The sequence below is a fragment of the Lentzea chajnantorensis genome (assembly GCF_054300775.1).
On the sequence record NZ_JBSDZT010000002.1, the window covers coordinates 2,140,369 to 2,198,039 of the forward strand.

Sequence of the window (57,671 nt, forward strand, 5' to 3'; positions counted from 1 at the left end):
CGGGTGGTGACCGCGACCTCCTCGCGGCGTGGCCGGTGCAGCCGGGCCAGCAGCAGGAACACCACGACCGCGCTGCCGAACGCCCACGCCACGACCGGTTCGTGCCCCGGTGGTCCCCAGCGCTGCCGCCACGAGTTGAACTGCAGCCCCAGCGCGTAGGTCTTGGCGACCGCGTGGCAGGTGTGCCGGGCCCCGCGCGGGTTCAGCTCGCACTGCAGGTGCAGGTCCGCCGCGAGCCGGTCGTCGAGCCCCCTGCGGGCCTGCGGTCCCAGCGCGTGGCCCTTGCGTTCGGCGTACCGCAGCAGGTCGTAGCCCATGTCGTGCGCACGGCACGCGACGCTGAAGTCCCACTCCGTGTCACCGGCCGGCCCGGAGCACCCGCCGGCGACGTCGACCACGCGCAACGTCCCGTCCGGCGCCCGCACGGTCTTGGGGTCGCGCACGATCTCCGCCGCGAAGTCGGCGGGCAGGCCGAGCTGCGGGTCGTGGGTCGCCGACGGCGTGGTGAACGCCTGCACCGCCTTGGCCGCCGCCAGCACGTCACCGCTGGGTGTGCCGTTGTCGCCGGTCGCGGGTCGTGAGGCGACCACCCCCACGACGAACACGGCGAGGGTGATCACCGTGAACCGGAACCAGACCGGAAGGCGGAGGAGGAGGAGCTGACGGGCACCCATGGTCGCGCCAGGTTACGGAACGGTCTCGGCTGATCGCCAGTCCGCCACCCACCGACAACTAGCCGCCTTCACCCACACGTGCCCCACCAGCCTCACTTTTGCGCACGCGGGGAGCTTTCGTACTCCAGGAAAGGACGAAAGGCCCCCGCGTGCGGAAAGCAAGGGGGTGGGGGTGACTCTCGGTGAGGGGTCAGGAGGAGACCGCGGCTGGGGTGAGCGAGGCGAGGGCCATGCGCGTCAGCAGGGCCGCCATCTGGTCGCGGTCGAGGTGAGCGCTGTGCGGCGTCGAGTTGATCAGCCCGAACACCGCGTGCGCCGCGGCTCGCGCGGTCGGTTCGTCGAACTCCGGCACGGTTCGGCGGATCGTCTCCACCCACACCTCGACGTAGCGGCGCTGCAGGGCGCGCACCCGCCGGCGGTCCGGGTCGGTGAGGTTGGCGAGGTTGCGCATCTGCACGGTGATGAGCGCCGGGTCGTCGAGCGCGAAGTCGACGTGCCAGCCGACCAGCTCGCGCAACGCCTCGTCGGCGTCCGACGCCGCGTCGACCCGCGATTGACCGCCGTCGAGCAGGCGTTCCGAGATCGACGTCAGCATCTCGCCGAGCATCGCGTCCTTGCTGCGGAAGTGCCGGTACAGCGCGGGCCCGGAGATGCCGACCGCCGCGCCGATGTCGTCGATGCCCACGCCGTGGAAGCCGTGCCGCGCGAACAGTTCCGCGGCGGCGGTGAGGATCTGGTCCCGACGTGAGGGTTTCTCGGCCACGCCGGAAGGTTAGCAGTCGTTCACTTTCAATCTGATGGGTGAAATTTTCGCAGCCGCAAGCCCCAGTCGTTGACTATTGACCAATGCTTCACACGGGTCTTACTCGTAAGTAACCATGGCCGTGCACTGCATCACACCCCTGCGGCCCCTTCGGGAGTCTTCGATGCGTCCTGCTCACCTCATCGCCTCGGTGGTCACCGCCGCCGCGGCAGTCATCGCGCTCGCGAACCCCGCGAGCGCCGCCGCCGTCAACTACGTGGCGCTCGGCGACTCCTACGCCTCCGGCCTCGGCACCGGCAGCTACGACGGCACGAGCGGCAGCTGCAAGCGCGGCCCGCTCGCCTACCCGGCACTGTGGGCCGCCGCGGCAGCACCGGCGTCGTTCCGCTCGGTGGCCTGCTCCGGCGCCCGGACGGGCGACGTCGTCACCCAGGCGGCGGCCGTCACCTCGGCCACCAACCTGGTCACCGTGCAGGTCGGCGGCAACGACGCCGGCTTCACCGATGTCATCACCACCTGCACGTTCGGCTCCGACAACGACTGCATCAACCGGGTGAACACGGCCAAGGCCTACGCCGCGAACACGCTTCCCGGCCTTCTCACCAACGTCTACGGCACCATCCGCTCGAAGTCCCCGTCCGCGCGCGTCGTCGTCCTCGGCTACCCGCGCATGTACAAGGTGCCCGGCACCTGCAACGTCGGCCTGAGCGACACCAAGCGCGCCGCCATCAACTCCGGTTCCGACGCGCTGCACGCGACGATCAGCGCACGGGCCGCCGCGGCCGGGTTCAGCTACGTCGACGTGCGCGGGGCGTTCACCGGGCACGAGATCTGCTCGTCGAGCTGGTGGCTCAACAGCCTGAGCTGGCCGGTCGAGGAGTCCTACCACCCGAACCGGGCCGGTCACGCGAGCGGATACCTGCCCGCTCTGCGGTCGGTCATCGGCTGACGGAGTTCCGGTGCGTGGGAGTGTCGTAAGAGCACCTTGACCTGCGACCTGGGTGCTCTCGAGCGGCACTGGTGGACCGCCAGGTGAGCGGGCGTTAACATGGCCTTGTTAACGCCCGCTAACCTGAGGTCTGGGGAGCATGGACGCACCGGTCCTGCGCAGCGCAGCCGAGCCATCGGACCGCTACGCCAAGGAGCACACCGCGCTCGTCGAGGAGCTGCGGAGCAAGCTGGCCACCGCCGCGCGAGGCGGGCCCGAGAAGGCGCGGCAGCGCCACGTCGACCGCGGCAAGCTGTTGCCGCGCGAGCGCGTGGACACGCTGGTCGACCCCGGCTCGCCGTTCCTGGAGCTGTCGCCGCTGGCCGCGAACGGCATGTACGGCGACGAGGCCCCGGCCGCGGGCATCATCACCGGCGTCGGGCGGGTGTCCGGGCGCGAGTGCGTGATCGTCGCCAACGACGCCACGGTCAAGGGCGGCACCTACTACCCGGTCACGGTCAAGAAGCACCTGCGCGCGCAGGAAGTCGCGCTGCAGAACAACCTGCCGTGCATCTACCTGGTCGACTCCGGCGGCGCGTTCCTGCCGAAGCAGGACGACGTGTTCCCCGACCGCGAGCACTTCGGCCGCATCTTCTACAACCAGGCCACGATGTCCGCGAAGGGCATCCCGCAGGTCGCCGCGGTCCTGGGCTCGTGCACCGCCGGCGGCGCGTACGTGCCGGCGATGTCCGACGAGGCGGTCATCGTCCGCAACCAGGGCACGATCTTCCTCGGCGGCCCGCCGCTGGTGAAGGCCGCGACCGGTGAGGTCGTGAGCGCCGAGGACCTCGGCGGCGGCGACCTGCACTCGCGCACGTCCGGCGTCACCGACCACCTGGCCGAGAACGACGCGCACGCGCTGCGGATGGTCCGCTCGATCATCTCCACGCTCGGCCCGCGCGCCCGACGGCCCTGGGACGTCGCCCAGGTCGAAGCGCCGAAGGTCAACCCGGACGACCTGTACGGCGTCGTGCCGACCGACTCCCGGACGCCCTACGACGTGCGCGAGGTGATCGCGCGGATCGTCGACGGGTCGAAGTTCCAGGAGTTCAAGAAGGAGTACGGCGCCACGCTCGTCACCGGGTTCGCGCGCATCCACGGCCACCCGGTCGGCATCGTCGCGAACAACGGCATCCTGTTCGGCGAGTCCGCCGTCAAGGGCGCGCACTTCATCCAGCTGTGCGACAAGCGGTCCATCCCGCTGGTGTTCCTGCAGAACATCACCGGGTTCATGGTCGGCCGCGAGTACGAGGCCGGCGGCATCGCCAAGCACGGCGCCAAGATGGTGACCGCGGTGGCGTGCGCGCGGGTCCCGAAGTTCACCGTGATCATCGGTGGCTCGTTCGGCGCCGGCAACTACTCGATGTGCGGCCGGGCGTACTCGCCGCGGTTCCTGTGGATGTGGCCGAACGCGCGGATCTCCGTGATGGGCGGTGAACAGGCGGCCTCGGTGCTCGCGACCGTCCGGCGCGACCAGCTCGGTGACGAGTGGTCCGCCGAGGACGAGGAGGCGTTCAAGGCGCCGATCCGCCAGCAGTACGAGGACCAGGGCAACCCGTACTACTCGACCGCGCGGCTGTGGGACGACGGCGTGATCGACCCGCGGGACACCCGCACGGTGCTCGGCCTCGCGTTGTCCAGCGCGGCCAACGCCCCCATCGACGATGTTTCCTACGGCGTCTTCCGGATGTGATCATGTTCGACAGCGTTCTGGTGGCGAACCGCGGGGAGATCGCGGTCAGGGTGATCCGTGCGCTCAAGGCGCTCGGAATCCGTTCCGTCGCCGTGTACTCCGACGCGGACGCCGACGCGCTGCACGTCCGCCTGGCCGACGAGGCCGTGCGGATCGGGCCCGCGGCGGCCCGTGAGAGCTACCTGTCCATCGAGAAGATCGTCCAGGCCGCCGTGTCCACCGGCGCGCAGGCGATCCACCCCGGCTACGGCTTCCTCGCCGAGAACACGGCGTTCGCGAAAGCCTGCGACGACGCCGGAATAGTGTTCGTCGGACCGCCCGCGGCGGCCATCGACGCGATGGGTGACAAGATCCGCGCGAAGCTCACGGTGTCGGCGGCGGGGGTTCCCGTCGTGCCGGGCCGCACCCGCGAGGGCATGTCGGACGACGAGATCGTCGACGCGGCGGTGGAGATCGGCTTCCCGGTGCTGCTCAAGCCCTCCGCGGGCGGTGGCGGCAAGGGCATGCGGCTCGTGCACGAGGAGTCCGCGCTGCGCGAGGCGATCGAGTCGGCCCGGCGGGAGGCGCGCGGGTCGTTCGGCGACGACACGCTGCTGATCGAGCGGTTCGTCACGAACCCGCGGCACATCGAGATCCAGGTCCTCGCCGACACGCACGGCAACGTGATCCACCTCGGTGAGCGCGAGTGCAGCCTCCAGCGGCGGCACCAGAAGATCATCGAGGAGGCGCCGTCACCGTTCCTCACACCCGAGGTGCGCGAGGCGATGGGCGCCGCGGCGGTCGACGCGGCGAAGTCCTGCGGTTACGTCGGCGCGGGCACCGTCGAGTTCATCGTGGACGGTGCGACCGGCGACTACTACTTCATGGAGATGAACACCCGGCTGCAGGTCGAGCACCCGGTGACCGAGGAGGTCACGGGCGTCGACCTGGTCGAGTGGCAGCTCCGGGTCGCCTCCGGTGAGGTGCTGGACCTCGACGTCGAGATGCGCGGCCACTCGGTCGAAGCGCGCGTCTACGCGGAGGACCCGGCGCGCGGCTTCCTGCCGACCGGTGGCCGGGTGCTGGCGTTGCGCGAACCCACGTCCGTGCGCGTCGACTCCGGGCTGTACGAGGGACTTGTCGTCGGCTCGGACTACGACCCGATGCTCGCCAAGGTGATCGCGCACGGCCGCACGCGCGAAGAGGCGTTGCGGCGCCTGGACCACGCGCTGGGGCAGGTGGTGCTGCTCGGCGTCACGACGAACATCCCGTTCCTGCGGGCACTGCTGCGTGATCCCGACGTCCGTTCCGGCGCGCTGGACACCGGCCTGGTCGAACGCAAGCTGGACGCGTTGACGTCGCAGGACGTCCCGGACGACGTGTACGTGGCGGCCGGCCTGGAGCGCTCGCTCGACCCGCGTGGCGACGACCCGTGGGACCAGCTGTCCGGCTGGCGCGTCGGTGAGCACGCGTGGACGACGTGGCGGATCAACGACGTCGACGTGCGGGTGCGCGGTGACGAGGTCGTCGTGGGCGCCGGAGAACCGGTCAGGGCCCGTGCTCGCCGGGAGGGCGGCGACCTGCTCGTCGGGTCGCGCCGGTACGCGGTCGCCCGTGACGGCGACGTGCTGTGGCTGGGCCACGACGGCGCGTCCTGGGCGTTGACCGAGGCCGAGTTCCTGGTCGGCGCGTCCGGTGGCGCGGCGGCCTCCGGGGGTCCGGTGAAGTCGCCGATGCCCGGCACCGTGCTGGTGGTCCGCGCGCAGCAGGGCGAGGACGTGACCGCCGGTCAAGCGTTGTTCGTGGTCGAGGCCATGAAGATGGAGCACACCGTCACCGCACCGGTCGACGGCGTGCTCGCCGAGGTGAACGTGCAAGCAGGTCAGCAGGTCGCACTCGACCAGGTGCTGGCCACCGTCGTCTCTCACGAGGAGTGACAGCAATGTTGGACTTCAGGCTCCCGAGCGAGTACGAGGACCTGCGCAAGACCGTCGAGGAGTTCGCGCGCGACGAGGTCGCCCCGGTCATCGGCGACTACTACGAGCGCGGCGAGTTCCCGTACCCGGTCGTCGCGAAGATGGGGCAGATGGGCCTGCTCGGCCTGCCGTTCCCCGAGGAGCACGGCGGCATGGGCGGCGACTACTTCGCCCTGTGCCTGACGCTGGAGGAGCTCGCCCGCGTCGACTCGTCCGTCGCGATCACGGTCGAGGCGGCCACGTCGCTGGGCGCCATGCCGATCTACCGGTTCGGCACCGACGAGCAGAAGGCGGAGTGGCTGCCGTCGCTGACCTCCGGCCGGAAGCTGGGCGCGTTCGGTCTCACCGAGCCCGGTTCCGGGTCCGACGCGGGGGCGTTGGCGACCACCGCGCGCCTCGACGGTGACGAGTGGGTCATCAACGGCACCAAGGCGTTCATCACGAACTCCGGCACGGACATCACCGGCCTGGTGACGGTCGCCGCCGTGACGGGCACGCTGCCCGACGGCCGCAAGGAGATCTCGTCGATCATCGTCCCGTCCGGCACGCCGGGCTTCACGGTGTCGAAGAAGTACTCGAAGGTCGGCTGGTGCGCCTCGGACACCCGCGAGCTGTCGTTCGCCGACTGCCGGGTGCCCGCCGCGAACCTGCTGGGGGAGCGTGGCCGCGGCTTCGCCCAGTTCCTGCGGACGCTCGACGAGGGCCGTGTGGCCATCGCCGCGCTGTCGGTGGGCTTGGCGCAGGGCTGTGTCGACGAGTCGGTGCGCTACGCCCACGAGCGTGAGACGTTCGGTGCGAAGATCGGCACCTACCAGGCGATCCAGTTCAAGATCGCCGAGATGGAGGCGCGTGTGCACACGGCGCGGCTGGCCTACTACGAGGCGGCGTCGCGGATGTTGCGCGGTGAGCCGTTCAAGAAGCAGGCGGCCATCGCGAAGCTCGTGTCGTCGGAGGCGGCGATGGACAACGCCCGTGACGCCACGCAGATCTTCGGCGGCTACGGGTTCATGAACGAGTACCCGGTGGGCCGGTTCTACCGCGACGCCAAGATCCTGGAGATCGGCGAGGGCACCTCCGAGGTGCAGAAGATGCTGATCGCCCGCGAACTGGGCCTCTGACCCCTGCTCTTCCGGCATCTGCAAGTACTGCCGACCGGGTGGTCGGCAGTACTTGCGGATGCGCCGGCAGTCAGGGCTTGGGGACGGCGCGGGCGATGATGGTCGCGAAGTCGGTGGACCTGGGGAGCGTGCCGAAAGCGACACCCCAGTCCCCGCCGAGCCGTGAGGCCACGAACGCGTCGGCGACCGCGGGGTGTCCGTGCTTGACCAGCAGGGCGCCCTGCAGCACCAGGGCCATCCGCTCGACGACCCGGCGCGCCTGCGACTGGTCCACATCGGACAACGTGCCGCCCAGCTCGTTCAGCGCCTTGTCGATGCGCGGGTCCACCCCTCTCACGACGCCCAGGAACTCCTGCACCGACTCGGGTTCCTTCGCCATCGCGCGCAGCACGTCCAGCGCGGCGACGTTGCCGGAGCCCTCCCAGATCGACATCAGCGGCGACTCCCTGAACAGCCGCGGCATCCCGCTGTCCTCGATGTAACCGTTGCCGCCCAAGCACTCCAGCGCTTCCGCCGCGTGTACCGGCCCGCGCTTGCACACCCAGTACTTGATCACCGCGAGCCCGAGCCGCGACCGGTGCTCCGCGAGCCACATGGCCGCCGTGGTCGCCGCCTCCGACTCGACCGCGAGGTCCGCCAGCACGTTGCGCATCGCCGGCTGGTCGACGAGGTACTGCCCGAACGCCTTGCGGTGCGCCGCGTGGTGCGCCGCCTGCCGCAACCCGGCGCGCATCCCGGCCGCCGACCCGAGCACGCAGTCGAGCCGGGTCGTGTTGACCATCTCGATGATCGTCCGCACGCCCCGGCCCTCGTCGCCGACGCGCACCGCGAACGCCTCGTCGTACTCGACCTCCGCCGACGCGTTGGACCTGTTGCCCAGCTTGTCCTTGAGCCGCTGGAGGAAGAACCGGTTGCGCGTGCCGTCCGGCAGCACCCGCGGCACCAGGAAGCACGTCAGCCCGCCCGGTGCCTGCGCGAGCGTCAGGAACACGTCCGACATCGGCGCCGACGTGAACCACTTGTGCCCGGTGAGCACGTACCCGTCGTCCACCGGCCGCGCGACCGTGGTGTTGGCGCGGACGTCCGAGCCGCCCTGCTTCTCGGTCATCGACATGCCGGCGATCAAGCCGCGCTTGGTGAGCGGTGCCCGCAGCCCGAAGTCGTACTCACGGGCGGTGAGCAGCGGTTCGTACTCGGCCACCAATTCGGGTGACACACGCAAAGCGGGCACAGCGGAGTACGTCATCGAGATCGGGCAGCCGTGGCCGGCCTCGACCTGCGACCAGACGTAGAACTTGGCCGCACGCTCCAAGTGCTCACCGTCGACATAAGCGTGCAATCCGTGCGAAACAGCCACATTCATCAGTTCGTGCCACGCCGGGTGGAACTCGACCTCGTCGATCCGGTGGCCGAACCGGTCGTGGGTGTGCAGCACGGGCGGGTGGGTGTTCGCCAGGCGACCGCGCTCCTGCCACTCGTGGCTGCCGGCGAGGCGGCCGAGCTCGTGCAGCTCTGCGGTGTCTGCCCAGCTGAGCAGTGCCGGGTCGGCGGCCACGTCGTGACCGGCAAGTGGCGGAACCTGGTTGGTCACCTCGTGCGTAGCCATGCCCAGCACGCTACTACTCGGTAGTAACTTTCGGCAGGGTTCGTTGCGGACATCGGGCCCATTGGTGAAATTGGGCGTGCCAACGGCGCTGACGAGGAATAACGTCGCTCTCGTGAGTGACCATGGGCACAGCTCGGCCGTGGCTGCGCTGACCGCGCAGTACGCCGCGATGCGCGAAGGTGCGCCGGTGCGGCTCGCGAAGAAGACGTCGAACCTGTTCCGGTTCCGCGCGGAGCAGTCCGGTGGGCTGGACGTCGGCAGGTTCGACCGGGTGCTGTCGGTGGACCCGGTCGGACGCACCGCACAGGTGCAGGGCATGACCACCTACGAGAACCTCGTCGCCGCGACCCTGCGGCACGGCCTGATGCCGCTGGTCGTGCCGCAGCTCAAGACCATCACGATCGGCGGGGCCGTGGCGGGCCTCGGCATCGAGTCCACGTCCTTCCGCAACGGGCTGCCGCACGAGTCCGTGCGGGAGCTGGAGATCCTCACCGGTGACGGCGAGGTCGTGGTCGCGAAACCGGACGACGACCTGTTCCGGGCGTTCCCGAACTCCTACGGCACGCTCGGGTACGCGTTGCGGCTGGAGGTCGAGCTCGAACCGGTGCGGCAGTACGTGCGGCTGCGGCACGTGCCGTTCGGGTCGTTCGAGGAGTGCGCGGCGGTCATCGAGGAGGTCTGCGCTGACGGCTCGGCGGACTTCGTCGACGGCACCGTGTTCTCGCGCGGCGAGATGTACCTGACGCTGGGGCACTTCGCCGACATCGCGCCCTACACCTCGGACTACACCGGCAACCGGATCTACTACCGCTCCATCCAGCAGCGGCGCACCGACCACCTGACGATCCACGACTACCTGTGGCGCTGGGACACCGACTGGTTCTGGTGCTCGCGGGCGTTCGGCGCGCAGCACCCGGTGGTGCGGCGGCTGTGGCCGAAGCGGTACCTGCGGTCGGACGTGTACCGCAGGCTGGTGGCCAAGCACCGGCAGCTGCGGCCGCGCACGGACGTGGAACCGGTGATCCAGGACGTGGAGATCCCGGTGTCCACGCTGCCGCAGTTCCTCGACTTCTTCGACCGGGAGATCGGCATCTCGCCGGTCTGGCTGTGCCCGGTGCGCCTGCGCGACACCACGGGCTGGCCGCTGTACCCGATGGACCCGGACGTGCTGTACGTCAACGTCGGGTTCTGGTCGGAGGTCCCGGTCCGGCCGGGAGAACGGATGGGTGACCGCAACCGGCTCATCGAGCGCGAGGTGGCGCGGCTGGGCGGCCACAAGTCGCTGTACTCCGACTCCTACTACGAGGAGGACGAGTTCTGGCGGCACTACAACGGTTCGCACTACCGGTCCGTTAAGGCACGGTACGACCAGACGAACCGCCTGCCTGATCTGTACGCCAAGTGTGTCAGGGGACGATGAATGCGGTTGGCCTCTCTCTTTCAGCGCATCACCGGTGGCAACGACGTCCGCTTCCAGGCCTACGACGGCAGCACCGCCGGCCCGGCGTCCGCCCCGGTGTCCATCGACGTGAAAACCCCGGAAGCCCTGTCCTACCTGGCTTCCGCGCCGGGTGAGCTCGGTCTGGCCCGCGCCTACGTGACCGGTCACCTGGAAATACTCGGCGACGTGCACGCGGGCCTGTCGCAGCTCTCGGAGCTCTCGCTGCGGGAGGTCCCCTGGTTGCAGCGCGTCGAGCTGCTGAGGCTGCTCGGCCGCGTCCGGCTGAACCACCGGGTGACCCCGCCGCCGCAGGAGACCCGGCTGCACGGGCTGCGCCACTCCAAGGCCCGCGACCAGCAGGCCATCGCCCACCACTACGACGTCTCGAACCAGTTCTACGAGTGGATCCTCGGCCCGTCGATGGCCTACACCTGCGCCGTCTACCCGACGGCAGAGTCCACTGTGGAGGAAGCGCAGTTCGCCAAGCACGACCTGGTGGCCCGCAAGCTGGGCCTGAAGCCGGGCATGCGGCTGCTCGACGTCGGCTGCGGCTGGGGCGGCATGGTCATGCACGCCGCCCGCGAGTACGGCGTGCGCGCCATCGGTGTGACGTTGTCGCGCAACCAGGCCGAGTGGGCGCAGAAGGCCATCGTCGAGGCCGGTCTGTCCGACCTGGCCGAGGTGCGCCACCTCGACTACCGCGACGTGCGCGAGTCCGGTTTCGACGCGGTGTCCTCGATCGGCCTGACCGAGCACATCGGCAAGGCCAAGCTGCCCGCCTACTTCGAGTCGCTGTACCGCAAGCTCCGGCCGGGCGGCCGGTTGCTGAACCACTGCATCACCCGGCCGGACAACAAGCAGCGCGCCCTGTCCGGACCGTTCATCAACCGGTACGTGTTCCCCGACGGCGAGCTGGTCGGGCCGGGTCACCTCGTGTCGCTCATGCACGACACCGGCTTCGAGGTGCGCCACGAGGAGAACCTGCGCGAGCACTACGCGCTGACCCTCGCCGCCTGGAGCCGCAACCTCGACGGGCACTGGGCCGAGGTCGTGGACGAGGTGGGCGAGGCCCGCGCACGGGTGTGGCGGCTGTACCTGGCGGCGTCGCGGCTGGGGTTCGACCGGAACAACATCCAGCTGCACCAGGTGCTCGGGGTGAAGCTGGACGGGACGACCTCGCACATGCCGTTGCGCCCCGACTGGCTGTCCTGACCGTCAGCAGGCCGCGGGAGCACTGTTCCCGCGGCCCTGGGGGTTTTGTTCGTCAGCTCAGCTTGTCCACGATCGTCTTCGCCGTGTTCGACGGGATCGCGAACCCGATGCCGACGCTGCCCGCCTCACCGCTGCTCGACGCCGGTGAGTAGATCGCCGAGTTGATGCCGACCAGCTCACCGGCGGCGTTCACCAGCGCACCACCGGAGTTGCCGGGGTTGATCGACGCGTCGGTCTGGATCGCCTGGTACGACACGGAAGCCGAGCGCCGGGTCTCGCCCGGGACGGTCACCTTGCGGTCCAGCGCGGACACGATGCCGGTGGTCACGGTGCCCTGCAGGCCCGACGGCGAGCCGATGGCCATCACACCGTCACCGATCTTCACGTCGTCCGAGTTGGCCCACGTGATCGGCGTCAGGCCGGACACCCCGGAGGCCTGCAGCACGGCGAGGTCGGAGGACGGGTCGGTCGAGACCACGGTGGCGGGCACCTCGCGGCCGTCGTTCAGCGTCACCGTGACCGAGCCGCCGGCGGACGCGACGACGTGGTTGTTGGTGAGGATCCGGCCGTCGGCGGAGAGGACCACGCCGGAGCCGAGGCCGTTGCCGACGTTGACCTGCACGACGGACGGCAGGACCTTCGCGGCCACGGAGCTCCAGTCCGTCGTGGACTGGTTGGAGACCGTCTGCGCCACGACGGAGGACGGTGTCTGCGCATCGTCCGGGGAGGCGATCACCGCTCCGGTGACACCTCCGAACAACCCGGCGACGAGTGCCGCCGCGGTCAGCACCGGAGCCGTGCGGCGCCAGAACTTCGGCGCGGGCGCAACGGCTGGCTGCGGTGGAACCAGTGTCCCGCTCATCGCGGGGAAGCTCTGCTCGGTCATGAACCAAGGATGGGCCGCGTTCATGTGAGCAACCTGTGCGGAAAGCCGTGCAATCCCTGATAAGAATCACGTGAGGAGGAGCCGGTCCACCTCGTCCGCGGTCAGCACGGCACCGAAGTGCGGTCCCTGCCCGCCGGTCACGCCCAGCGCCGCCAGCCGCTCCGCCTGCACCGCCGTGCGCACCCCGTCGGCGTGCAGCGGCACCCGCAGGATCGACGCCCAGCGCAGCAGCGTCACGGCAGCGCTCTCCTCGACCCGGTTCGCGCCCTCTGCCAGGCCCTGCACCACCGAGCCGGTGAACTTCACGCCGCTCAGCGGGAGCAGCCGCAGCCGGTCGACGCCGACGTTGCCGCCGTTCACCTGGTCGAGCACCAGCCCGATGCCGCGTTCGGCGAGGATGGTCAGCTCCTCCAGCTGCACATCGGTCAGCGACGCGTACATGCGCTCGTTCAGCTCGAACCGCAGCCGCGTCGCGGGCAGGCCGGTGCGCTCCAGCACCCGCGCGACCTCGGCCACGAGCTCCGGTTCCTGGCACAGCCGCAGCGGCAGGTCGATCGACAGCACCGGGGCCGCGTCACCGAGCTCGGCGTACCACCGGCCGGCCTGACCGCAGGCCTCCTCCAGCGCCCAGCGCACGAGCCGCACGACCATGCCGTTCGCGGAGCTCTGGTCGAGGAACGCGTCCGGGCACAGCACGCCGTGCACCGGGTGGTCCCAGACGATCTTCGCCTCCAGAGCGGGCACGGAGGAGTCGGTGAGCGAGTGGACCGGCAGGTAGCCGACCCGGAACTGCCCCTCCTCCAGCGCGCCGGGGATGGACGCGGCCAGCGCGTAGCTCTCCCGGTCGCGCAGGTCGCGCTCCCGGTCGTACAGCGCCCACTGCGCCTTGCCGTCGCGCTTGGCCCAGCCGACCGTCACGTCCGCCGCGCGCAGCAGGTCCCCCGCGTCACCGCCGCGGGCCGCCCGTGCCACCACGCCGGCGCTGCACGTGACGCCGACGCCGTTGCCGCCGATCCAGGTCGGTTCCTCCAGCCGCCGGGAGAACTCCTCGACCAGCGCGACCACGCCCGCCACGTCCCGCGGGTCCTTGATCAGCACGCCGAACTCGTCCTCGCCGATCCTGGCGACCTTGCCGACCCCGTCGAACACCGCCCGCAGGTGGCCGGCGACGCCCATCAGCACCCGGTTGCCCACCTCGTGGCCGAACGCGTCGTTCACACCGCGGAACCCGTCGACGTCAACCTGCACGAGCGCGAGCGCCTCCGGGCCCTTCGTGCCGACCGCGCCCTCCAGCCAGCCGAGGAACTGCGCCCGGTTGGGCAGGCCGGTCTGCATGTCGTTGAGGCTCTGCCGCACGAGCTGCGTCTGCAGCGCGCGCATCTCGTTCATGTTCTCGATCATGGTGACGAAGTACGGCGGCGACTCGTCGTCCTCGCGCACCAGCGAGATGGCCATGTGCGTCTGAATGGTCTCGCCGTCGCTGCGGACCATCCGCTTCTCGACCACCACGTGGTCGAGGTCGGAGTGGATCAGCCGCTCGCCGATCTCGCGCAGCGCGGCGCGGTCGTCGGGGTGTGCGAGATCGCGGCCGGCCATCCTGACCAGCTCGTCGCGCCGGTAGCCGAGCATCGTCTGCGCGGCCTCGTTCACGTCCGCGACGAGGCCGTCGAGACCCACCACCACGATCGGGAACGCGGAGCCCTGGAAGATCGCGCGGAACTTCGCCTCGCTCGCCCGCACCGCGTTCTCCGCGCGGCGCATCGCGTTGATCGCGGCCGTGCGGCTGAGCTCCTGCTGGTCGAGGGTGCGGTCGCGCAGGCCCTCCGCGAAGCCGGCCGCGAGCGCGCCGAGCTGGGCCGCGCTGACCGGCGCGTGCTCGCCGAGGTGGGTGAGGGTCAGCTCCAGCGTGGCCGAGGAGATGAGGTCGTGCGCGACCATGGACCGGCCGACCCGGCGGGCCTCGTCGACGTCACCGGTGAGCAACCGCTCGACGTAGCCGCCGAGCAGCTGTTCGAGCTTCTCGCGGGTGAGGTTGGCGAGGAGGGTGGTGGAGATCGCCGCCGCCCAGCGGACGGCGGGCTCTCTGCTGTCGACCGTGTTCATTCGGCTCAGGTGGCCATTCGTGGGGACCGGTGTGATCTGGTGATCGATCGTCGGGCGCCAATCGATACGCCCCGCAACCCACTTCCGCCAGATTCGGTCGAACGGGTGACAGCTCCGTTCCGCACCACCACCGGGCGTGGGTCCAACGCTCAAGCTTACTGATCACTTGGAACCTGTCCAACCGAACCGGGAGATTCGGTCCGAGCGCCACAATTTCACTCTTCCGGGCTGTTGAAAATCGGCTGCTGTGCATTTCGGACCGCACGCGGGGCCCTTTCGTGCGCTCCTGGTGCACGAAAGCTCCCCGCGTGCACTTCAAGCGCGTCCGGGTCTCACCGGCGCGCCGCCGCTGTCCGTGTCCACCGCCGATCCGCCATCACCCGATCAGGTGTGTTCGGCGGGATTGAGCTCCGACCGCGGGATCGCCGACGGCTCGACGCCCCACCGCCGCAGGATGCGCTGGTAGGTGCCGTCGGAGATCAGCCGGTCGACCGCCTGCCGCAACGCGGGCGCCAGGTCGGAGCCCTTGGGCAGCGCGAAACCGACGTCGAGCCTGCGGAACTCGCCGAGGAACCGGAAGTCCGGCTGGTTCGCGGTGAGGTGGCGCAGCCCGTTGATGGTGCTCATGATCACGTCCACGTGGCCCTGCTTGAGCGCGAGCTGCGTGGCGCCGGTGTCGGAGAACACCTGCACCTCGTAGGCGGGCTTGCCGGCGTCCGCGCAGACCTCCTTGTTGCGCTCCAGAGTGGTCTGGAACGTCGTGCCGGTGCCGGTGCCGATCTTCAGCCCGCACAGCTGGTCGAGCTTCTTCACGTCCTGCAGCGCACTGTCCTTGCGCGCCGCGAAGCCCTGCCCGTCGTTGACGTAGGTGACGAAGTCGATCGTCTTCTTGCGCTCCTCGGTCACGCCGAAGTTGCCGGTGCCCGCGTCGTACTTGCCGCTGGTCAGCGCGGGCAGGATCGCCTCGAACGACGCGGCCTGGCGCTCGACCTCCAGGCCGAGCAGCTTCGCGGCGGCGTCGGCGACGTCGATGTCCACGCCCTGCGCGGTCTTGCCGTCATCGGCGTAGAACGCGCTGGGCGGCGTGCCGCCGATGCTGGAGGCGATCCGCAGCTTGCCGTTGAGGCGTTGCGGCACGAGCTTCGCGAGCTCGGCGTCCTTCGCCACCCCGCTCGCGATGCCGGGCTCCGGTGCCGCCTGCGGTTGCCCGCACGCGGCGGTCAGCGCGAGCAGACCGGTGAGCAGGACGAGTCTTGAGCGGTGCACGGTCACCCCAGGTGTTTCTCGAAAGCCAGGTGGTCGAGGGTCAGCGGGTCGGCGGTCACGTCGAACAGCGGCGCGTACCCCGTCGCCAGGTAGAGGTGCTTGGCCTCGGGCTGCCGCGGCCCGGTGGTCAGGAAGATGCGCCGGTAGCCGAACGCCACCGCCTCGCCCTCCAGCTCCACCAGCACCCGCCGCGCGAGCCCGCGCCTGCGGTGCAGCGCGTGCGTCCAGATGCGCTTGAGCTCGGCGGTCTCGTCGTCGAACCGCATGAACGCACCACCCGCCACCGCCTCACCGGCCTCGACGAGCAGCAGGAACTGCCCGTGCGGCGGCTCGAAGACGTGCGCGGCCCGTTTCATCTCACGCGCACCGGAGGCGCCGTAGCGGGTCGTGTACTCCTCGGTGAGGCCGGCCACCAACGGCGCCGCGTCCGCGTCCCACTGCCGGACGCGGCGCACTTCGAGGGTGGTCATGCGGCGCGGGCCCGGTCCCGCTTGGCGACCTCCTCCCGCACCAGCGGGATCACGTACCGGCCGAAGTCGATGGCGTCGTCGAGCAGGTCGTAGCCGCGGGCGGACAGGATGTCCACGCCCAGGTCGTAGTAGTCCAGCAGCGCCTGCGCCACCGTCTCCGGCGTGCCGACCAGCGCGTTGGAGTTGCCCGCTCCGCCGGTCGCCCGCGCCGTGGGTGTCCACAGTGCACGGTCGAAGCGCTCACCGCGGTCCGCCACCGCCAGGAGCCGTTGCGAGCCGGTGTTCTCCGGGCTGGTGAGCGAGTGCCTGCGGCTGAGCGGGCCGGTGGCCTTGCGCGCCTCGATCCGGTCGACCGTGCGGTGCGCCTTCTCCCAGGCCAGCTCCTCGGTCGGGGCGATGATCGGCCGGAACGCGACCTGGATGCGCGGCACGTCGGTGCGGCCCGCCTCCTTCGCCGCCTGCTTGACCGCCTCGATCTGCTGCGCGGTGTCGGCGAGCGGCTCGCCCCACAGGCAGAAGATGTCCGCCTCCGCGCCACCGGCGGCGTACGCGGCGGGGGAGGAGCCGCCGAACGAGACGTTCGGACGTGGTTGCTGCACCGGGAAGACGTCGCTCACGAAGTCCGCGAACCGGTAGTGCTCCCCCTCGTGGTCGAACGCCTCGCGGGACGTCCAGGCCTTCTTCACGATCTGGATGTACTCGCGGGTGCGGCCGTAGCGCTCGTCCTTGGTCAGGTAGTCGCCCTCGCGCTGCTGCTCGTGGTCGGTGCCGCCGGTGATGAAGTGCACGGTCAGCCGGCCGTCGCTGATCTGGTCGAGCGTCGCGAACGTCTTGGCGGCGAACGTCGGGTACGACACGTTCGGCCGGTGCGCCAGCAGGATCTCCAGCCGGTCGAGCTTGCTCGCCAGGTACGCGGCGGCGGACGCGGGTTCCGGGGCACCGGAGCCGTAGGCGAACAGCACCCGGTCCCAGCCGTGGTCCTCGTGCGCGCGAGCGAGCCTGATCGTGTAGTCCTTGTCGAACGCACCGCCGGACCGCGGCGTCGTCTCCGAGCCGTTGTTGGTCGCGGCGATCCCGAGAAACTCGACTGGCATGGCGGATCCCCAGATCGTGGTGGGTGGGTGGCGGAAGCGCGTTGAGGGGAACGCCTTTCGAGTGCAACACCGGCGGCAGGAGCGGTCAACGACGTCCACAGAGCGGGATCTGCTTGCACACGCGGGGTACCGTGGTGGTGTTCGCGTTGAGGGGCGCGGCTTGCTTCCTGTTGCCCTTCAACGGAAAGACTCCGCCCATGAGCGTCCTGGGGGACGTGCGCACGCGTCCCGTTGCTGAGATCGTCCCCGCGCGCAAGCCGGGCCGGGTGGTCACCGCGGTGCTCGCGCTGGCCGCGCTCGGCTGGCTCGTGCACGCCGCCGCCACCGGCCTCGACTGGGGTGTCGTCGCGCGCTACTTCACCGCGTCCGCCGTGGTCGACGGTCTGGTCACCACGCTGTGGCTGACCGCGGTCACGCTGGTGCTCGGCTTCCTGCTCGGTGTCGTGCTGGCCACGTTCCGGCTGTCCGGCAACCCGGTGCTGTCCGCGCTGGGGTGGGGGTATGTCTGGCTCTTCCGGTCCGTGCCGCTGATCGTGCAGCTGCTGTTCTGGTTCAACTTCGGCGCCGGGATCAGCCCGCTGCTCGCCGCGGTGATCGGCCTCACGCTGCACGAGGCGGCCTACGCGGCGGAGATCGTGCGCGGCGGCATCCTGTCGGTCGACGCCGGTCAGGTCGAGGCCGCGCGGGCGCTGGGCTTCGGCCGGGTCCGCGTCCTGCGCAGGATCGTGCTGCCGCAGGCGATGCGCGCCATCGTGCCGGCCGCGGGCAACCTGCTGATCGGCACGCTGAAGGGCACGTCGATCGTGTCCGTGCTGGCCGTGCAGGACCTGCTGCACTCGGTGCAGCTGATCTACGCCCGCACCTACGAGGTCATCCCGCTGCTCGTCGTCGCCACGGTCTGGTACGTGATCGTCACCAGCCTGCTCAGCCTCGCGCAGCACCACGTCGAGCGGTACTTCGCGCGAGGAGTGCGGTCGTGATCGAGATCAGGGACGTGCACAAGTCGTTCGGCACCACCGAGGTGCTGCGCGGGGTCGACCTGTCGGTGCCCGCCGGGTCCGTGACGTGCGTGATCGGGCCGTCCGGGTCGGGCAAGTCCACGTTGCTGCGGGTGCTGAACCACCTGGAGCGGCTCGACGCGGGCGAGGTGGAGATCGACGGCGAGCTGATCGGCTACCGGCGCCACCGCGGCAAGCTGCACGAGCTGCCGGACCGGGTGGTGCAGCGGCAGCGCGCGGCGATCGGGTTCGTGTTCCAGAACTTCAACCTGTTCGGCCACCTGACGGCGCTGGAGAACGTGGCCGAGGCGCCGATCGGGGTGCTCGGCGTGCCGAAGGACGTTGCGCTGCAACGGGGTCGCGCGCTGATCGCCCGCGTCGGCCTGGCCGGGCGCGAGGGCGCGTACCCGTCGGAGCTGTCCGGCGGGCAGCAGCAGCGGATCGCCATCGCCCGCGCCCTCGCGATGGAGCCCAAGGTCCTGCTCTTCGACGAACCGACCTCCGCGCTCGACCCGGAGCTGGTCGGCGAGGTGCTGGACGTGCTGCGCGACCTCGCCGCGGCCGGTCAGACGATGGTCGTGGTGACGCACGAGATCGGCTTCGCCCGCGAGGTCGCCGACACCGTGGTGTTCCTGGACGCGGGGCAGGTCGTCGAGTCGGGCCCGCCGTCGACCGTGCTGGTGGCACCGTCGCACCCGCGCACGAGGGAGTTCCTGGCCCGTGTCCTCTGACCTCGTCGTCATCGGCGGCGGCCCGCGCGCGGCCGGGCTGCTGGAACGCATCGCCGCGCTGGCACCCGCGCTGGACCTGGTCGTGCACGTCGTCGACCCGTTCCCCGCCGGCGCCGGCCGGGTGTGGCGGCACGCGCAGTCACCGTTGCTGCGCATGAACTCCATGGCCGAGGACGTCACGGTGTTCACCGACTCCAGCTTCACCGGTCTCGGCCCGGTGCGCGAAGGCCCGTCGCTGGCGCAGTGGGGTGACGTCGACCCGACGTCGTTCCCGTCGCGGCAGGTGCAGAGCGGGTACCTGGAGTGGTTCTTCGAGCACGTCGTCTCCTCGATGCCGCCGAACGTCACCGTGCGGGTGCACCGGGCGCGCGCGGTGAAGGCCGTCGGCAACCGGGTGCACCTCGACGACGGCACCTCGCTGGTCGCCGACGTGCTGGTGCTGGCCCTCGGCCACCTCGACGCCGAACCGGAGCCGGAACACCGCAAGCTCGCCGACCACGCCGCCGCGCACGGCCTGGTCTACGTCCCGCCGCTCTACTCGGCGGACGCCGACCTCTCGCAGGTGACCGGCGACGTGGTGCTGCGCGGCTTCGGGCTGGCGTTCATCGACCTGATGGTGCTGCTGACCCAGGGCCGCGGCGGCCGGTTCGAAGGCTCCGGTGCCGACATGCGTTACGTGCCATCGGGTTCCGAGCCGCGGCTGTTCGTCGGTTCGCGGCGCGGGGTGCCGTACCACTCGAAGACCGGCTACCGGTTGCAGGGCGAACGCCCGGTGCTGCCGCGCTTCTTCACCGCGGAGGCGCTGCGGGGCCACCGCTGGGACTTCCGCGCCGACGTGTGGCCGTTGATCGCCAAGGAGGTCGCCTGGGGCCACTACCACGAGCTGTTCACCGGCCACCCCGACCGGGTGCGGGTGCCGTTCGCCGAGTTCACCGCCGCGTTCGCCGCGATGCCCTGGTACAGCGGGGAGATGCGCGCGCTGGAGGCCCGCGCCGTTCCCGACCCGGCCGACCGCATCGACTTCGAACGCCTGGACCGCCCGCTGGACGGCCGCACGTTCGAGACCGGCGAGGAGTTCCAGGAGCACCTGCGCGAGTACATAGCCGCCGATGTCGCCCGCCGGTCGGACCCGCGGCACAGCGCCGACCTGGGCGCGTTCCTCGCATTGCTGTCGGTCTACGGCCAGCTGCCGGAGGTGCGGCTGCGCGAGACCGACGGCTGGTGGCACGGCTACTTCAGCTACCTCGCGTCCGGTCCGCCACCGGACCGCCTGGAGGAGCTGCTCGCCCTGTCGCGGGCGGGGGTCGTGCGCTTCCTCGGAGCGGACATGTGGGTCGAGGCGGTCGACGGCGCGTTCCTCGCGGGCAGCGCCACCACCCCGGAGGTCGTGCGCGCCAACGGGTTGGTCGAGGCCCGCCTGCCCGCGCACGTCCTGTCGCGCACGGCGGACCCGGTGCTGAGGTCGTTGCGGGCGGTCGGCGACGTCTCCGAGGACACGGCCGGGCAGGTGCGCGTGTCAGCGGAGGGCCGGTTGGTCAACGAGCGCGGCGAGGAGGACCCGGTCCGGTTCGCCGTCGGCCCGTACACGACCGGGAAGGCGTTCGCCGCGTTCTCCCGGCCGCAGACGAACGCCCCGGCCTTCCGCCAGAACGATGCGATGGCCAGGGCGGTCCTGCGGCAGCTGGGCGAGGGGTCAGGCGACTGAGGTGTAGCGCCCCTGGTGCCGCACCAGGGGCGCCGCGAGGTCGGAGTGCGTGATGTCCAGCGGTTCCCCGACCAGCGCGACGTGGTCGCCGACCGCGATCCGCCGCACCGTCCGGCACCGCAGCCGCACCGGCGCGTCCAGCAGGTGCGGCACCCCGTCGGCGTCGGACTCCCAGCGGGTGCCGGCGCCGAACCAGTCGACGCCCTTGGTGGCGAACAGGTCCGCGAGGCCCGTCTGCGCCGTGCCCAGCAGGTGCACGGCGAACAGCGGTGCCGTCCGCAGCACCGGCCACACCGACGCGCCCTCGCCGATCCACACCACCACGAGCGGTGGTTCGAAGGACACCGAGGTGAACGAGCTGACGGTCGTGCCCACCGGGCCGTCCTGGCCGGTGGCGGTGACGATGGTGACGGCCTGGGCGTGGTGGCGCAGGGCGGTGCGCAGCTGGTCCTTCACCGGACCAGCGCCTTCAGGACATCGGCGTGCAGCGCGAAGTCGGTGGCGTGCGCGGGGAGCGCGCTCTCGTTCAGGAACAACGCCTGCGGCACCACGGCCCCGAGCTCGGTCAGCACCGGCCGCAGGTGCACCTCCACGGCCAGCGCGTGCTTGTCCGCGGCCGCGATCTGCAGCGGCACCACGACCTTGCCGCTCAACCACCCCGGTGGTGCCTGGTCCAGCACCGCTTTCAACAGGCCGGTGTAGGCGGCCTTGTAGGTCGGGGTCGCCACCACGAGCACCTCGGCCGCACCCAGCGCCGCCAGCGCCGCCTTGACGGTCTCCGGCCGGGTGAACACGTCGGCGGCGATCGTCGCCGCGTCCACCACCGGTCCGTCGCCGGGCACGCCCAGTGCCGCCGCGATGGCCTCGCGCAGGGCGAGCGCCGCCTGCAGGGTGCGCGAGGCGGGCCGCGGGTTGCCGACCAGAACACCGATCTGCGTCATGCCTCCAGCACAGCCGCAAGCCGGGGGACCGTCAACCCGCGTCCACCACGCGGGAGCCCCTTGCCCTTCCTAGGAAACCGCGTCAGCGGCGGCGCGTCCGGCGACCCGCCCGGAGAACAGGCAGCCGCCGAGGAACGTGCCCTCCAGCGCCCGGTACCCGTGCACGCCACCACCGCCGAACCCGGCCGCCTCGCCCGCCGCGTACAGGCCGGGCAACGGCCGGCCGTCGTTGTCGAGCACCCGCGAGGACAGGTCGGTGTGCAGGCCGCCCAGCGTCTTGCGGGTGATCACCGACAGCCGCACGGCGATCAGCGGGCCCGCCTTCGGGTCCAGCAGCCGGTGCGGTTCGACGACGCGGATCAGCTTGTCGGTCAGGAAGTGCCGGGACTCGCGGATCGCGTTGACCTGCATGTCCTTGCCCAGGCCCGAGGTGACCTGCCGGTCACGCTCGACGATGATCTTCTCCAGCGCCGCCGCGTCGATGCGCGTGTCGCCGGTGAGCGCGTTCATGCCGCGGGCGAGGTCCGCGACCGTGCGGGCCTGGATGAACTCCTTGGAGCGCTTGGCGAACTCCTCGACCGGCGCCACCGCACCCGGCAGCGCGCGCTTGAGCACGGCGCGGGTGTCCTTGCCGGTGAGGTCGGGGTTCTGCTCGGAGCCCGAGAGCGCGAACTCCTTGCCGATGATCCTCTTGTTCAGCACGAACCACGAGTGCCCGTGGCCGTTCGAGGTGATGTGCTGCAACGCACCCAGCGCGTCGAAACCGGGGAACAGCGGGATCGGCAACCGGTTGCCGTCCGCGTCGAGCCACAGCGGCGACGGGCCGGGCAGGATGCGGATGCCGTGGTTCGACCACACCGGGGCGTAGTTCGCGATGCCCTCGGGGTAGTGCCACATGCGGTCGGCGTTGATGATCGCGCCGCCGGCCTTCTGGGTGATCTCCAGCATGTGCCCGTCCACGAAGTCCGGCACACCCGCGAGCATGAACTCCGGCGGCGTGCCCATCCGCTCGGGCCAGTTGCGGCGCACCAGGTCGTGGTTGCCGCCGATGCCGCCGGACGTGACGACGACGGCTTGGGCGCTCAGCGAGAAGTCTCCGGCGACCGTCCGCGACGACGGCTGGGAGCGCTCCACCGACGACGGCTCCAGCACCTCGCCGGACACGCCGTCGCACACGCCGTTCGTGACGTTGAGCGCGGTGACCCGGTGCCGGAACCGGAGCGTCACGAGCCCCTTGGCGACACCCTCGCGCACCCGGCGCTCGAACGGCTCCACCACACCCGGCCCGGTGCCCCACGTCACGTGGAAGCGCGGCACCGAGTTGCCGTGCCCGTTCGCCAGGTAGCCGCCGCGTTCGGCCCACTGCACGAACGGGAACCAGCGCACCCCCATGTTGTGCAGCCACGGGCGTTTCTCGCCGGCGGCGAAGTCCACATAGGCCTGCGCCCACAGCCGCGGCCAGTGGTCGCTGTCCCGGTCGAACGCCGCAGAGCCCATCCAGTCCTGCAGTGCGAGGTCGTACGAGTCCTTGACCCGCAACCGGCGCTGCTCGGGCGTGTCCACCAGGAACAACCCGCCGAACGACCACCACGCCTGACCGCCGATCGACGCCTCCGGCTCCTGGTCGAGCAGGATGACCCTGCGCCCCGCGTCGGCGAGCTCCGCTGTCGCGACGAGACCTGCGAGGCCCGCGCCGACGACGATGACATCCGCGTCATGTGCCATCGGGTGAGTCTAGATCCACCGCTGGTGGGCCACGAGACCTGAATCAAGTTCACTTTCTCTGGGAGGGGCTGCGACCGCCCCGGCGAGTTTGTGAAGTGCGGTGCCCTGGGGGAATGGGCACCGCACTTTCCGGTGCCGCCGACCGCCACCACCGGTGAGGGGGGGTTTCCGGTGTGCCGGTCGACGGCGGGTTGACCGCGGCGCGAGTGCACAACGCCTGCGGAAGGGCTTTTCCGGCCTGGGGGTGCCGGATCGCCCTGGCGCGGACTCGAGCGTCCGCGGCCAACCACATTGTTGAACGTACAACCGGCGGCCCGTGTTCCGGTCGGCTTTCGATGTGACCGGGCTCAAATCCTTCAGGTTCTCTTCAGGAACGCACGCCTACATCGGCTTTTCCCGGGTACGTGAGCAGGTGTGACCGATGAGCTTCCGACGATCACGGAACTCGCCGAGCTGGTCGCCCTGCTCGGCGACGACGTCTACGTGCGCTGGTCGAAGGGACCGGCCGCCGACTCCGCCGCCACGTCCCGCGACTCGCTGACCGGCGTGGAGCTGCCCGGCCTGTCCGCGAGCCCGCTGCACGTCGAACCCTGGTGGGACGACCGCTCGCGCGAGCTGTGGGTGGCCCGCCGCCTGTACGACTACCGCCACCTGCGCGACCTGCGCGGGCCCGACGTGCGCGCCTGGGTGCTGCGCGGCGAGGAGGTGGGCCGGGGTCCCGACAACGAGCCGCTGGTCCGCTGCGTGACACCGCTGGCGTGGGTCGACGACGACCTGCTGAACACCTGCGAGGACCTCGTCGCGGCCCAGCGCTCCCCGGAGTGGGGCCCGCTGGACCGCTCTACGACAGGTCACCCAGGCGCTTCTCCGCCGCCTTCCGCGCCTTCTCCGCCGCCGCCGTGACCCGTTTGGCGTCCTCCAGCCGCTCGGCGGCCCGGTCGAACGCCCGCTGGGCCGCCAGCTGGTCGGCCTGCGCCTCCCCGAGCGCCTGCTCCGCCTCGTCCAACGCCTGCTGCGCCTCGGCCCGCTTGCGCTCCTGCCGTTCCCGTCGCTTGCGGGCCAGCGCGTCCTCACCGTCGTCCCCGGCGGGTTCGGGCACCGGCGGGGCGAACCCGAACCCCGAGTACTCCAGGCCCCTGGTCAGGTGCCCCGCGCGCACCAGCTCCGCCGACTCGGGGTCCGACATCGCCGCGGTCAGCGTGTTGCGCACCTGCGTGACCGCGTCGTCGGTGATCGGCCCGGTCAGCTCCAGCGTGCGGTAGACCAGCGCCTCCAGCAGCTCCTTGCGCTTGTGCCCCAGCTCCCGCATGGTCAGCCGGGCCGTGGACAGCCCCAGCGCCTCCTGAAGGCCCGGTGGCGCGTCCCGCACGAGCCGGTTGACCGCCCACGCGCCCACCGTCGGCTTGCGCAGCTCGGAGATGGCCTTGGCCAGGTCCTGGTCGTCCGCCTGCTTGGCCGCGGCGTTCCTCGCCGCGGTGAACTCCTTCGGGGTCAGCCCGTAGAGCTCGTCGGCGACCGGCGTGAGGTCCATGGGCGCAAGGTAGCGCCTGATCAGCCGTCAGTCGTGTCGAACGACCCGGTCGCGTTCGTCGGAACGGGACGAATCCGGTACACCTGGAGGGGAGATGCACACCAGGTGGAGATGGGTTCTCTTCGGGCTCGGCGCCGCGGTCGCCGCTGCCGGACCGGTCGCGGCCGCGGGTGGCCCCTGGTACGGCTACCTCTTCGGCGGCCTGTGGTTCCTGATGGGCGCGACCGTCGCGTGGCGCAGCTTCCGGCTGGGCACGAAGCTCACCCCCGACGCCATCGAGTCGACCAGCCTCGACCACACCAGCGCCATCCAGTGGTGCGACGTGCGGGCCATCGAGCCCGACCGCAGGCGCAGCCTGATCGTGTTCCACGCCATCGCGCCGGCCGTGCACGCGGCGGGCAGGAAGCGGCCGCTGACCGAGCTCTCGCTGCTCTCGGTCAAGAAGGACGTCGTGCCCGCGCGGACCCTGAAGCAGGTCGCCGAGCTCCAGCAGGCGTTGGCGCAGCACCGGGAAACCTGCACCGCGTGCGGCGCGCAGCCGAAAGCGCAAAAACAGGCGCGGCTGTGGACCCGGCTGCGCCGCGCGATTTCTCGGAAATAACATCGCTCTGGACGGGGATGCCGTTACGCCGCAAGCACGTTCACCGTTGACACACCTCTTGACATTCCCCTCCATCAGCCCTTGACTGGAAGGCACCTGCTCGTTCCACTGCGAAGAAGAAACGCGCAGCACTTCAAGCGCGCCTTTTCAAGCGGCTGAACAGTCCAATGTGGAACTCGGCAATGCTCCGTTGAACCTATTGCCACTCGTCGTGGGAAGAGATGTGCTTCCACACACTCTTTACCCCACGAAGGGCACACGCGCCGTGAAGAACTGGAGACGCCGCACCGGAACGGTCTTGTTGACCGCGGTGCTGGGCACTGCCGGGCTCGGCTTCGCCGCCACCCCCGCTGCCACCGCGCAGCAGCAGAACCCCGCGAACGAGGCTCCCAAGCAGCTCGACAAGGTCGACCGCGAGCTGGTCGACAAGGCAGCCGCCGAAGGCAAGGCCACCGTCGACCTGCTGGTCGCGGCCGAGAAGGGCAAGACCGACGCCGCGGTCAACGACCTGAAGGCGCTCGGCGCCACGGTCCAGAAGACCGAGAAGGACGTCGACTACGTCAAGGTCACCATCCCGCGTGACAACGCGGCGAAGGCCGCCAAGCTCGCCTCCGTCAGCACGGTGGACGTCGACGGGCTGATCCAGCTCGACGACCCGCGTCCGCAGGGCATGGAGCAGCCGGCCCCGCAGAAGGCGCCGGACGCGAAGACCCCGCGCACCAACCCGTACATGCCGACGCAGGACACACAGGCGGCGCAGTTCGCCACCGCGCACCCGAAGTGGGACGGCCGCGGCACCACGATCGCCGTGATCGACTCCGGCATCGACCTGGAGAACCCGGCGCTGCAGACCACCAGCACCGGTGAGCGCAAGATCATCGACTGGTACAACGCGAACGCCACCAACTCCGGTGACGGCACCTGGGTCGCCATGACCAAGACCGGCCGCGTCGGCAAGTTCACCGAGGGCGGCCGCGAGTGGACTGCTCCGGCGACCGGTGGCCCCTACTCGTTCGGCCTCTTCAGCGAGACCGCGGGCGACCTCTCCCTGAGCAACAGCGAGACCGGCGGTGACATCAACCGCGACGGCGACCGCGTCGACTCGTTCGGTGTCATCCAGGACATCACCACGAAGGAAGTCTTCGTCGACACCGACGGCGACGGCAACTTCACCAACAACGCCCGCATGATCGACTACAAGGTCAAGAAGGACGTCGGCTTCTTCGGCACCGACAACCCCGCGACCGACGTCGTCGACCGCGTCGCGTTCGTCGTGCAGACCGACCGCTCGGTCTACGACAACCAGGGCACGCCGTACGTGAACCTGGGCATCGCGGGCGCCGCGCACGGCACCCACGTCGCCGGCATCACCGCGGCGCACAAGATGTTCGACGGCAAGATGGCCGGTGCCGCACCCGGTGCGAAGCTGATGGCCATCAAGGCCTGCCTCTCCACGCCGTCCTGCACCAGCTCCGGCCTGATCGACGGTGTCCTCTACGCCGCGCGCAACGGCGCCGACGTCGTGAACATCTCCATCGGTGGCCTCCCGGCGCTCAACGACGGCAACAACGCCCGCGCCGAGCTCTACAACCGCACCATCAACGAGTACAACGTCCAGCTGTTCATCTCGGCGGGCAACTCGGGTGCGGGTGCGAACACGGTCGGCGACCCGTCGGTCGCGACGGACGCGGTCAGCGTCGGTTCGTACATCACCAAGGAGACCTGGCTCTCCAACTACGGCTCGAAGACCGAGCAGAAGCAGAGCCTGCACGGCTTCTCGTCGCGCGGTCCCGCCGAGGACGGCGGCTTCAAGCCGAACATCATCGCGCCCGGCTCGGCGATCTCCACCACGCCGCGCTGGCAGGCCCCCGGTCCCGTGGCGGGCACCTACGCCCTCCCGCCCGGCTACGCCATGTTCAACGGCACCTCGATGGCCGCCCCGCAGGCGACCGGTGCCGCCGCGCTGCTCGTGAGCGCGTACAAGGCCGAGCACAACGGTGAGCGTCCGACCAGCGCCGAGCTGCGGTACGCGATCCAGCGCAGCGCGAACTACGTGAAGACCCTCGGTGCCTACGAGCAGGGCGCCGGTCTGTTCAACACGAACGCCGCGTGGTCGCTGCTGGACAAGCACGCCAAGCCGAACAAGCTGAACGTCTCGGTCCCGGTCAACACGGTCCTGAGCGGCCTGCTGGCCACCCCGAACGTCGGTGTCGGCATCCACGACCGCGAGGGCGTCACCGTGGGCCAGGAGTACACCCGCGTGTACACCCTGACCCGCACCACCGGTGAGGACCACGTCGAGGGCTGGCGGGTCACCTGGAAGGGCGACGACGGCACGTTCCGCGCCGACGGCTGGGTCTTCCTGCCGCTGAACACCCCGGTTCAGTTCCCGGTCACGGTCAAGGCGAAGACGCCCGGCGTGCACAGCGCCGTGCTGCAGCTCGACGACGTCGAGACCCCCGGTGTCGACGTGCAGACCCTGAACACCGTGTTCGCGGCGCAGAAGTTCACCGCCGCCAACAAGTTCTCGGTCACCAAGTCGGGCACCATCGCGCGCAACCAGTCGACCAGCCTCTTCGTGGACGTCCCCAAGGGCACGACCGCGCTGAAGGTCGACATGGCCGCCGGTGGCGCCGAGGCCGGCAAGGGCCAGGTCCGCTTCCTGCGCTACACCCCGCAGGGCGTCGGTGCCGACTCGAACACCTCGACCAACTGCTACAACCCGGACGCGGGCGCCGGCTGTGCCGGTGGCACGCCGACCAGCCGCACGGTCACCAACCCGATGGCCGGTGTCTGGGAGATCGTCGTCGAGGCGCGCCGCACCTCCGACGCCGACGTGGCGCCGTACTCGGTGACCGCCTCGGTGCTCGGCACCTCGATCAGCCCGAACCCGGACGTCATCGCCTCGGCGGCGGCGGGCACCCCGGTCGAGCGCAGCTACACCGTCACGAACACGCAGGCCGCGTTCACCGGCCGGCTCGCGGCGGGTGCGGTCGGCAGCGCCAAGACGGCCCGCCCGACGATCGAGAACCTCGCGTCGCAGCAGTACCAGGTCGTCGTCGGTGCCGGCGCGTCGAAGCTGACCGCCACGATCGGCAACACCGCCGACCAGGCTGCCGACCTCGACCTGTCCGTCTACAATTGCACGACGGGCAGCTGCGTCCTCGCCGGTCAGTCGGCCGACGCGGACTCCGAGGAGTCGGTGACGATCGCCAACCCGGCCGCCGGTACGTGGATCGTCCTGGTCGACGGCTACGCGGTGCCCGCGGGCACCACCGCCTACGACTACTTCGACGTCTACACCTCGGCCGCGCTGGGCACGCTCAGCGTGACCGACGCCAACGCCGACCGCGCCGCCGGTGCGTCGTGGAACGCCACGGGCGTCATCACCCCGCTGGGCCAGCCGGGTGCCGGCCGCGTCCTGCGCGGTGAGCTCGAGGTGCGCACGGCGGACGAGAACGTCGTCGGCCGCGGCGCGGTGATCGTTCAGGCAGTCAGCTAGTCAGGACAGCACCAGCCAGAAACCGCAGAAGCCCCGGGGTCCACGTGATCCCGGGGCTTCTCACGGTTCCGGGAGCCGGTTGTGCAGCGGCTCGTCCACATCCACTTTGGACACACCGGCGACCCGGTAGGCGTCCTCCACCTTGTCGACCGGCATCTCGGCCCGCAGGTAACCGATCCTGGGATCGCGCGCCTCGACGGCCGCGCCCAGCGCCACCAGCGCCCGCTCGACCTCCTCGTCGCGTCCCGGCTGCACGGAGATCATCAGTGGCACGGTGGGGTGGCCGTCGCGCTTCGCCTGCTCGATCCGGTTCTGGTCCGGCTTCGCTGAGGACACGGTCGGCACCTCCGCCATCGGAACGGCTGGAGCCCCGTTCGCACCACAGCTGCTGAGCGCCAGCGCGCAAAACGCGACGGCGAGCGGTCTTCTCCCAAGCCGCGATCTTCTCATGAACCTAGGACGGAACGGCCTCCGCGAGCGGTTGCATCCGCGTTTCGGGCACCACGAACATCATCACGACCACGGCCGCCACCACCAGTGCGCCGATGACCGCGAAAGTCCAGGCCAGGCCCAGCACCGGCCACAGCAGCGCTCCGAACAGGACGGGCACGAAACCCGCCCCGACCCGGCTGACCGTGGACGCCCAGCCGAACCCGCTGGCCCGCAGGTGCGTCGGGTAGAGCTCCGGCGCGAACGCGTACAGCGCGGGGATGGTGACCTGGATCAGCACCCCGTACACGGTGATCCACGTCTTCGCGGCACCGCCGACGTCGAGCTGCACCGCGAACAGCACCAGCGCCACCGCCGCGAGGGGCGCGCTGATCGCGATGACCCACTTGCGCCCGAACACGTCCACGAGCCATGCGCTGACCAGCGCGCTCACGATGCCCACCGCCACCGTGAGCGTCGTGACCATGAACGCCGCGTACGTGCCGTACCCCTGCGCCTTCAGGATGCTCGGCAGCCACGTGACGGCGCCGTAGTACAGCAGGAACACCGCGAGGAACAGCACCCACAGCGCCGCCGTGCGCCGCGGGTCGTACCGCCAGATGTCCTTGAGCTGCGCGAACATCACCCTGGGGGAGAGGCGTTGCAGCTGCTGCGGTGCGGGCAGCCGCCAGTCCTCGTGCGGTGCGCCGGTCTTGGCGACCAGGTCGTCGATGACCTTCTTGGCCTCGTGCGTGCGTCCCTTCGCGACCAGGAACATCGGTGACTCGGGCACCGAGCGCCGGATCCAGAACAGCAGCAGCGCCGGCAGCACCATCGTGAGCATCAGCAGCCGCCAGCTGCCCAGGCCGGCCAGGTGGGCGGCGGTCAGCCCGCACAGCGTCGCCCCGAGCGGCCAGAACGCGTCCATCGCCGCCAGCACCCGCCCGCGCACCTTCGCCGGCGTGAACTCGCCGACCAGCGCGTAGTCGACCGGGATGCACCCGCCGAGCCCCACACCGGCCAGGAACCGGAACACGCAGAACGTGACGAAGTCCGGTGACGCCGCGCCCGCGACCGTGAACACCGAGAACATCAGGATCGTGAGGCTGAACGCCTTCTTGCGCCCGATGGTGTCCGCGATCGCGCCCCACGCGAACGCCCCGACCGCCATGCCGATCAGGTTCGCCGTGCCGACCCAGCCGCGCTGGCCGAGGCTCAGCCCCCACTCGGCGCCGACCAGCGGGATCAGGAACGCGTTGAGCGTGACGTCCCACGCGTCGAACAGGAACCCGAGCCCGCCGATGACGAAGATCGTGCCCTGCGCACGCCACCGCCACGGCAGGCCCTGCACGACCTGGTCACCGGTTCTCATGGGTCCAGTGTGGTGGATCGACCCTCCCGCGGTCGCGGTGAGCAGCACGTGGTTCGCGACATGCGCTCTACTTGGGCCCCGCAAACGCTTGCTCGCGCTGCGCCCCGTCCGCGCTCTCGCCGAACACCCGCGCGTCGGTGTGCTGGTCGGTCTGCGGCTGCACCCGCCTGACGGTGCTGACCGCGCGCGTCCTGATCTGCGGCAACGCGCCGTCGTGCTGCCGCTGCACCCAGTCGACCAGGTGCTCGCGCACGAGACACCGCAGGTCCCACAGCTTGCCGGCGTCCGCCGCGCTGACCAGCGCCCTGACCCGCACGAACCCCTGCGTCGCCTGCGTCACCTGCAGCACGGACACCCGCCCGTCCCACAGGTCGCTGCCCTCCAGCATGGACCGCAGCTCGTGCCGCATCGCCTCGACCGGCACCGTCCAGTCCAGGTCCAGCTCCACCGTGCCGAGCAGCGCCGACTGCGTGCGCGTCCAGTTCTCGAACGGCGTCTTCAGGAAGTACGAGGTCGGCAGCACCAGCCGCCGGTCGTCCCACAGGTGCAGCACCACGTACGTCAGCGTGATGTCCTCGACCCGGCCCCACTCGCCCTCGACGACCACGACGTCGTCGAGCCGCACCGCGTCGCTGAACGCGATCTGCAGCCCCGAGATCAGGTTGCCCAGCAACGACTGCGCCGAGAACGCCGCGACCGCGCCGATCACCGCCGCCGAGGCGAGCACCGTCGACCCGACCGCCCGCGCACCGGGGAACGTCATCAGGATCGCGCCGACCGCCAGCACGCCGATGACCACCAGCACCAGCCGCCGCACCAGCGTGACCTGCGTGTGCACCCGCCGCGCGTGCCGGTTGTCCGTGACGTCCGTGCGGATGCGCGCCAGTGACACGTCCACGAGCGTGCTGATGAGCGCGGCCAGCAACCACGCTCCGGCGAGGATCAGCGCTATGCCGAGGACGTGCTGCGTGACCGGCGCGTCGACCGGGTACACGCTGAGGCTTATCTGAGTGGCCAGCACCGCCGCGAACGCCTGCCCGGGACGGTACATCCGCCCGCTGTGGGTGAAGCGCCGCACCAGCCGGTGCACCACCTCCACCACCAGCAACGAGAAGACCACCGAACACCCGAGCACCACGAACAGCACCTGTTTCCTCCTTCCGTTCCGGACCGGTTACCCGTGGTCCCGACGGTGGGACACCATGAGCCGCCTCACTCGTACAGGGGAAGGTCGTCCGGATCACACCGGTCACCCGGCCGTTGCAATCCGAGTTTGAGTCTCTTAGACTCAAACCATGCTCACGACGACCGAGGCCCTGGACCAGGTGGAAGGTGCCGCGACCCCCGAAGCCCTCTTCGGCCCGCGGACCACCGACCCGGCCGGCCGCAGGCAGGCCAAGCGCCGGTACCACGCCCTGGCCTCGGTCCTGCACCCCGACGTGGTGGGCCCGCACCACCCGCGGGCCCACGCCGCGGCGGCGAAGCTGACCGGCCTGCACCACGACTGGGCGCACGGCACCCGCGTCGAGCTCAGGACCAGGACGGGCCTCTACCGCATCGGGGAGCCGTTCGCGCGGGGCAGCATCGCCAACCTGTACGAGTCGGACGGCCCGCACGTGGTGAAGGTCGTGCGCAACCCGGCGCTCAACCCGCTGCTGCACGGCGAGTGGCAGGCGCTGCGGCGGCTGGAGCGGTTCACCGACCACAACCAGTGGCTGCGGCCGTTCTACCCGCGGCTGCTCGACACCTCCGGCGACGTCGCCAAGGGATCGCGCGCCTTCACGGTGCTCGACCCGCTGCGGGACGGGTTCGTGACGCTCGCCGAGGTCAGGAAGGCCTTCCCGGCGGGCCTCGACGGCCGCGACTACGCGTGGATGCACCGCAGGCTGCTCAAAGCGCTGGCCGGCGCGCACCAGGCCGGTCTCGTGCACGGCGCCGTCACCGCGGACAACGTCCTGGTCCACCCGCGGCAGCACGGCATCGTGCTGGCCGGCTGGTCGTTCGCCGTCGAGGAGGGCCAGCGGCTCCTCGCCACCAGCCGCACGACCACCTACCCGCCGGAGATCGGCCTGGGCCACCCGGCCACGGCGGCCACCGACGTCCACATGGCGCACCTGCTGATGCGGGAGGTGCTGCGGCCGGACGAGGAACGCCAGCTCGCGTTCGCCGGCGGGTGCCTGCAAGACCAGCCGCGGCGCCGCCCGGACGCCGTCGACCTGCTCGGCGAGTACGACGACCTGCTCGAAGACCTCTACGGGCCACGGGTGTTCCGCCCGTTCGCCCTCCCCGAGACTGGAGAATGACCATGGGACACGGCAAGTGGGACGACAACGCCTACGCGGCGGCCAAGACCTTCCGCGCCGCCAAGGGGATCGCCGACTTCGGCTACACCGCGTCGGTCCGGTCGCGGCCGCGGGACGACTGGAAGGCCGCACCCGCGCTCGACCCGTTCAAGGTCGCGTTCCGCGAGTGCCGCGACTCGCCCGACCACGCCGACTCGACACCCATCGCGGTGCTGTTCGACGTGACCGGGTCGATGGGCAGCGTGCCGCGGATCATGCAGGGCAAGCTCGGCAAGCTGCACGGGTTGTTGCAGCGCAAGGGGTACCTCACCGACCCGCAGCTGATGTTCGGCGGCATCGGCGACGCCGACAGCGACCGGGTCCCGCTGCAGGTCGGGCAGTTCGAGTCGGACAACCGCATGGACGAGCAGCTGCGCGACATCTTCCTCGAAGGCAACGGCGGCGGGCAGAAGAGCGAGTCGTACGAGCTGGCCGCGTACTTCATCGCGCGGCACGTGGTCACCGACGCCTGGCAGAAGCGCGGCCGCAAGGGCTACCTGTTCATCATCGGCGACGAGCTGAACAAGCGGCGGTTGAAGGCCAAGCACATCCGCCGGGTCATCGGCGACGACGTCGACCAGGACATCGATCCCGTGTCGGTGTACCGGGAGCTCGCCCGCAGGTGGAACGTCTACTTCATCCTGCCCAACCAGTCGTCGTACTTCAACGACGACAGCATCGCCGAGCACTGGCGGTCGATCCTCGGGCAGAACTTCCTCAAGCTCGACGACCCCGGCGCGGTGTGCGAGCTGATCGCCGCCACGATCGGCATGGAGGAGCAGGTCGTCGACCTCGACCAGGCGCTCGTCGACCTCGCCGAGATCGGGTCGGTCGCCGAGAGCAGGTCGGTCGGCAAGGCGCTGGTCGCCGTCGGTGCCACCGCCCGCCCGGTCACCGCCGCGCCGCTCGCCATCGACGGCCCCGACGACGTGACGCTGACGTGACCGGCCACGTGGTCGTCGTCGGGCTCGGGTTCGGCGACGAGGGCAAGGGCGCCGTGGTCGACGCCCTGTGCGCGGACGGGTCGGTGTCGAAGGTCGTGCGGTTCAACGGGGGAGCGCAGGCCGCGCACAACGTCGTCGTCGGCGACCGGCACCACACGTTCAGCCAGTTCGGGTCGGGCACGCTCGCGGGCGTGCCGACCTGGCTGTCGCGCCACGTGCTCGTCGAACCGATCGCGCTCGCCACCGAGTCGCGCGAGCTGGAAGCCATCGGTGTCGCGGACCCGCTGTCGCTGATGTCGGTCGACGCGCGGGCACTGCTCACCACGCCGGTCCACGTCGCCGCGAACCGGGCCAGGGAGAGAGCCAGAGGCGCCGACCGGCACGGCTCGTGCGGCAAGGGCATCGGCGAGACCGCCTGGTACGGGCTGCTCGCCGGGAGGAACGCGGGGGAGATGGTCGAGGGGCAGCGGGTGCTCGGCGAACCGGGCCCCGCCCCCACCGTCGGCGACTGCCTGGACCCGAGGGCGTTGCGGCACAAGCTGGACGCGCTCGCCCGGTTCTACGAGCCGCTGACCGGCGCCACCGCCGACGTCGACGGGCTCGTCGCGCTCTACCGGTCCTTCGCCGACGCCGTGCGCATCACGACCGGTGACGAGCTCGACGGTGCCGGCCGGGTCGTCTTCGAAGGCGCCCAAGGCGTTCTGCTCGACGAGACCCACGGGTTCCACCCGCACACGACGTGGTCGACCGTGACGCCGCGCAACGCCAGGGAGCTGCTGAACGGCCGCCCGGCCCGGGTGATCGGCGTGACCAGGACCTACCAGACCAGGCACGGCGCCGGCCCGCTGCCGACGGAGGACCCGGCCGTTCTCGCCCGGTTCCCGGAGCGGCACAACGGCACGGGGGAGTTCCAGGGCGCCTGGCGGGCCGGTCACCTCGACGCCCGGCTGCTCCAGTACTCGGTGCGGTGCTGCGGTGGCGTCGACGGGCTGGCCGTGACGCACCTGGACGCCGACGGCCTCCAGGTCGCCACCCACGAGGGCATGGAGGAGATGCCGGACCCGGTGGCGTACCTGGAACACCTGCTCGGCGTCGAGGTGCTGGTCACCGGGGCGGGGCCGGCCAGGGCGGACTACGCGGTGCGGGAGAATCGACGCCATGATCGAGTCGACGCTGGTGTCGGTGGACGTGATCGCACTCCGGTTCGACCCGGACGCGCGCGCGGTGCTCCTGGGGGTGGCACCGCGGGCGCACGACCCGTTCGCCGGTGAGCTAGCCCTGCCCGGTGTGCTGCTGGGCAAGGGCGAACGCCTGCGCGACGCGACCACCAGGGCCGTCACCGGGAAGCTGGGCCTGGCCGAGGAGTCCGTGACCGCCACCGGCCAGCTCGCGATGTTCGACGAGCCATCCCGCGACCCGCGCGGCCCGACGCTGTCGATCGCGCTGTGGGCCACGCTCACCCGCCCCGGCCGGAACGACCTGACCTGGACCACGCTGGACGCCGTGCCCGCGCTGGCCTTCGACCACAACCGGATCGTCGCCGACTGCCGCCCGCTGCTCGCCGACAAGCTCTGGCGCGACGTGGCGTTCACCGCGGGCCTGCTCGGACCGGAGTTCACGACGGCACAGGCGCTCGACGTGACCGAGTCGCTGACCGGCGACCGCCCCTACCCGGCCAACCTGGGCCGCACGATGGACCGCGTACCCGGCCTGGAACGCACCACCCAGCACGCGTCGGCACTGCCCAAGGGCGGCCGTCCACCGCTGGTGTGGCGCTTCACCGCTTGATCCCCTGCTTCCCGGGCATCTGCAAGTACCACCAACTCAACATCAACAAGCACTTTTCCACTACCAACTGCGGCACCGAGGTCTCAGCGCGGTAGCTCCGGCTTGAACAACCACCGGGTCAGCAGGTCCCGGTGCCCGGCCAGCGCCAGGAAGTCCTCCGTCGTCACCACGCCGTGCCGGTGACGCGCGCACCACTCGCGCAGCAACGCGAAGAACGAGTCGTCGCCCATCTCCCGGCGCAGCGCGTGCAACGTCAACGCCCCGCGCTTGTAGACCCGGTCGTCAAACCAGTCGGCCCGGTCCGGCCGGCCGATCACGACGTCCTGCGGCAGCCGTCGCAGCAGGTCACGGGCACCGGTCGCGCACGCGTCCGCCGACCGGCCGCCCGAGGCCTCCGACCACAGCCACTCCGAGTAGCAGGCGAAGCCCTCGTTCAGCCAGATGTGCTCCCACTCCGCGACACCCACGGAGTTGCCGAACCACTGGTGCGCCAGCTCGTGCGCCACCAGCCGTTCCGAGCCTCGACGGCCGTCCACGTGGTTCGCACCGAACGTCGACAACCCCTGCGCCTCAACGGGAACGTCCAGCGCGTCATCGGTCACCACGACCGCGTACCTGGCGAACGGGTACGGCCCGAACAGCGACGAGAACAGCTCGACCATCTGGTTCTGCCGCCCGAAGTCGTGTGCCACCAGGCGCTTCAGCCGCGCCGGTGCCCACACACCGGGCAGCGCCTCCACGTACTGTCCGATCTGGACGGTCGCGAGGTAGGTGGCCATCGGCGCGGCCATCGAGTAGGTCCACTTCGTCGTGCTGCCGGAGACCTTGCCGTCCACCAGCACCCCGTTGCACACCACGGTGTACGGCGAGGGCGCGGTGACCTCCAGGTGGTAGGAGGCCTTGGACGAGGGGTGGTCGAGGCACGGGAACCACGACGGCGCCCCGATCGGCTGCGAGGCCACGATCGAGCCGTCGGTGAGCTCGTCCCAGCCGAGGTCGCCCCACTCCGGTGTCGAGATCGGCGTCGGCGTGCCCGAGTAGCGGACCTCGACCGAGAACGACCCGCGCACGGCGGTGCGCACGTTCAGCACCCCGCCGGCGTGCCCGTAGCGCGCCGGCCTGCCGTTCACCAGGACCTTCGAGATCCGCAGCGAGCCGAAGGACAGCGAGAACGACGACAGCGGCGAGGCGCAGGAAGCCTGCAGCACCGCGCGCCCGGACAGGCGCGCGGAGTGCGGCTTGTAGTCAAGCTCCAGTGCGTAATGGTGTACGGAGAAGGTCATGTCCACGCGGAGATCGGGTTGCCCAGCCAACGGGTTCCCGACGGTACATCTTCTCCGCGCATGACCAGCGAGGCGGGTCCGATCGTCGTGTGGTCGCCCACGGACGCGCCGGGCAGCACGATCCCGTGCGGGCCCAGGGTGGACCCGGCGCCCAGCTCCACGCGGTCCATCCGCAGGATGCGATCGTGGAACAGGTGCGTCTGCACGACGCAGCCGCGGTTCACGGTGGCACCGGCGCCCAGCGACACCAGGTCCGCCTCGGGCAGCCAGTACGACTCGCACCACACGCCCCTGCCCACCGACGCGCCCAGCGAGCGCAGCCAGAGGTTCATGACCGGCGTGCCACCGGAGAACCCGATGAGCCACGGCACCGCGAGCACCTCGACGAACGTGTCCGCCAGCTCGTTGCGCCACACGAACGCCGACCACAGCGGGTACTCGCGGACCTTGAACCGCCCGACCAGCACCCACTTCGCGACCGCGGCCACCACGCACGCGGCGACACCGGCGGCGAGCAGCACCACACCGGCCCACCACAGGCCGAACGCCTTCAGCGCGAAGAACACCAGCACGACCAGCGCGACGTTCAGCATCACCGGCACGAACCGGAACAGCTCCACGACGGCCCGCGCCCACAGCAGGTGCGCCGGCGGGTCGTAGGTGCGCGAGTCGTCCGACGCGGCCGCGGTGCGCGGCAGCTTCATCGGCGGCATGCCCAGGTACGACGAACCGGCCTTGGCCCGCTTCGGCGCCGCGGACAGCACGCCGACGAGCCCGCCCTTGGGCACCGCGCGGCCGGGTGCGGTCATGCCCGAGTTGCCCAGGAACGCCCGCTTGCCCACACGGGCCGTGGCGATCCGCAGCCAGCCGCCGCCGAGCTCGTAGGAGGCGACCATCGTGTCGTCGGCCAGGAACGCGCCGTCACCGACCCGCGTCATCTTCGGCAGCGCCACGACCGTGGACGCCTCGACCCGGCGCCCGACCTTCATGCCGAGCAGCCGCAGCCACACCGGCGTGAACAGCGACGCGTACAGCGGGAACAGCGCCGAACGGGCGATGTTCATCAGCCGCTCGGTCGTCCACGCCTGCCAGGCCACGCGGCTGTGCACGGGGTAGTGGCCCTCGCGCATGCCGATGCCCAGCAACCGCACGGCCACGAGCACCAGCAGGGCGTAGGAGCCGAACCAGATCGCCGAGGCCACCGGCACGTCCCACAGCGCCGACGTGAGCGTCACCGGGCGGCGCAGCACGTACAGCACCGCCGGGGCCGCCGCGAGCAGCGGCAGCGCGCCCAGCAGACCGGACGAGACGCCGTACATGAGGTTCCAGAACCGCGACCGCTCCGGCCGGCGCGACGGGAACGAGCGCGCCGCCTTGCCCTCGCGGATCGCGGGCACACCGGCCCAGCGCTGACCGGTCGGCACCGAGCCGCGCACGCCCGAACCGGGCGCCACCTCGGCCTTCTTGCCGATCCGCGCACCGGGGAAGAGCGTGCTGCGGGCACCGACGGTCGCGCCAGCGCCGATCCGGATGCGGCCGATGCGCAGCCGGTCGCCGTCGAGCCACCAGCCGGACAGGTCCACCTCGGGTTCGACGGCGGCACCGCGCCCGACCTTCAGCATGCCCGTGACCGGCGGCAACGAGTGCAGGTCGACACCGGGGCCGATCTTCGCGCCGAGCGCCCGCGCGTAGTGCGTGACCCAGGAGCCGGACAGCTCGGTGGCGCGTGACTGCTGAGCCAGCATCTCGGCGGTCCACAGCCGCAGGTGGACGGACCCGCCGCGCGGGTACTCGCCGGGCTTCACGCCGCGCAGCAGCAGCCGGGCGCCGCCCGCGGAGATCGCCAGCCGTCCGGCGGGGCTCAGGAACACCACGAACCCCGCGGCGACCCACCACCACGACACGGAGGTCCAGCCCAGGACGTTCGACAGCGCCGTCAGGGCCACGACCCAGCGCGCGCCGGCGACGGTGAGCAGCGGGATCATCAGCAGCGTCTGCACGACACCGGTCCAGCGCGGCGTCGGCGCGACCTCGCGCACCTCGGCCGTCTGACCGTAGGACTCCAGGCGCCGCGCGAGCTTGTAGAGCGTCGGGTGCTGGTAGACGTCCTGCACGGACGTGCTCGGGTAGCGCGTGCGGATCAGGGAGACCAGCTGTGCGGCGCCCAGCGAGCTGCCGCCGGAGGCGAAGAAGTTCGCGCCCTCGGAGGCGGGACCGGACCCGAGGACGGCGGCCCACTGCTCCGCGAGCCAGCCTTCGAGACCGGAGAACACGACACCCGCGGTGTCCATCGACTCCAGCGGCCACGGCAGCGCGGCCCGGTCGACCTTGCCGGACGTGCGCGTCGGCAGCGTGTCGACCACCGCGACCAGCGGCACCAGCGCCGCGGGCAGCTCGGTGCGCAGCTGCTCGACCGAGGCCTCCTGGTCGAACCCGTCGTCGACGACGACGTAGCCGACGAGGACCTGGTTGCCACCGCGCGTGGTGCGCACGGCGGCGGCGGCACCGGCGACACCGGGCAGCGCCGCGAGCGCCGCGTCGACCTCGCCGAGCTCGATCCGGCGGCCGCCGAGCTTGATCTGCTCGTCCGCGCGGCCGAGGAAGACGAGGCCCTCCGGCTCGGCGCGGACCACGTCACCGCTGCGGTAGGCGCGGTCCCAGCCCATCGACGGCAGCGGCGCGTACTTCTGCGCGTCCTTCTCGACGTCGAGGTAGCGGGCCAGGCCGACGCCGCCGATGACCAGCTCGCCGGACTCGCCCATCGGCACGACCTCGCCCCGCTGGTCGACGACGACGAGCTCCCAGCCGTCCAGCGGCAGGCCGATGCGGACCGGGCCCTGGCCGGTCAGCTGGGCGGCGCAGGCGACGACGGTCGCCTCCGTCGGCCCGTAGGTGTTCCACACCTCGCGGCCGGGCACGGCGAGCCGCTCGGCCAGCTCCGGCGGGCACGCCTCGCCGCCGAAGATCAGCAGCCGCACGTCGTCCAGCGCCTCGACCGGCCACAGCGCGGCCAGCGTCGGCACCGTGGACACGACGGTGATCTCCTGCTCGACCAGCCACGGGCCGAGGTCCATCCCGGTGCGCACCAACGACCGCGGCGCCGGCACCAGGCAGGCGCCGTAGCGCCACGCGAGCCACATCTCCTCGCAGGAGGCGTCGAACGCGACCGACAGCCCCGCGAGCACGCGGTCGTCCGGCCCGATCGGCTCGTCCCGCAGGAACAGCCGCGCCTCGGCGTCCACGAACGCGGCGGCGCTGCGGTGGGTGACCGCGACGCCCTTGGGCTTGCCGGTGGAACCGGACGTGAAGATGATCCACGCGTCGTTGCCGAGACCGGGCTCGCCGGGCACGCCCAGCGGAGTTCCGTGCAGCGCAACGGATCGGCCTTCACCGAGCACCGCACTCACTTGCGCCTCAACGAAAACGAGCTCGGCGCGCTCGTCCGGGTCCTCGAAGTCGACCGGCACGTAGGCGGCGCCGGCCGCGAGGGTGGCGAGGATCGACACGTAGAGGTCGACGGTGCCGGACGGCACGCGGATGCCGACCCGGTCGCCGACCCCGATGCCCTCGGCGGCCAGCTTCTCCTTCAGCTCGAAGACTTCCGCGAGCAGCGCGCGGTACGTGAGCGCGGTGGTGCCGTCGTCGACGGCCGGCGCGTCCGGGTGCTGTTCGGCACTCGCGCGCAGGATGTCCAGCAGTGTGCGCGGTGCGGGCGCATCCCCTGCCGTGAACATCGATCGAAGGACAACGGGTTCGGCCGCAAGCGTCACGACAGCGTCACTTCTCACCCTCTCGGCAACTGGTGGACCCGCAACTTTACCTCCGCCCAACAACTACCGTTCGGTGTAGTAAGGCGACTCACAGATGCGTTCGCTCACCTTCACGCCTTCGAGTGACTCACGAGCGTTGTGGCGCGCCAGGTTCCACTCCCGCCAATCGGCCTCGGCACCCGGCATCCGCAGGCGCAGCAGGGCGCAGTCCCGTTTGTCCGCGGGAAGTCGCAGCAACGCGGGCACCGCGTCCTCCGACAGCGTCGACAGGTAGTACGTGTCGATCTTCTGCGTGGCCTCGAACCTCGTCACGTTGTACTCGGCCACCACGCGTTCCGGGTCCGCCACCGCGACGGCGAGCAGGAACGCCGCGCCCGTCCCGGCCACGGCCCGCGGCAACCAGTTGGCGCGCAACGTGATCCCGCTCGCGATCACCATCAGGTACACCACGCCGAGCCAGATCTCGCACGACGCGACGAGCAGCCGCAGCACCGTCCACCCGTACGCCTGCTGGTAGAACCACATGCGGCTCAACGCACTCGACACGATCACCAGCGTCAGCACCGCCAGCGCCCCGAGCAGGACGCGCAGCCACAGCTGGTCCCGCGCGGTCTGCTTCGCCGCGAACCGCGCCACCCCGGCGATGACCGCGAGCGTCAGGATCGTCACCCACAGCAGCTGCCAGAACCCGGACCGCGCGTACTCGGCGAACGTGACCCCCGCCGTCCGCATCACGTAGGCCTCACCCCCGAACAGCACCGCGACCTGCGTCGCCACGAACCCCGCGAACAGCACCACGAGCGCCCCGACCGGCAGCCCGTAGTCCTTGAGCCGCAACGTCCCCGGCTTGGCCTCCGCGTCCTCGTCGATCTGCGCGGGCGCCGCGACCAGGTAGCACGCACCGACCGCGCCGAACGCCGCCACGGCCCCGTAGAACCCCATGCGCACGTACTCGCCGACCTCCCAGTCCGGCACCAGGCCCTCGAGGAAATCGTTGAACGCCTTGTCCGCACCCGCGAGCAGTGACCCGAAGACCAGCAACAGCACCAACGCCACACCGGCCGAGATGAACGGCCGCAGGCTCTTCGGCCCGCGCCGGCTCAGGCTCCGCGCCACCCACGGGATCGACCGGAACCCGGCCAGCCCGACCCCGAGCACGCCGAACACCAGTCCCCGCACCGTCTTCCCGCCTGCCATGGCGATCGAACCGCACACCATCGACGCGAGAACGGCCATCGGGAACAACCACTCGGCGGCCCGCAGGAACCCCATGGCGAGGAACGCGAGCGCCGCCGCGAGCCACAACGCCCGTTCGACGGTCGGCTTGCCCGCGTGGAACACCACGGCGCCGACGCCGAACACCCCGGCGAGGAACCAGCCGATGCCGTTGTTCGGCGGGGCGAGCAGGGCGGCGGCGAGACCAGCGACCGCCATGACGCCGAGCACCTTCGCCGGTGCCGCGTCGGTGGGCGGGCGCCACCACGGGAGGACCGGGTTGGGGGAGGGGACGATGACCGGGCCGGCGAGGCGTGGCGCGGGTGGTCCGCCCCAGGGGGACGGTGGCGGCAGGGTGGCGGCCGGAGGCTGCTCGACCTGCGGCTTCTCGTTCGGCTCCGGATCTTGTCGGACCTCGTGAGTACGTTGAAACGCAGGGGTTCCCGGTTCGGGGGTACCCCTGCGCGAGCCTGCGTCGGGGCTCTTCGCGACGGGTTCCGGAGCCTGTTTCTCCGCGACGGGTTCCGGAGCCGGTTCCTCCGCTGCGGGTTTCGAAACCGGTTCCTCCGCAGCCCGTTCCTCCGCCGCGGGTTTCGAAACCGGTTCCTCCGCAGCCCGTTCCTCTGCTGCGGTTTCCGCAGCCGGTTCCGCCGCAGCAGGTTCTGGAGTCGGTTCCGCCGCAGCAGCTTCCGCAGCCCGTTCCTCCGCCGCGCGAACCCGCGGCCGGTAGGCCGCCTTGCGCAGGTGCCGGTACCGCGGCCCGGCACCCCCCGGCTTCTCCGAAGGCTCCAACGGCTCAGAAGAACCGGGCGAACGCGTCGAGTCAGTCATATCCCTCTCCAAGCCCAGAAAAAGGGCGCACTCCACCGGCGCACCGGCCAGCGGTGCGCACGAAAGCCAGAAAAAGTGGTTCAGCTGGGCAACGTCACCCGGATGCACGACCCGGGGTCGACCACGGCGATGGTGCCGCCGTGCAGGTCCACCACCCACCGGGCGATGGCGAGACCGAGCCCGGTCCCACCGCCGCCTGCGCGTTCCCCGCGGGTGAACCGCTCGAAGATCCGCGACCGGTCGGCCAGGGCGATCCCCGGCCCCTCGTCGCGCACCTCCAGCACCACCGACCCGCCGGACGCGTACCCGGACACGGTCACCAACCCCCCGGTGGGACCGTGCCGGGCCGCGTTGTCCACCAGGTTCACCAGCACCTGGTGCAGCCGTTCCCCGTCGGCCAGGACCGTCAGCCCGTCGGCGACCGACACCTCGAAGGACGCCGTGGGGGCAGCGACCGACGCCTCCGCCACCACGTCCGCCACCAGCGCCGCCACCGACAGCGGTTCCCGGTTCAGCGACAGCACCCCGGCGTCGATCTTCGACAGGTCCAGCAGCTCCGTGACCAGCCGGCCCAGCCGTTCGGTCTGGGCCAGCGCGGTCCGCATCGTCGCCGCGTCGGGCTGGGCGACGCCGTCGACGACGTTCTCCAGCACGGCCTGCAACGCCGAGATCGGCGTCCGCAGCTCGTGCGACACGTTGGCGATCAGCTCGCGCCGCTGCTGGTCGGCGGCGGCCAGGTCCGAGGCCATCACCGAGAACGCCTCCGCGAGCTGCCCGACCTCGTCGACCGAGGTCGCGCGCACCCGCAGCGAGTAGTCGCCGGAGGCCATCGACCGGGCCGCCGAGGTCATCTCCCGCAACGGCGAGGTCATGCCGTGCGCCAGCAGCTGCGAGGTGATGAGCCCCAGCACCAGCGCCATCAGCGTGGTGCGCGGCGGCAGCCACCCGGTCGCGTACCGGAAGTAGGCGAACGACACGCACCCGGACACCACGATCACGATCCCGAGCTTCAGCTTGATGGACCGCACCGAGTCCAGCGGACGCGGCAGCAGGTCCAGCAGAGCCAGGACCCTCCTCACCGGGGCACCTCCAGCGCGTACCCGATGCCGTGCACGGTGCGGATGAGGTCGGCCCCGAGCTTGCGCCGCAACGCCTTCACGTGGCTGTCCACCGTCCGCGACGACGCGCCGTCGTGCCACCCGCACGCCTCGGACAGCAACCGGTCGCGGCCCTGCACCGCGGACGGCCGTTCGGCCAGGAACACCAGCAGGTCGTACTCGGTCGGCGTCAGGTGCGCCTCGGTGCCGCCCCGGTGCACGCGCCGTGCCGCGAGGTCGATCGACAGGTCCCCCAGCTCCAGCGTGCGCGACACCGCCGCCCGCGAGACCCGCCGCAGCAGCACGTGCACCCGAGCGGCCAGCTCGCGCATCGAGAACGGCTTGGTCAGGTAGTCGTCCGCCCCCACGGCGAGCCCGACCAGCAGGTCCGTCTCGTCCCCGCGAGCAGTCAGCATCAGCACCGGCACCGTGCGCGCCGCCTGGATGCGGCGGCACACCTCCAGCCCGTCGAACCCCGGCAGCATCACGTCGAGGACCACCAGGTCCGGGACGAACGACGCCGCGGCGGCCACCCCCGACGGACCGTCGTGGGCCACGGACACCTCGAAGCCCTCCGCCCGCAGCCGCGCGGCCACGGACTCGGCGATCGTGATGTCGTCCTCGACCACGAGCACCCGGCGCTGACCTGTCATGACGGCGACTTTAAGACCCGCTCGTGGAGGACGCCGGGACAAGTTGTGAAGATCGTGTGCAGAGCGCTGTAGGTTCACGTCATGAACGTCCTCGAAGCGGTCCTGGAGAGGATCACCTACGCCAACGAGGACAACGGCTACACCGTCGCGAAGGTCGACACCGGCCGCGGTGACCTGGTCACGGTCGTCGGCGCGCTGCTCGGCGCCCAGCCCGGCGAGTCGATCAGGATGCGCGGCCGCTGGGGTTCGCACCCGCAGTACGGCAAGCAGTTCCACGTCGACGACTACACGACCGTCCTGCCCGCCACGATCCAGGGCATCCGCCGCTACCTGGGCTCCGGGCTGATCAAGGGCATCGGCCCGGTCCTCGCCGACAAGATCGTCACGCACTTCGGCGTCGACGCGCTCGACGTCATCGAGCACACGCCCGAGCGCCTCATCGAGGTGCCGAAGCTCGGCCCCAAGCGCACGAAGGCCATCGCGGACGCCTGGGAGGAGCAGAAGGCCATCAAGGAGGTCATGGTCTTCCTCCAAGGGGTCGGCGTCTCCACGTCGCTGGCCGTCCGCATCTACAAGCAGTACACCGACAAGGCCGTCGACGTCGTGCGCGAGGAGCCGTACCGGCTGGCGAGCGACGTGTGGGGCATCGGCTTCAAGACCGCCGACGTGATCGCCAAGGCCGTCGGCATCCCGCACGACAGCCCGCAGCGGGTCAAGGCCGGTCTGCAGTTCACGCTCTCCGAGGCCACCACCGACGGCAACTGCTACCTGCCGGAGCAGGCGCTCATCGCGGAGGCCATCAAGATCCTCCAGGTCGACACCGGGCTCGTCATCGACTGCCTCGCCGAGCTCGTCGAGGAGGAGGGCGTGGTCCGCGAGGAGCTGCCCGACGACGAGATCGCGATCTACCTGGTGCCGTTCCACCGCGCGGAGATCTCACTGGCGGCCCAGCTCAGGCGCCTGCTGCACAGCGACACCGACCGCATGCCGAGCTTCCAGGGCGTGAACTGGGACAGGGCGCTCGCCTGGCTCGGCACCGAGCTGGAGCAGCACCAGCGGGAGGCCGTGCAGCTCGCCCTCACCCGCAAGGTCGCGGTGCTCACCGGCGGACCGGGCTGCGGCAAGAGCTTCACCGTGCGCTCGATCGTCCGGCTGGCGCTGGCCAAGCGCGCGAAGGTCGTCCTGGCCGCCCCGACCGGCCGCGCCGCGAAGCGCCTCACCGAGCTGACCGGCCACGAGGCCCGCACCGTGCACCGGTTGCTGGAGCTCAAGCCCGGCGGTGACGCCGCCTACGACCGCGACCACCCGCTCGACGCCGACCTGGTCGTGGTGGACGAGGCGTCGATGCTGGACCTGCTGCTCGCCAACAAGCTCGTGAAGGCCGTGCCGCCGGGCGCGCACCTGCTGCTGGTGGGCGACGTCGACCAGCTGCCGTCCGTCGGGGCGGGCGAGGTGCTCAGGGACGTGCTGGCCCACGGCAGTCCGGTCCCGAACGTCCGGCTCACGCACATCTTCCGGCAGGCGCAGGAGTCGGGCGTCGTCACGAACGCCCACCGCATCAACAGCGGCGAGTACCCGGTGGTGCAGGGCCTGCCGGACTTCTTCCTCTTCGCCGCCGACGAGGCCGAGGACGCCGCCACCCTCACGGTCGACGTCGTGGCGAACCGCATCCCGCGCAGGTTCCGGCTCGACCCGCGCAAGGACATCCAGGTGCTCGCTCCCATGCACCGCGGCCCTGCCGGTGCCGGCTCGCTGAACGCGGTGCTGCAGGAGGCGCTGACGCCGTCGCGCGAGAACCTGCCGGAGAAGCGCTTCGGCGGCCGGGTGTTCAAGGTGGGGGACAAGGTCACCCAGATCCGCAACAACTACGACAAGGGCCGCAACGGCGTCTTCAACGGCACCCTGGGCGTCGTCACCGCGCTGGACCCGGTCGAGCAGAAGCTCACCATCCGCACCGACGAGGACGAGGACGTCGACTACGAGTTCTCCGAGCTGGACGAGCTCAGCCACGCCTACGCCATGACCATCCACCGGTCGCAGGGCAGCGAGTACCCGTGCGTGGTCATCCCGATCACGACCAGCGCGTGGATGATGTTGCAGCGCAACCTGCTCTACACCGCCGTCACGCGCGCGAAGAAGCTCGTCGTCCTCGTGGGCTCGAAACGCGCCATCGGCCAGGCCGTGCGCACCGTGGGGGCCGGCCGCCGCCACACCGCGCTGGCCCACCGCCTGCGCACCGGCTGACCCGCCCGATCCCGGCGAGCTCAGTCCAGGCTGCGGACGATCGTGGGCTCCAGCCCCTCGTCGTCGTCGGTGAGGGAGCCGCGCCAGGGGAAGTACAGGTGGTCCGGCAAGCCGAGGTAGGAGATCTCAGCGACGTTGGTGTCGAGGTGGAGATGATCCATGGCTGACGCTCCCGTTGGGTTCCCGTGGGCTGTGTGCGGACCTCGCTGTCGTCGAGTCGGTTTCGGCGTGGAGCACAATAACCGCTGCGATGCTGGGACCGATCTTATTGATTTTCGTCACAGCTCGCCAAGCGGCAGTTTGCGGGTCCCACTGACCGGACGGTAGTCATCCGTCCGGTCGAACGGACTGGCGCGGCTCACCCGGACGGCCGATCATCGGTGGTCATGCGGACCGCCCTCGCCCTGCTCGCCGGCCTGACCCTGCTGCTCAGCCCGGCACCGGCGCCGGCGGACGGTCCACAGGCGACGTACGTGCTGCGGGTCCCGGCCCCGCTGGGGGAATCGGCCGAACGGCTGCTCGGCCTCGGCTATGACGTCGCGGAACACCGCGACGGCGCGGACCTCTTCGTCATCGGGAACGCGCACACCGCCGACGACCTCCGCGCCGACGGTTTCCAGTCCACTGTCGAGTCGGCGCTGTCCGCGTCTCAACAGGTGCCGCGGTCGCCCGACGCCACGACCTACTACGGCGGCTACCGCACGGTCACCGCGCACCTCGCCCACCTCGACGAGGTCGCCGCACAGCACCCGGACCTCGCGACCGTCGTCGACTACGGCGACTCCTGGCGCAAGACCCAGGGCGACGGCGGCCACGACCTGAAAGCCGTCTGCATCACCAGGATGGCGCCCGGCGACTGCGCGCTGACGCCGGCCGCGCCGAAGCCGCGGCTGTTCGTGATGGGGCAGCTGCACGCCCGCGAGATCACCACCGGTGACCTGGCGTGGCGGTTCGTCGACGACCTGGTCGGCTCCGACCTGACCGCGCTGCTCGACGACCTGGAGGTCTGGGTCGTGCCGATCGCGAACCCCGACGGCGTGGACATCGTCGAGTCCGGCGGCGACACCCCCGTGCCGCACCGCAAGAACGCGCAGGGCACCTGCTCCAGCGGTCCGCGCGGCGTCGACCTCAACCGCAACGCCGGCTCGCACTGGGGTGAGGTCGGCAGCTCCGCGAACAGGTGCAGCGAGGTCTACCGCGGCCCGCGCGCCGACTCCGAGGTGGAGACCCAGGCGCTGCAAGCGTTGTGGCGCAGCCTCTACCGCGACACCCGCGCGCCCGGTGACACCGCGGCGGCCACACCGGACACGACCGGTGCCGTGATCTCCATGCACAGCTACGGCAACTACGTGCTCTTCCCGTGGGGCTGGAGCACGCAGAAGTCCGGCAACGACGAGGCGCTGCGCAGGATCGCGAACGAGATGGCCGCGCTGTCCGGGTTCCGCGCGGGCCAGCCGGGCGAGCTGCTCTACAACGCCTCCGGTGCCACCGACGACTGGGTGTACGACGACCTGGGTGTGCCGAGTTTCGTCTGGGAGATCGGTGCCTCGTCGGGCACGTGCGGCGGGTTCCTGCCGCCTTTCTCCTGTCAGCAGGACGTGCATTGGCCGAAAGTGCGCGCAATGCTCGTCTCGGCCATGAAAGCGGCGCACAAGCCCTATTGATCCGGCCCGATCAGCCGTCGTTCGCCCCCAAGGGCAGATCACGCCACCTGGAACCGCCGGTCTCCGCCCGGTCGGTGGCGGCCGATCTCGTTGCCGTGCAGGCGATTCCACGCCAGGACGCACCCCGGGTCAGGGTCACCCCTAGGGAGGCCCGTCCGCCTTGAGGTGGATGCGGCGGTCCCCGCGCCTCGACAAGGTGGTGGACATGGGGATTCGACTGAGAGTTCGACTCGTGGCCGGCATCACGACGGCCGGACTGCTCGCCGCCACCACCGGCACCGCGCTCGCGGCCGACACCACGGCCGGCGCCACCGGCGGCGCGATCGACCGCGGGGTCGTGCAGGGGGCGCTCGACCAGATCACGGCGAGCGGGGGAGCGCTCGGCGTCCAGGTCAGGGTGACCGACGGGCGCCACCGCCTCACCGCCCGGTCCGGCAAGGCCGAGCTCGACCGCAACCGCCCGGTGCCGGAGAACGGCCGGTTCCGCATCGGCAGCATCACCAAGACGTTCGTGTCGACGGTGCTGCTGCAGCTCGCCGGCGAGGGCAAGCTCGACCTGGACGCGCCCGTCGTGCGCTACCTGCCCGGTTCGATCGACACCCGCATCACCGTGCGGCAGGTGTTGCAGCACACCAGCGGGCTCTACGACTACACCAGCGCGCTGCCGCTCGACCCGGACGGCTTCGAGCAGATCCGCTACAAGCACTGGTCACCGCAGGAGATGCTCAAGATCTCCACGGACCGGCCGCTCGACTTCGAGCCCGGCACGCAGTGGAGCTACTCCAACACCAACTACGTCGTCGCCGGCCTGCTGGTCGAGAAGATCACCGGCCGCCCGTACGAGAAGGCCGTCGAGCAGCGCATCCTCAAGCCGCTGCGGCTGGCCGACACCGAGGTGCCCGGCGACGACCTCGACATCAGGGGCCCGCACGCGCACGGCTACTCGACCGTGAAGGGCAAGCCGACCGACGTCACCCGCCTCAACCCGTCGGTCGCGTGGGCCGCCGGTGAGATGATCTCCACGACGAAGGACCTCGACACGTTCGTCGTCGCGCTGGCGAGCGGCAAGCTGCTCAAGCCCGCGCAGCAGCAGGAGATCAGCAGGACGACCGCGGTCAGTCCCGACTACGGCCTGGGCCTGCAGGTGCAGACCCTGCCGTGCGGCACGAAGGTGTGGGGCCACGGCGGCGGCATCCCCGGCTACTCCTCGGAGCTGCTGACCACGCCGGACACCCGGAAGCGCCTGGAGCTGTCGGCGACCAGCGCACCCACCAGCGGCAACCCCACCGACGCCTACCTGAAGCTGCTCACCGAAGCGTTCTGCTGACCCGGCTGTTTCCGGGCAAACGAAAGGGGAGCTGGGCTGACCAGCTCCCCTCCCGGCGTTGTCGAAGGACTACCCGAGGGCGTTCTTCATCGCGGTGATCAACTCTCCGTTCGCGGTGTCACCCGTGAGCTCCCAGAAGAACGCGCCGCCCAGACCCTGGCCGCGTGCCCACTGGATCTTGCTGGTGATCGTCTGCGGGGTGTCGTAGCTCCACCACTGGCCGTTGCAGAACGCGTAGGCCGTGCCGGCGATCGTGCCGGTGGTGGGGCACTTGGTCTTCAGGACCTTGTAGTCCTCGATGCCCGCCTCGAACGTGCCGGGAGCCGGGCCGGTCGCCGTGCCACCGGGGGTGGCCTGCGTGACGCCCGTCCAGCCGCGGCCGTAGAAGCCGATGCCGAGCAGGAGCTTGCTGGCCGGAACGCCCTTCGAGCGCAGCTTCGAGATCGCGGCCTCGGAGTTGAACCCGGCGGTCGGGATGCCGTTGTACGACGTGAGCGGGGAGTGCGGAGCCGTCGGGCCCTGGGCCGCCCACGCACCGAAGTAGTCGTACGTCATGACGTTGTACCAGTTCAGGTACTGCGCCGCGCCGCCGTAGTCGGCCGCGTCGATCTTGCCGCCGGCGGAGCCGTCAGCCGTGATCGCAGCGGTCACCAGGAAGTTCTGGCCGAACTTGGTGCGCAGCGCCTGCGACATGTTCTTGAACGCCGCCGCACCGCTCGTGTCGCACGACAGGCCACACGCGTTCGGGTACTCCCAGTCGATGTCGATGCCGTCGAACAGACCGGCCCAGCGCGGGTCCTTCAGCAGGTTGTAGCAGGAGTCGACGAACGCGGGCAGGTTCCGCGACGCCTCACCGAAGCCGCCGGACCAGGTCCAGCCGCCGAACGAGTACAGCACCTTGAGGTGCGGGTACTTCTTCTTCAGCTTCATCAGCTGGTTGAAGTTGCCGCGCACCGGCTGGTCCCACGTGTCGGCCACGCCGTCGACGGCTTCCGCCGCGGTCATCGCCTTCTCGATCGCGGGGAAGGCCTCACCGATGGTGCACTTGCCGCCGACCACGTTGCCGAACGAGTAGTTGATGTGCGTGAGCTTCGACGCCGAACCCGAGGTGTCGATGTTCTTCACCTGGTAGTTGCGGGCCGGGTACACACCCCACTCCGTGAAGTAGCCCAGGTTGATCTTCCCGGGAGGCGGCGGCGGACCGGTGGTCGTCGTCGTGGTGGTCGTGGTGGTGGTCGTCGTGCTCGTGGTGGTGCTGGTCGTGGTCGTGGTGGTCGGGTTCGTCCCGCCCGCCTCGCACGAGCCGCCGTTGAGCTTGCAGTTCGTCGGCGCACCGAACGTGCCGGTGTACGAGCCGTTGAAGCCGAAGCTCACCGACCCGCCGGCACCGATGTTGCCGTTCCAGGTGTTCTTGACCGTGACGTTCTGACCGCTCGTCGTGTACGAGCCGTCCCACAGCGAGGTCACGCGGTGGTTGGCCGGGAGCGTGAACTCCACGGTCCACGACGTCAGGGCCGCCGCGCTGTTGTTCGTGATCGTGTACTTGCCCTCGAAGCCCGTTCCCCAGTCCGAACCCTTGGAGAACGTGGCGGAAACGCCACCGGCACCGCTCGCGGCGGGCACGACGACGATTCCGAGGACCATCGCGGCTACTGCCGCGAAGAGAGCAGCTAGATGCCATCGGAACTTGGACATCGGTCTCCTCAGTCGCAGGGGGTGCCTGAACGATGTGGTTTAGACCACTTGAAGGTCAAGGTCTAGACCTCTGCCGTCACTCGAACGGACTAGTGCTGATGCGGTTCAGAAGCCTTTTCCGCCGCCACGCCCTACTGTCGGTCGATGCGCGCAAACCTTTGCGCAGCCCGGTTGCCGGTCAGCCGATGGCGCGTTCCGCGCCCCACGCCGCGATGTCCTCGCGGCTGCTCAGCCCGAGCTTGTCCCGCAGGCGCTGCAACCGGGCCGCCACGGTGCGGACGGACACGTTGAGCCGGTTCGCGATCTGCTGGTTCGTCAGTCCGGCCGACAGCAGCGCGACGACACGCCGTTCGTGGTCGTCCAGCTCGCCGTGCGCGGCCTCCGTGCGGTCGAGCCACACCTCGTCCTGGATGAACGCCTCGATCTCGGTCGGGGTCAAAGGGGTTGCGGCCTCATCGGCCCGCTGGGTGGGTAGCATCAGCCGCGCGGTGTTCATCGCACCGGCGACCTTCTCCGCCCAGAACGGGTCCGGCACAACGCCGACCGACCGGCGCATCGCACGCCCGGTCGCTTCCAACCGCAGCGCGCGCTCAGCCTGACCGCGCAGCATCGCCGCTATGGCGAGGCCTTCCAACGCGTCCGGGGCGCTCAGCGGGTTCACGCCGTCCATCCGCAACGCCTCCCGGAAGGCGTGCGCCGCCTCATCCAGATCGCCCTGCACCAACGCCACGGCACCCCGCGTGGTGAGGGCACCGGCGATGCGCGCGGGCACACCCGACGTGCGCGAGATCGGCAACGCCTTCATGACCGCCTTCTCGGCGCGTTCGTGCTTGCCCAGCGACAACGCCGTGCGCGCCAGGTCGACCAGGCACGTCGCGCGCGCAAGGGGTTCACCGAGCAGCTCCGCGACGCGCAGGCACTCGGTGTTGTTCTCGTCCGACGCCTCCCAGTCGCCGCTCGACTGCTGCACCGCCGCGAGCGTGCTGCGGCAGCTCATCACCAGCGCCGGGTGACCGATGCCGCGCACCAGCCGCGACGCCTCACCGGACAGCTCGACGGCCTCGTCGCGGTCACCCTGCTCGGCGGCGAACCTGGCCGCGTGGTTGAGCGCCACGCACCGGTAGTCGTCCCTTGTGGACGGTCGCCGCAGTGCGTCCCGCAGCAGCGCCCTGGCCTGGCCGAGCCGCCCCCGCCGGGCAGCGCAGTCGGCGAGCGCCGCGGTGAGCAGCAACAACCGCTCGTCAGCGCGGTCCGCAGCCCACTCGACGGTGCCGAGCAGGCTGTCGACGTGGTTGTCGAGCCGGTCCTGCACCTCCGCCGGCATCGACAGCGGCGCGGTGATCAGCACGTCCGACAGGTCGGTGAACCACCGCGCCAGCGCCTCGAACGCGACGTCCAGCTCACCCGCCACGGCCAGCTTCTCCCTGGCGTGCAGGCGAACCGGCTCCAGCTGCCGGAACCGCGTCGTGCCCGGCACCGCGGTCAGCAACGACTTGGCCTGCAACCGGGACAGCACGTCCAGCACCGGTTCCGCCGACCGTTCCGTCGAACACACCTCGGTGGCCGCCGCCAGGTCGAACCCGCCGTCGAACACGCTCAGCCTGCGCAGCACGAACTGCTCGTCCGGCTGCAGCAACCGGTAGCTCCAGTCGATCGCCTCCCGCAACGACCGCTGCCGCGCGGGCGACTTGCGGCAGCCCAGCGTCAGCAGCTCCAGCGGCTCGTCCACGCGGTCGCAGATGTCCGCCACCGGCAGCAGCTGCACCCAGCGCGCGGCCAGCTCGATCGCCAGCGGCATGCCCTCCAGCCGCGCGCACAGCAGCGCGACCGCCGCCGTGTTCTCCGGCGTGAGGCGGAAGTCCGGCTTGCGCTCGCGTGCGCGTTCGACGAACAGCTTCACCGCCTCCGACCGCGGCGCCGCCGTCGTGACCAGGTCGCGGTCCGTCGACGGCACCGGCAGACCCTCCACGTGGAAGCTCACCTCACCGCTGATCCACAGCGCCTCCCTGCTCGTCGCGAGCACCCGCACACCGGGACAGCGGTTCAGCAGCAGGTCGGCCAGCTCCGCGCACGTGTCGAGCAGGTGCTCGCAGTTGTCGAGGACGACGACCACCCTCATGTTCACGAGCGTTTCCAGCACCGTGTCCCGCAACGGCTCGTCCGACTGCTCGACCCCCAGGGCGTGCGCGACGGCCGGCAGCACGGCACCACCGTCGGTCACCTGGCCCAGCTCGACCAGCAGCACCCGGTCCGTGCGCCCGCGCCGCAACCGCCCCGCCGCCTCCAGCGCGAGCCGCGTCTTGCCCGCACCCGCACTGCCCACGAGCGTAACGAGACGGTGCCGGCGCAGGAGCTGGTCGAGCTTCGTCAGCTCCTGCTGCCGCCCGACGAACGCGTCCCTCGCCGCGGGCAGGTTCGCCAGCACCCGAGGCTTCTGCCTGGTGGCGGGCGCCCGCACGGCCGAGCTCACCCGCCGCCGGTAAGCCCGTTGGCGGCAGGCGTTGGAGCAGTAGGACCTGCGCTGCTCCGAGGTCGAGGGAGGCAGCGCGCCGGCGCACAGGGCACACCGTCCGGTGCTGGTCATGAGCGCCTCTCCTCCAGCCGTAACGGCAGCCCGGTGCCGTCTCGCGGCGGTGTTCCCGCAGGTGGCGGTGGTTGTTCGAGTGCATGCACCCCGTTACGCCCCGGCCTGCGCGAGACGGTGCGCACCGCGCTCGTTATGCCTGCCTTCCCCCGACCCTCGTTCGGCAACAAACTGGTGGCTGGTCCGGTCTGACGGGGAGAACGCATGACGGTGACGACGAGTGCTTCGCGGACGAACGGTGGGCTGCAACTGGTGAACAAGCCGCGCACGACCACCGTCGGCATCGCCGACGACGAGGTGCTGATCCGCACCGGCGTCCGCGGCGTGCTGGAACGCTCCGGCACCATCGCCGTGGTCGGGGAGGCGAGCGACGGCACCGGCGCACTCGAACTGGCCCGCCGCCACCGCCCGCAGGTCCTGCTGCTGGACGCCGCCCTGCCCGGCATGGAGGGCCTGACCGCCGTCCGCATGATCCGCAGGCACGCCCCCGGCACCCAGGTGGTCATGCTCTGCACCCCGCCCACCGAGGAGCTGCTGTTCCCCGCACTGCGCGCCGGAGCAGCGGGCTTCCTGCCCAGGAACGGCGACCCCGACACCCTCGTGACCGCCGTCCGCGCCGTGGCGGCGGGCGAAGCCGTCCTCTCCCCGTCCGCCACCCGCGCCCTCGTGGACCACTTCACCGGCGCCGACTCGGACCGCCGCGACGCCGCCCGCAGCCGCATCGGCCTGCTCACCCGCCGCGAACAGGAGGTGCTGGTGTACCTGGCCCAGGGCATGGCCAACGCCCGCATCGCCCGGCTGATGTACCTGTCGGAAGGGGCGATCAAGGCCCACGTCAGCCGACTGCTGACGAAACTCCGCTGCGACAACCGCGTCCAAGCCGCCCTCATCGCACGCGACGCCGCCCTTCCCTGCTGAAGTCCACCCCTGTCGCAACGGCGCGACAACCAGCCTATCCAGGCCTGATCGCATCGCGAAGCAGGTCACCCGGTTGGCCCCGTCGCGGTGATGTCCCTTTCCCGCCAGCATTCGACGGCGCACACGGGCACTATTGAGGACATGCACCACTCCGCGCCCTCGGCCCGCGCGTCCATCGTCGAGCGCGCAACACTTCTGCTCGCCGACGGTTTCGTCGAACGCTCCGGCGTCCGCGCACTGGCGTCCCACCTGGGTTGCACCACAAGCCATCTGCGCACCCAACTGGTCGACTCCCTGGGCGCCGACGCCCGAACCCTCTCCGCCGCGTTCGCCGCCGGCCGCGCCCTGCCCGCCATCACCGCACTCCCGCACCAGATCCCGCTCCGCCTGCCGTTCCACACCCCGCTGTTCCCCGACAACCTCTTCGGACACCTCATCGCCACCGCCGTCCCCGGCGTGGAGGAGTGGCGCGACAACACCTACCGCCGCACCCTCCGCCTCCCGCACGGCCCGGGAATCGCCGCACTCAGCCCCCGCCCCGACCACGTGGCAGCGGTGTTCGCCTTGACCGACGTCCGCGACCTGCCCGCAGCGGTGGCCCTGTGCCGCTTCCTGCTGGACCTCGACGCCGACCCGTCCGCCATCGACACCGCACTGGCCGCGGACCCGGTCCTCGAACCGTTGGTGCACAAGGCCCCCGGCCGCCGCGTCCCCCGCACCGTCGACGGCGCCGAGTTCGCCGTCCGAGCCGTCCTCGGCCAACAGGTCTCCACCGCCGCGGCCCGCACCCACGCCGCCCGCCTGGTCCAGCGCTTCGGCACCCCGGTCGCCGATCTCCACCTGTTCCCCCTGTCGTTCGACCCGGCGACCCTGGCCGTGCCGACCTCCCGCCGCACGACCATGGCCGCACTGCTCGGTGCCCTGGAGTCCGGTTTGGACCTGTCGATGTCCGCGGACCCCACCGTCGTCCGGGAGGCCCTGCACGCTTTGCCCGGCTTCGGGCCGTGGACCGTGGAGTCCATCGCGATGCGCGCCCTGGGAGACCCGGACGCCTTCTTGCCGACCGATCTCGGGATCAAGCTGGCGGCTGCGTCACTCGGGTTGCCGGTGACTCCGGCGGCGTTGAGCCGGCGGGCTGCGGAGTGGCGGCCTTGGCGGTCCTATGCGGTGCAGCACCTGTGGGCCACCGGGGAGCACGAGGTGAACCGCATTCCGTCGTGATCCGGCCATGGCTCGCACCGCCGGAGTGCGGCTTCCGCGCGCACGTCCTGGTTTTCGCCGCTCACGGCGTGATCGCTCCCACCGCGCGGCTTCCGCCTACGACTTGGCTTCTGTGCCCACGGCCTGGCTCGCACCGTCCGCACCGCTTGTGGCGCGGTTCCGCCACCCCTACCGCGTGCCCGCCTACTGCCTGACCCCCGCCACCCGAGGCGCGCCCCCGCCATCCACCGCACGGTTCCCGTACCGCCGCTGCACGTTGGCGTACATCGTCCCCGTCGACCCCTCCGCCACGAACCCCGGCAACGCCGGCACATCCCTCGAAACCCCTTGCAGCGCCTCGGAAACCTCCCGCGCCGACCCCGGCCGTCCGTCCGGCTCCTTGGCCAGCAACCGCTGCACCACCCCGTTGAGCCCGCCCGCGACGGCTCGCGGCACCTCGCGCACGTGCCGTTCGAACACCGCGTACGCCGTCGGGCCGGTGAACAGCTGTGCGCCGGTCAGCATCTCGTGCAGCACGCACCCCAGCGCGTACAGGTCGCTGCGCGGCTCGGCGACTCCGCGCTGGATCTGCTCGGGCGCCATGTACGAGGGGGTGCCCAGGATCTGGCCGGCGCGGCTGAACGGGGCCACGTCGCTCTCCCGCAGCAGGGCCAGGCCGAAGTCGAGGACCTTCACGGCGCCGTCGGGGCACAGCATCAGGTTCGTGGGCTTGAGGTCGCGGTGGCAGATGCCGCGGTCGTGGGCCGCGGCCAGCACGGCGGCGGTCTGGGCGGCGATGTTGGCGGCCCACGGTTCGGGCAGGGGGCCGAACTCGTCGACCAGGTCGGCGATGGTGACGCCGTCAACGAACTGCATCACCTGGAACAGGCGCTGCTCGTACGTGCCGAAGTCGTAGAGCACCGGGACGCCGGGGTGTTCGAGCTTCGCCACGATGCGCGCTTCGCGTGCGAAGCGCTGCTGGACCTCCTCGTCGCTCCCGGGCAGTTGCAGGAGCTTGACCGCCACGCGGCGATCCAGGCGCAGGTCGCGGCCGCGGTGCACGGCGCCCATGCCTCCCCGGCCCAGCGGCAGGTCGTCGATCTCGTAGCGGTCGGCGATCAGCACCGGCGCAGCCTAACCGCCGCCGGCGACGGGCTGTTCCGGTTCGCGTGCGGGTCCCGGTCGCCTGTCCCGCGCGCTTCCTCGTCAGCGAGGCGGGCGAGACCGCGAATCCGGACATCCCGATCGGGTGAATTGAGGTCACGGTGCGTGCTCATCGCCGTGCGCCCTACGCAGGTCCGATCTGGCCGCC

At 70.8% G+C, this 57,671-nt stretch carries 46 protein-coding genes (2 of these 46 only partly in view); 21 read left to right on the plus strand and 25 right to left on the minus strand.

Annotated features, from left to right (window positions below; all coding sequences use genetic code 11):
- A protein-coding gene (locus ACVDFE_RS11415) for a phospholipase A2 (protein ID WP_458430403.1) crosses the window boundary here: on the minus strand, positions 1-674 show its 5' portion. 1,336 nt of this gene lie to the left of the window's left edge; the window shows 674 of its 2,010 coding nt (coding positions 1-674); its start codon is at positions 672-674; its stop codon lies beyond the left edge, outside the window.
- A gap of 190 nt (positions 675-864) precedes the next feature.
- Complete coding sequence (locus ACVDFE_RS11420; protein ID WP_360395277.1) at positions 865-1,437, minus strand: SACE_7040 family transcriptional regulator; 573 nt, start codon at positions 1,435-1,437, stop codon at positions 865-867.
- A gap of 163 nt (positions 1,438-1,600) precedes the next feature.
- On the opposite strand from ACVDFE_RS11420, the gene ACVDFE_RS11425 reads away from it, so the two are divergent.
- The 4 genes from ACVDFE_RS11425 to ACVDFE_RS11440 all read left to right on the plus strand — a co-directional run bounded on the left by ACVDFE_RS11425 (position 1,601) and on the right by ACVDFE_RS11440 (position 7,191).
- Positions 1,601-2,386, plus strand: a complete 786-nt coding sequence (locus ACVDFE_RS11425) for an SGNH/GDSL hydrolase family protein (RefSeq protein WP_458430404.1) — start codon at positions 1,601-1,603, stop codon at positions 2,384-2,386.
- 139 nt (positions 2,387-2,525) lie between these two features.
- Positions 2,526-4,118 carry a carboxyl transferase domain-containing protein gene (locus tag ACVDFE_RS11430; RefSeq protein ID WP_458430405.1) on the plus strand — a complete coding sequence of 531 codons (1,593 nt, stop codon included), beginning with the start codon at positions 2,526-2,528 and terminating at the stop codon, positions 4,116-4,118.
- Positions 4,119-4,120: 2 nt separating this feature from the next.
- Positions 4,121-6,034, plus strand: a complete 1,914-nt coding sequence (locus ACVDFE_RS11435) for an acetyl/propionyl/methylcrotonyl-CoA carboxylase subunit alpha (protein ID WP_458430406.1) — start codon at positions 4,121-4,123, stop codon at positions 6,032-6,034.
- Between the two features lie 5 nt (positions 6,035-6,039).
- Positions 6,040-7,191: an acyl-CoA dehydrogenase family protein gene (locus tag ACVDFE_RS11440; RefSeq protein ID WP_360395284.1), complete on the plus strand. Its 1,152-nt coding sequence runs from the start codon at positions 6,040-6,042 to the stop codon at positions 7,189-7,191.
- Positions 7,192-7,261: 70 nt separating this feature from the next.
- On the opposite strand, the gene ACVDFE_RS11445 is transcribed toward ACVDFE_RS11440, so the two are convergent.
- Positions 7,262-8,797, minus strand: a complete 1,536-nt coding sequence (locus ACVDFE_RS11445) for an acyl-CoA dehydrogenase family protein (protein WP_458430407.1) — start codon at positions 8,795-8,797, stop codon at positions 7,262-7,264.
- A 169-nt stretch (positions 8,798-8,966) separates the two neighbouring features.
- Between ACVDFE_RS11445 and ACVDFE_RS11450 the strand changes: the two genes are divergently transcribed.
- On the plus strand, positions 8,967-10,217 hold the full coding sequence (locus tag ACVDFE_RS11450; protein ID WP_458434318.1) for an FAD-binding oxidoreductase: 1,251 nt from the start codon (positions 8,967-8,969) through the stop codon (positions 10,215-10,217).
- Entirely contained in the window at positions 10,218-11,450 is a 1,233-nt protein-coding gene (locus tag ACVDFE_RS11455; protein ID WP_458430408.1) for a class I SAM-dependent methyltransferase, read from the plus strand.
- Positions 11,451-11,502: 52 nt separating this feature from the next.
- Here the strand turns inward: ACVDFE_RS11455 and ACVDFE_RS11460 are convergent, their stop codons facing one another.
- The 5 genes from ACVDFE_RS11460 to ACVDFE_RS11480 form a co-directional block, all read right to left on the minus strand.
- Positions 11,503-12,336 (minus strand): S1C family serine protease, encoded by an 834-nt coding sequence (locus tag ACVDFE_RS11460; RefSeq protein ID WP_458430409.1) that lies wholly within the window; start codon positions 12,334-12,336, stop codon positions 11,503-11,505.
- 66 nt (positions 12,337-12,402) lie between these two features.
- Positions 12,403-14,439: a putative bifunctional diguanylate cyclase/phosphodiesterase gene (locus tag ACVDFE_RS11465; RefSeq protein WP_458430410.1), complete on the minus strand. Its 2,037-nt coding sequence runs from the start codon at positions 14,437-14,439 to the stop codon at positions 12,403-12,405.
- 384 nt (positions 14,440-14,823) lie between these two features.
- Positions 14,824-15,705: an ABC transporter substrate-binding protein gene (locus tag ACVDFE_RS11470; protein WP_458430411.1), complete on the minus strand. Its 882-nt coding sequence runs from the start codon at positions 15,703-15,705 to the stop codon at positions 14,824-14,826.
- A gap of 2 nt (positions 15,706-15,707) precedes the next feature.
- Positions 15,708-16,175 carry a GNAT family N-acetyltransferase gene (locus tag ACVDFE_RS11475; RefSeq protein ID WP_458430412.1) on the minus strand — a complete coding sequence of 156 codons (468 nt, stop codon included), beginning with the start codon at positions 16,173-16,175 and terminating at the stop codon, positions 15,708-15,710.
- Positions 16,172-17,269 carry an LLM class flavin-dependent oxidoreductase gene (locus ACVDFE_RS11480; protein ID WP_360395296.1) on the minus strand — a complete coding sequence of 366 codons (1,098 nt, stop codon included), beginning with the start codon at positions 17,267-17,269 and terminating at the stop codon, positions 16,172-16,174. The genes ACVDFE_RS11475 and ACVDFE_RS11480 overlap by 4 nt, the downstream gene beginning before the upstream one ends.
- A gap of 197 nt (positions 17,270-17,466) precedes the next feature.
- Here ACVDFE_RS11480 and ACVDFE_RS11485 point away from each other — a divergent pair, with 197 nt between their 5' ends.
- Genes ACVDFE_RS11485 through ACVDFE_RS11495 form a run of 3 tightly spaced genes read left to right on the plus strand, consistent with a single transcriptional unit; the run spans position 17,467 to position 20,703 of the window.
- Positions 17,467-18,249 (plus strand): amino acid ABC transporter permease, encoded by a 783-nt coding sequence (locus ACVDFE_RS11485; RefSeq protein WP_458430413.1) that lies wholly within the window; start codon positions 17,467-17,469, stop codon positions 18,247-18,249.
- On the plus strand, positions 18,246-18,998 hold the full coding sequence (locus ACVDFE_RS11490; RefSeq protein ID WP_458430414.1) for an amino acid ABC transporter ATP-binding protein: 753 nt from the start codon (positions 18,246-18,248) through the stop codon (positions 18,996-18,998). Before ACVDFE_RS11485 ends, ACVDFE_RS11490 begins: the two co-directional genes overlap by 4 nt.
- On the plus strand, positions 18,988-20,703 hold the full coding sequence (locus ACVDFE_RS11495; protein ID WP_458430415.1) for an FAD/NAD(P)-binding protein: 1,716 nt from the start codon (positions 18,988-18,990) through the stop codon (positions 20,701-20,703). The genes ACVDFE_RS11490 and ACVDFE_RS11495 overlap by 11 nt, the downstream gene beginning before the upstream one ends.
- On the opposite strand, the gene ACVDFE_RS11500 is transcribed toward ACVDFE_RS11495, so the two are convergent.
- From ACVDFE_RS11500 to ACVDFE_RS11510, 3 genes are all read right to left on the minus strand, one after another.
- Positions 20,692-21,159 (minus strand): flavin reductase family protein, encoded by a 468-nt coding sequence (locus ACVDFE_RS11500; RefSeq protein ID WP_458430416.1) that lies wholly within the window; start codon positions 21,157-21,159, stop codon positions 20,692-20,694. The two genes, ACVDFE_RS11495 and ACVDFE_RS11500, sit on opposite strands and share 12 nt — an antisense overlap.
- The gene (locus tag ACVDFE_RS11505) at positions 21,156-21,644 is read right to left on the minus strand and encodes an NADPH-dependent FMN reductase (protein ID WP_458430417.1); all 489 of its coding nucleotides are present in this window, start codon (positions 21,642-21,644) and stop codon (positions 21,156-21,158) included. The genes ACVDFE_RS11500 and ACVDFE_RS11505 overlap by 4 nt, the downstream gene beginning before the upstream one ends.
- 69 nt (positions 21,645-21,713) lie before the next feature.
- Positions 21,714-23,369: an FAD-binding dehydrogenase gene (locus tag ACVDFE_RS11510; protein ID WP_458430418.1), complete on the minus strand. Its 1,656-nt coding sequence runs from the start codon at positions 23,367-23,369 to the stop codon at positions 21,714-21,716.
- 414 nt (positions 23,370-23,783) lie between these two features.
- Between ACVDFE_RS11510 and ACVDFE_RS11515 the strand changes: the two genes are divergently transcribed.
- Complete coding sequence (locus ACVDFE_RS11515; protein ID WP_360395310.1) at positions 23,784-24,272, plus strand: DUF6098 family protein; 489 nt, start codon at positions 23,784-23,786, stop codon at positions 24,270-24,272.
- Here ACVDFE_RS11515 and ACVDFE_RS11520 read toward each other — a convergent pair.
- Positions 24,211-24,900, minus strand: a complete 690-nt coding sequence (locus ACVDFE_RS11520) for a hypothetical protein (protein ID WP_360395312.1) — start codon at positions 24,898-24,900, stop codon at positions 24,211-24,213. The two genes, ACVDFE_RS11515 and ACVDFE_RS11520, sit on opposite strands and share 62 nt — an antisense overlap.
- Before the next feature lie 94 nt (positions 24,901-24,994).
- Between ACVDFE_RS11520 and ACVDFE_RS11525 the strand changes: the two genes are divergently transcribed.
- Together ACVDFE_RS11525 and ACVDFE_RS11530 are read left to right on the plus strand one after the other, a co-directional pair.
- Complete coding sequence (locus tag ACVDFE_RS11525; protein ID WP_360395314.1) at positions 24,995-25,501, plus strand: hypothetical protein; 507 nt, start codon at positions 24,995-24,997, stop codon at positions 25,499-25,501.
- A 265-nt stretch (positions 25,502-25,766) separates the two neighbouring features.
- Positions 25,767-29,003: a S8 family serine peptidase gene (locus tag ACVDFE_RS11530; RefSeq protein WP_458430419.1), complete on the plus strand. Its 3,237-nt coding sequence runs from the start codon at positions 25,767-25,769 to the stop codon at positions 29,001-29,003.
- Positions 29,004-29,063: 60 nt separating this feature from the next.
- On the opposite strand, the gene ACVDFE_RS11535 is transcribed toward ACVDFE_RS11530, so the two are convergent.
- From ACVDFE_RS11535 to ACVDFE_RS11545, 3 genes are all read right to left on the minus strand, one after another.
- On the minus strand, positions 29,064-29,339 hold the full coding sequence (locus ACVDFE_RS11535) for a hypothetical protein (protein WP_458430420.1): 276 nt from the start codon (positions 29,337-29,339) through the stop codon (positions 29,064-29,066).
- A gap of 118 nt (positions 29,340-29,457) precedes the next feature.
- Positions 29,458-30,804: an MFS transporter gene (locus tag ACVDFE_RS11540; protein ID WP_360395320.1), complete on the minus strand. Its 1,347-nt coding sequence runs from the start codon at positions 30,802-30,804 to the stop codon at positions 29,458-29,460.
- A 67-nt stretch (positions 30,805-30,871) separates the two neighbouring features.
- Positions 30,872-31,951: a mechanosensitive ion channel family protein gene (locus ACVDFE_RS11545; protein WP_360395322.1), complete on the minus strand. Its 1,080-nt coding sequence runs from the start codon at positions 31,949-31,951 to the stop codon at positions 30,872-30,874.
- A gap of 148 nt (positions 31,952-32,099) precedes the next feature.
- On the opposite strand from ACVDFE_RS11545, the gene ACVDFE_RS11550 reads away from it, so the two are divergent.
- From ACVDFE_RS11550 to ACVDFE_RS11565, 4 genes are read left to right on the plus strand one after another with little or no spacing between them, the layout of a single operon-like run.
- Positions 32,100-33,107, plus strand: a complete 1,008-nt coding sequence (locus ACVDFE_RS11550) for an adenylate cyclase (RefSeq protein WP_458430421.1) — start codon at positions 32,100-32,102, stop codon at positions 33,105-33,107.
- A 2-nt stretch (positions 33,108-33,109) separates the two neighbouring features.
- Positions 33,110-34,090 carry a hypothetical protein gene (locus ACVDFE_RS11555; protein ID WP_458430422.1) on the plus strand — a complete coding sequence of 327 codons (981 nt, stop codon included), beginning with the start codon at positions 33,110-33,112 and terminating at the stop codon, positions 34,088-34,090.
- Complete coding sequence (locus tag ACVDFE_RS11560) at positions 34,087-35,361, plus strand: adenylosuccinate synthetase (protein WP_458430423.1); 1,275 nt, start codon at positions 34,087-34,089, stop codon at positions 35,359-35,361. The genes ACVDFE_RS11555 and ACVDFE_RS11560 overlap by 4 nt, the downstream gene beginning before the upstream one ends.
- On the plus strand, positions 35,249-35,878 hold the full coding sequence (locus ACVDFE_RS11565) for an NUDIX hydrolase (RefSeq protein ID WP_458430424.1): 630 nt from the start codon (positions 35,249-35,251) through the stop codon (positions 35,876-35,878). The genes ACVDFE_RS11560 and ACVDFE_RS11565 overlap by 113 nt, the downstream gene beginning before the upstream one ends.
- Positions 35,879-35,961: 83 nt before the next feature.
- On the opposite strand, the gene ACVDFE_RS11570 is transcribed toward ACVDFE_RS11565, so the two are convergent.
- The 5 genes from ACVDFE_RS11570 to ACVDFE_RS11590 all read right to left on the minus strand — a co-directional run bounded on the left by ACVDFE_RS11570 (position 35,962) and on the right by ACVDFE_RS11590 (position 44,727).
- Positions 35,962-37,161, minus strand: coding sequence for a M1 family metallopeptidase (locus ACVDFE_RS11570; RefSeq protein WP_458430425.1), 1,200 nt, complete (start codon positions 37,159-37,161; stop codon positions 35,962-35,964).
- Complete coding sequence (locus tag ACVDFE_RS11575; protein WP_458430426.1) at positions 37,158-40,895, minus strand: Pls/PosA family non-ribosomal peptide synthetase; 3,738 nt, start codon at positions 40,893-40,895, stop codon at positions 37,158-37,160. Before ACVDFE_RS11575 ends, ACVDFE_RS11570 begins: the two co-directional genes overlap by 4 nt.
- A gap of 99 nt (positions 40,896-40,994) precedes the next feature.
- Positions 40,995-42,365: a DUF4153 domain-containing protein gene (locus ACVDFE_RS11580; RefSeq protein WP_458430427.1), complete on the minus strand. Its 1,371-nt coding sequence runs from the start codon at positions 42,363-42,365 to the stop codon at positions 40,995-40,997.
- Between the two features lie 692 nt (positions 42,366-43,057).
- Positions 43,058-44,056: a HAMP domain-containing sensor histidine kinase gene (locus ACVDFE_RS11585; protein ID WP_360395338.1), complete on the minus strand. Its 999-nt coding sequence runs from the start codon at positions 44,054-44,056 to the stop codon at positions 43,058-43,060.
- Positions 44,053-44,727, minus strand: a complete 675-nt coding sequence (locus tag ACVDFE_RS11590; protein ID WP_360395340.1) for a response regulator transcription factor — start codon at positions 44,725-44,727, stop codon at positions 44,053-44,055. The genes ACVDFE_RS11585 and ACVDFE_RS11590 overlap by 4 nt, the downstream gene beginning before the upstream one ends.
- Positions 44,728-44,808: 81 nt before the next feature.
- Between ACVDFE_RS11590 and recD2 the strand changes: the two genes are divergently transcribed.
- Complete coding sequence (gene recD2, locus ACVDFE_RS11595; protein WP_458430428.1) at positions 44,809-46,971, plus strand: SF1B family DNA helicase RecD2; 2,163 nt, start codon at positions 44,809-44,811, stop codon at positions 46,969-46,971.
- A 20-nt stretch (positions 46,972-46,991) separates the two neighbouring features.
- Here recD2 and ACVDFE_RS11600 read toward each other — a convergent pair whose 3' ends face one another.
- Positions 46,992-47,132 carry a hypothetical protein gene (locus ACVDFE_RS11600; protein ID WP_360395344.1) on the minus strand — a complete coding sequence of 47 codons (141 nt, stop codon included), beginning with the start codon at positions 47,130-47,132 and terminating at the stop codon, positions 46,992-46,994.
- Positions 47,133-47,357: 225 nt separating this feature from the next.
- Between ACVDFE_RS11600 and ACVDFE_RS11605 the strand changes: the two genes are divergently transcribed.
- Complete coding sequence (locus ACVDFE_RS11605) at positions 47,358-48,635, plus strand: M14 family zinc carboxypeptidase (RefSeq protein WP_458430429.1); 1,278 nt, start codon at positions 47,358-47,360, stop codon at positions 48,633-48,635.
- Between the two features lie 205 nt (positions 48,636-48,840).
- Entirely contained in the window at positions 48,841-49,962 is a 1,122-nt protein-coding gene (locus tag ACVDFE_RS11610) for a serine hydrolase domain-containing protein (RefSeq protein WP_360395348.1), read from the plus strand.
- A gap of 69 nt (positions 49,963-50,031) precedes the next feature.
- Here ACVDFE_RS11610 and ACVDFE_RS11615 read toward each other — a convergent pair whose 3' ends face one another.
- Complete coding sequence (locus tag ACVDFE_RS11615) at positions 50,032-51,657, minus strand: glycosyl hydrolase family 18 protein (protein WP_360395350.1); 1,626 nt, start codon at positions 51,655-51,657, stop codon at positions 50,032-50,034.
- 178 nt (positions 51,658-51,835) lie between these two features.
- Positions 51,836-54,241, minus strand: coding sequence for an ATP-binding protein (locus tag ACVDFE_RS11620; protein ID WP_458430430.1), 2,406 nt, complete (start codon positions 54,239-54,241; stop codon positions 51,836-51,838).
- A gap of 204 nt (positions 54,242-54,445) precedes the next feature.
- Between ACVDFE_RS11620 and ACVDFE_RS11625 the strand changes: the two genes are divergently transcribed.
- Together ACVDFE_RS11625 and ACVDFE_RS11630 are read left to right on the plus strand one after the other, a co-directional pair.
- Positions 54,446-55,159, plus strand: coding sequence for a response regulator (locus ACVDFE_RS11625; protein ID WP_458430431.1), 714 nt, complete (start codon positions 54,446-54,448; stop codon positions 55,157-55,159).
- Positions 55,160-55,300: 141 nt separating this feature from the next.
- On the plus strand, positions 55,301-56,380 hold the full coding sequence (locus tag ACVDFE_RS11630) for a DNA-3-methyladenine glycosylase family protein (protein ID WP_360395356.1): 1,080 nt from the start codon (positions 55,301-55,303) through the stop codon (positions 56,378-56,380).
- Positions 56,381-56,563: 183 nt separating this feature from the next.
- Here the strand turns inward: ACVDFE_RS11630 and ACVDFE_RS11635 are convergent, their stop codons facing one another.
- The gene (locus ACVDFE_RS11635) at positions 56,564-57,484 is read right to left on the minus strand and encodes a serine/threonine-protein kinase (protein WP_458430432.1); all 921 of its coding nucleotides are present in this window, start codon (positions 57,482-57,484) and stop codon (positions 56,564-56,566) included.
- A 163-nt stretch (positions 57,485-57,647) separates the two neighbouring features.
- Positions 57,648-57,671, minus strand: partial view of an HsdM family class I SAM-dependent methyltransferase gene (locus ACVDFE_RS11640; protein WP_360395360.1) — the 3' end only. It continues 1,389 nt past the right edge of the window; the window shows 24 of its 1,413 coding nt (coding positions 1,390-1,413); its start codon lies beyond the right edge, outside the window; the stop codon is at positions 57,648-57,650.

Bases quoted from the DNA above. Each gene is read 5' to 3' on its own strand.
- ACVDFE_RS11505 (WP_458430417.1), bottom strand. From the start codon at position 21,644: ATGACGCAGATCGGTGTTCTGGTCGGCAACCCGCGGCCCGCCTCGCGC.
- ACVDFE_RS11575 (WP_458430426.1), bottom strand. From the start codon at position 40,895: ATGTTCACGGCAGGGGATGCGCCCGCACCGCGCACACTGCTGGACATC.
- ACVDFE_RS11455 (WP_458430408.1), top strand. From the start codon at position 10,218: ATGCGGTTGGCCTCTCTCTTTCAGCGCATCACCGGTGGCAACGACGTC.
- ACVDFE_RS11615 (WP_360395350.1), bottom strand. From the start codon at position 51,657: ATGTCCAAGTTCCGATGGCATCTAGCTGCTCTCTTCGCGGCAGTAGCC.
- ACVDFE_RS11580 (WP_458430427.1), bottom strand. From the start codon at position 42,365: ATGGCGGTCGCTGGTCTCGCCGCCGCCCTGCTCGCCCCGCCGAACAAC.
- ACVDFE_RS11430 (WP_458430405.1), top strand. From the start codon at position 2,526: ATGGACGCACCGGTCCTGCGCAGCGCAGCCGAGCCATCGGACCGCTAC.
- ACVDFE_RS11510 (WP_458430418.1), bottom strand. From the start codon at position 23,369: ATGGCACATGACGCGGATGTCATCGTCGTCGGCGCGGGCCTCGCAGGT.
- ACVDFE_RS11460 (WP_458430409.1), bottom strand. From the start codon at position 12,336: ATGACCGAGCAGAGCTTCCCCGCGATGAGCGGGACACTGGTTCCACCG.
- ACVDFE_RS11600 (WP_360395344.1), bottom strand. From the start codon at position 47,132: ATGGATCATCTCCACCTCGACACCAACGTCGCTGAGATCTCCTACCTC.
- ACVDFE_RS11435 (WP_458430406.1), top strand. From the start codon at position 4,121: ATGTTCGACAGCGTTCTGGTGGCGAACCGCGGGGAGATCGCGGTCAGG.
- ACVDFE_RS11570 (WP_458430425.1), bottom strand. From the start codon at position 37,161: ATGACCTTCTCCGTACACCATTACGCACTGGAGCTTGACTACAAGCCG.
- ACVDFE_RS11425 (WP_458430404.1), top strand. From the start codon at position 1,601: ATGCGTCCTGCTCACCTCATCGCCTCGGTGGTCACCGCCGCCGCGGCA.
- ACVDFE_RS11450 (WP_458434318.1), top strand. From the start codon at position 8,967: ATGCGCGAAGGTGCGCCGGTGCGGCTCGCGAAGAAGACGTCGAACCTG.
- ACVDFE_RS11440 (WP_360395284.1), top strand. From the start codon at position 6,040: ATGTTGGACTTCAGGCTCCCGAGCGAGTACGAGGACCTGCGCAAGACC.
- ACVDFE_RS11555 (WP_458430422.1), top strand. From the start codon at position 33,110: ATGGGACACGGCAAGTGGGACGACAACGCCTACGCGGCGGCCAAGACC.
- ACVDFE_RS11525 (WP_360395314.1), top strand. From the start codon at position 24,995: ATGCACACCAGGTGGAGATGGGTTCTCTTCGGGCTCGGCGCCGCGGTC.
- ACVDFE_RS11445 (WP_458430407.1), bottom strand. From the start codon at position 8,797: ATGGCTACGCACGAGGTGACCAACCAGGTTCCGCCACTTGCCGGTCAC.
- ACVDFE_RS11540 (WP_360395320.1), bottom strand. From the start codon at position 30,804: ATGAGAACCGGTGACCAGGTCGTGCAGGGCCTGCCGTGGCGGTGGCGT.
- ACVDFE_RS11465 (WP_458430410.1), bottom strand. From the start codon at position 14,439: ATGAACACGGTCGACAGCAGAGAGCCCGCCGTCCGCTGGGCGGCGGCG.
- ACVDFE_RS11610 (WP_360395348.1), top strand. From the start codon at position 48,841: ATGGGGATTCGACTGAGAGTTCGACTCGTGGCCGGCATCACGACGGCC.
- ACVDFE_RS11625 (WP_458430431.1), top strand. From the start codon at position 54,446: ATGACGGTGACGACGAGTGCTTCGCGGACGAACGGTGGGCTGCAACTG.
- ACVDFE_RS11485 (WP_458430413.1), top strand. From the start codon at position 17,467: ATGAGCGTCCTGGGGGACGTGCGCACGCGTCCCGTTGCTGAGATCGTC.
- ACVDFE_RS11565 (WP_458430424.1), top strand. From the start codon at position 35,249: ATGATCGAGTCGACGCTGGTGTCGGTGGACGTGATCGCACTCCGGTTC.
- recD2 (WP_458430428.1), top strand. From the start codon at position 44,809: ATGAACGTCCTCGAAGCGGTCCTGGAGAGGATCACCTACGCCAACGAG.
- ACVDFE_RS11550 (WP_458430421.1), top strand. From the start codon at position 32,100: ATGCTCACGACGACCGAGGCCCTGGACCAGGTGGAAGGTGCCGCGACC.
- ACVDFE_RS11475 (WP_458430412.1), bottom strand. From the start codon at position 16,175: ATGACCACCCTCGAAGTGCGCCGCGTCCGGCAGTGGGACGCGGACGCG.
- ACVDFE_RS11605 (WP_458430429.1), top strand. From the start codon at position 47,358: ATGCGGACCGCCCTCGCCCTGCTCGCCGGCCTGACCCTGCTGCTCAGC.
- ACVDFE_RS11480 (WP_360395296.1), bottom strand. From the start codon at position 17,269: ATGCCAGTCGAGTTTCTCGGGATCGCCGCGACCAACAACGGCTCGGAG.
- ACVDFE_RS11620 (WP_458430430.1), bottom strand. From the start codon at position 54,241: ATGACCAGCACCGGACGGTGTGCCCTGTGCGCCGGCGCGCTGCCTCCC.
- ACVDFE_RS11630 (WP_360395356.1), top strand. From the start codon at position 55,301: ATGCACCACTCCGCGCCCTCGGCCCGCGCGTCCATCGTCGAGCGCGCA.
- ACVDFE_RS11590 (WP_360395340.1), bottom strand. From the start codon at position 44,727: ATGACAGGTCAGCGCCGGGTGCTCGTGGTCGAGGACGACATCACGATC.
- ACVDFE_RS11520 (WP_360395312.1), bottom strand. From the start codon at position 24,900: ATGGACCTCACGCCGGTCGCCGACGAGCTCTACGGGCTGACCCCGAAG.